Genomic DNA, 56,133 nt, shown 5'->3' on the forward strand with positions numbered 1-56,133 from the left:
ACTGTTCCTCGGCCTCGGCGATCTGGGCCGATGTCAGGACAGGTTCGAACAACGGGTAGGACAACGGCTCACGGCCACGGGCACGACGCTCGGCCTCCGCTACGGCAATAACGCGTTGCCGGACTCCGGGCCAGTCCACGTGCGTGTTCACAGCTCTTCCATCGACGGCGAGCACGGACCGGTCACTCAACCCGAAGTCCGGGCAGCGATCGTAACGGCGGACACCTCTTCTGCTGCGCTCAAGCTCGCGGCTGCAACTTGGCGCTCAGCGGCGAACTTGCGGTGGAACGTGAGGAGCCACGGTGGCGGTGCGGCCAGGACGGCGGCGAGCTCGCCGACCGAGCGCACACTCAGTCCGCTGCGCTCCACGGTGGTGAATGCGGGCCATCGCCCGGGGCTCCCTACAGAACTCTCTGGACCGCCGGCAGCCCGCTGCAGATCGGCCGGCGACTCTACAAGGGCAGCTACGGCGAGTTCCCCGCGGCGGCGGCGCGAGCAACGCAGCCACGGTGTGCACCCCGTCTTGGTTTCCAAGGACTCCCGGCAGAGTTGCCTGCAAAGCCTGAGCTGATATATCGTCAGACAGCTCTTCGGTGCTCCCTGTTTACTGCCGGCTCCAATTCGACGCCGCTCTCGCCGTCCATTCATTTCAACCGCCGCACAAGTGGATCGGACACAGATGCCGCCGCCAATCGACCACGGCGACTCCGCCAACGAGGTCGAACGCCCCCTGGAGAAGGTGGCCGGGCTGCTGGCGGGACTGTCCGAAGAGATGGGGCGGTGGCAGGTCGAACTGGCGCTGGCGCAGGCGCAGGTGAAGCCCCTGGCCGGTCGAAGCTGCCGGAACTGCCAGGAGCAGGACGGGTCGGCACTTCTGGCGCTGCCCTGCGAGAGGGCCATTCAACTCGTGGTGGATTCATTAGCCGAGGGCACTCGGCGAATATTGCATGTCCGCTCGTCCGAATCGCCGTTCCTGGACCGCCTGACGGTGCAAGGGGTGGCCTGGCCGGACCCCCGACTGTCCGTACGGGAACTGATCAGCCGCCCAACGTGTTTGCAGCACGGGGTAGCTGGGCAGAACCATCGCGTCGTCAGGACGACCTGGACCAGACTGCACGAAGTCCTCATCATCGACGATACTGTGGCCCTGATCCCCTCCCCGGGGGCCGCGGAGGTCACCGTGATCCAGCATGCTGCCGTGGTACGGCAGTTGACACAGTTCTTCGAGGCTTCCTGGATGCAGGCAGCGCAGCCGCAGGAGTCGGTGCCGGTCCCGGACGGAACAGGGATCGAGCTCAAGCACCGAATCGTCCAACTGCTGGCCGACGGGGCCAAGGACGAGACCGTGGCCCGCCGCCTGGGCATCTCGCTGCGCACCTGCCGACGCCATGTAGCGGAAATTCTCGATCAGTTGGGTGCCTCGAGCCGGTTCCAGGCCGGGTTCAGAGCGGCGAGGCTGGGCAAGGTCCCAACCGTGGAGAGCCCGTAACGGTGCGGTGGACAATCAGTCGGGCCCGGGCCGAGGGGTGGCCGGGCCGAGCAGGGCCAGCAGCAGCTCGGTGATGCGGGTCTGCTGTCCGAGGCCCACTCCCAGCCGGTTGGCCGTCATATGGAGGTGCGAGCCGAAGATGCCGGCGGCGCGTGCGGAACCGAACTCCGCCGTCCAGGTGCGCAGCGCGGCTCCCAGCGGGTCCGTCCACTCCGCCCAGCGCGGGTCGCCGTCACGCATTGCCTCCCGGAGCCGGGGGGCGAGGGTGCCGAGCGCGGCGGCCTGTGCCTGGGCGATCACGGCACGCTGTCGGCGGGTATCGGCGGTGTTGGACGGGACGGAGCTGTCGGGCTCGGTGTCGCTGGGCAAGGTCCAGTCCAACCACGCGTCCCGCTGCGCCGTGAGGAAGCGGCTTCGGCTTCCGGAACGACCGTCCTCGCCACCGTCGAGGACCGAGCAGGCGGCGGCGAAAGCCTCCAGCCCCGAGGCGAGTGCGTGCGGGGTGCCGGCTCTGGCCAGGCAGGCGCGCAGGGCCACGCGGCTGGAGCAGTGGAAGAGGAGCTCGGACTCCGCGATACGGTGACGGCCGCCGTAGCGCTGGTACTCAGGCTGGTAGGTAGCCCGTCGAACCCCTGGTGCGAGCAACTCCCCGGCCGGCAGCGGAACCCCCTGCTCGCCCGCGGCCGCGAGCCGTCGCACCGCACGGGCGTAGGTCTCCTGGTCGATTCGCCGCGCGGGCGGCACAGCGGCGTCGAGGACATGCAAGCGGCTGGCCAGGGCAACCTCAACGCCGTTGCTCTCGGCCTGCGTCAGTCCACTCACGCGCAGCCGCAGATGCGGGCCGCCCTGCCAGTAACGCACGAAGAACCACGGCGGACCGTCGGGCTCCAGCAGCTCCAGCCGGTCGGCCAGCGGGCCCACCACCTCGGTGACCACGGCGTCCAGCGCTGCCGGCACGAAGGTGGCGATGTGCAGGTGCCAGCTGCGCCAGCCCATGTCCTGGGGCGTCGTCATACCCGCAGGTCCAGCATCGGCTCGGCGAACCGGGAGCGGCCGCAGATGACGCTGAACAGCGGAACCATCTCGCGGGGCAGGTCCATGGTGTGCTGCAGCCGGAACTCGTCGAAGGAGCGGACGGGGCGGGCGAACAGGCCGTGTGCGGCGGCGGCGGTCGCCAACCCGTGCGAGGCCCAGCCGCACCACAACTGGAGCAGCGACCAGCCGGCCGGCCCGAACTCGTCCAGGATCCTGTCGAGGTCGGCGGAGAAGACCCACACGGCGTTCGCATGGCGCAACCCGCTGTCCGTGGTGGGCCCGAGGGGGTAGCCGAAGGCGCCCTGGAGCGTGCGCAGCATCCCGGGGTCCGTCTGCTCGGACTCGAGCCGCCCCGCCACCACCGTGTACCGGCCGGTGGGAAGGCCGGCCAGGCGCTGCAGCGCGACGGTGGTGCGCACCCTGCGACCCACCTCGGCGAGCAGCGGCCCCGGTGCGGGCCCGCCGAGCCAGGCGAGCATGTCCGCCAAGCAGTCCTCGCCGAGCACGGTGGGCCTGGCGGAGAACCCTGTGACCGCGGCAGGGACCCGACCAGCGGTCCGGTTCCACAGAGTCTCGGCCCAGCTGGGCCGCACGGTGCCGGGACCAGCGGCCGGCAGCTCCGGCACACCACACGTCGGTTCGACCTCAGCGCAGGACAGCCCGGCCAGCGGAGCCGTCACCTCGGCGGCCTCCAGCAGCAGGTCGTCGTCGGCCCCCTGCCGCAGCAGCGCGCGCTCGGTATCGTCCTGCGGCAGGCCCGACCCGGCCGCGCCCGGCAGGAGGCGGCTCGACGGGAGCGGGCCGACGCCTTCGAGGGTCACGACCAGCGGCAGTGACCAGGCCCCGGGACCGGTGCCTGCCAGCAGGCGGGCGCCCGCGGCAGTGACCGCTCCGTCCAGCCGCAGCCGGGCCCGGGCACCCAGCAGGTCCGCGGCAAGGTGCAGGGCGCGCAGGTTGATGCCCAGTTCCAGCAGGCCCAAGGGGCACCGCAGACGGTCGTACAGCGCGGGCAGGTCGGTGAAACGGGCAGCCAGGAGCACGGTGACGTCGCCCTGGGCGGGAAGCAGTCCCGCGAGTTCGCCGTCGGCGGCCACCGTGTCCGGCAGATCGACCAGTGCATGCCGGTAGAGGTCCAGGTAGGCGAACGACCCGTCGGGAGCCAGGACGAAGACGTGCACGGGGAACTTGCTGCGCACCGAGGCGACCGAGCGGTGGTCGTTGAACCGGTTGGAGGGCTCCCGTCGCTGCAGGCCGACGGCGGCGACCAGCAGGTGGCCCAGCAGGTCCCCGGGCGGCACGGCCGAGCGGGCGGCGGGCCTCAGCGGCTGCGGGTACGGTGCGTCGGCCAGCAGTCGATGGGTGCCGGCCGGAAGCGGCCGCCCCTTGGCGCCCCGGGCCGCGGTCGGGGTCAGGGTGGCCGTGGTGGGTGCGTTGCGGTCCCCCTGGATCGGCTCGGCCAGGACGACCCGCAAGGCGCCCTGTCGGTGGGCGAAGAGCCGGACATCGGTCGTGGTCATCGGTGGCGCTGCCCTTTCCGACGGGTGCTCAGGTCTCGGCGATTGCTCACTGCGTGCTCGGCGGGGGCTCGACGGGTGCGACAGTGCTCGTGCGACGGCGCTCAGGGGAACGGATGGGGATCGAACGGGAAGTCCTCGTCACGCGGCGGCGTGCCATCCGTGGCCGCCATCGCGGCGGCCAGCCGCGGAAGTCCGGCGAGCCGCTGCTGCGCCTGCCCGAAGCACATCGGCAGGATGCCGGGAACCACCGCCTTGACGACCGACAGTCCGGCTGCGGTGTGCTCGGGCGTGGACTGGTCCACCACCACGATGCGGTCCAGACCGGCCTGGCGGAACAGCCCGCCGACAAACCGCAGTGCCTGTGTGACGTCTCCTTGAGCGGCGCTGGTGAAGACTCCGGGCCAGCCGGGGAACGCCTCGGCCAGGCTCACCACCGGTCCGCCCAGCATGGCCTCGATCCGGGGAAGCAGTTCGGGGTACGCGTACCGCTTGTGGTGATCGAGCATCTCGTCGACCAACCAGGGATCGGCCACCGCCGCGCGGCTCTCCTCGACATCCCAGTTCACTCCCCCGCTGACCAGCTGGGACAGCTCCCACAGACCAGCCCTGGCCGCCCCCACCGGGTCGGCCCCGGAACCGGCGGAGCTGAGGCTGCACGGCATCCGGCCGTCCTCGCGCAGCGCCAGGACCCAGACCACTGGGACCGTGAGATCCACAGTGGCGACCAACAGGTGCACCCGGTAGCCCTGGTCCTCGATCTGCCGGATCAGCAGCAGGCACTCCCGGTCGGTGATCTCCCCAGGTGCGATCCGGGGCAGCGGCCGGCGGCGGTGCCAGGAGAGCAGGAAGGCGTCCCGCTCGGCCAGTTCCAGCAACGAGTGCAGGGTGGCCTCCTCGTAACTGCCGCCCAGCGCACAGCCGCTGGAGGACTCATGGAAGAAGTGCCTCCTCCTGGCGTCCTCGGGTGCGTCGGAGGCAGCGGGAAAGCGGTACTGGTAGAAGCCGACTTCGGCCGGGACGAGCAGCGGCCGGCCGGTGTCCAGCTCGTGACCCCACACCCAGTCCATCGGGGTGTCGTCGTCGAACGGCCGCAGGCGGCTCAGAGGCGAGGCCAACTGCCGTGCGGTGTAATGCCCCAGCCCGGCGAGCCCGATGGCGCGGTCACCCAACTGGCGCGCGGTGGCGTCGAGCACGATCGGCGCGACGTGCGGATAGCCGCCGCTGCGCTCGAACGCTTCCAGGCAGCCCACGGCCTCGGCGTGCCGGAAGGTCGAGCCGCGGCCGTGGCCGGCGAAGCCCGCCCCGAGCAGGCGGGTCTCGGTCATCGCCATGCCGACCAGCACGGCCCGCTGCGTCCCGAGCACCGGCCCGTACCGGGCGTCGACCAGCGCGCCGCGCATCCGGTCGGGGTCCAGGCCGAACGGCGGCTCGCCCCGGTCGGGCAGCGGGGAGGAGGTGGGGCGGGAGACGAGTCGGCGGGGACTCGGCGGCTCGGCGAGGGGGCCGACTCGCTGCTCGGGACCGCCGCCGCACACCGCGCAGCGGATGCTGGGCGCTACCCGATGCCGGCGAAGGACACCGGTGGAAGCGAGCGAGAGCAGCTCACCAGGAGCGAGCAACGGCCGACTGTGACGGAGAAGTTCGGCGAGGAGCTGCCCGACGGCGGGCGGCAGGACCGGTGCGGCGGCCCGCAGCGTAGGCGGCTGTGATGCGGAGCGGCCCTCGGCAGCCGTGGTAGCCGGATGATGGTCCGCGCCCCGGGCGATCCCCTGCCGGTGGCGGTCTCCGTCCCGGGTCTGCGCGCACCCGGCGCAGCCCGACGCCCCGTCAGGGGTCCAGAGCGGCCCGACCAGGACTTCCGCCGAGGTCGCGCGTACGGACAGCAGGGATGTTCCCTGCTCGCGGGCGATGCCCAGCGCCCGGCTCTCCCAGCGGATGTCGAAGCCTGCTGCGACGGCGACCAGCTGTCCGTCCGGCTGCTCCTGCCAGGGCAGGGCCAACAGGCCGGCCGGAGCATTGGGGCCGGACAGCAGGCGCCGGTCGAGATGAGGCCCGTACACATGAGGATCGCTCAGGCGAGGCTCGCTCAGGTCAAGCCCGCCAAGATGACGCCCGCTCATCCGAGCCTCACCCAGCCGCAGGCCAGCGGCAGCCCGCCAACGACCGCGTCGTGGGTGAGCTGCTGAGCACGGGGGCGCAGCCCCATGGCCCGGGCCCGTACGAGCAGCTGGCGCAGGCAGTCCTGGATCCGGCGGTCCGGGGTGATCTCCAGCGCCCAGGTCCCGACCGCATCCGGCGGCTGGACGGGTGCCTGCGGCGCGGTCCGCTCAGCCACTCGGAGCTGGGCCCGGGCGGTGGCGGCGAGCAGGGCCGCGTAGGCGGCGGAGGCCCGGCTCGGCCCCCACTGGGTGGCCATCACCTCACCGGTGGCCTCGTCCATCACGCTGACCAGCTGCCAGTCCAGCCCTGCGACCGTGCGCAGCCACAACTGGGCGGGGACGTCGAAGAAGTCCCTCAGGACGCTCCACTGCGAACGGACCGCGATCCTCTCGAAATCGTTCCAGGTCAGCGGAGTGCTGATGGGCTGTGCGAGTTCGTCCTGGCCGGCCTGCCGCAGCAGGCCGTCCACCAGCCAGTGGGACCGGGTGAGCCCGGCTGCGGGGAACCACCCGGCGTCGCTCTCCCCCGTCCACTCCTGGGCAACGCGGTGGCGCAGCACCGCGAGCCCGGCGGTCAGGCCGGCGGCGGCGCGGTTCGTGCCCCAGCCCAGGAAGTGCGGGGCCGTGGCTGCGGCCGGGATACCTGCTGCCCGGTCGGTGGCGCGGGTTGCGGCGCGGGCGGCCGACGGTCCGGGGCCCGCCACCGTCTCGGCGGTGACCAGGCTGACGGGCAGTTGCGGGAGATCGAGGTCCCGGCCCCAGCGGGCGAGACCGGTCCAGCGGGCGGTGAGTCCGGCATCGAAGTGCGGCTGCTGCGGCTCGGCGGAACCGGGACCATCGGAGCCGAGGCCGTCAGTGGCCGTGTCGTAAGTGACGACCGTGTCCGTACCGGGTGCGGAGGCCGGGTGGACACGGTCGGCTGCGGCGTGGGCCTCGGTGGGATCCACCGGGCGCCAGGCCGGTCCGAGGCCGGCATCCGGTACTGGCACGACCGTGGTCTGCACCGCATGGCCGTGCACCACCCAGGCCGAACGCTGACCGTCGTCAGTGCCGGCCAGCCGCGCCAGAACGGTCTGGGCGGCGAGGGATCCTGCCAGTACCGCGCTGATCGGGCGGGGCGCCGCCGACTCCGCCCCGGTCTCCTGCCAGTCAGCGGCTCGGGCCCGAACGGCCTGGAAGGCCCAAAGCTCCTCCGGAGCTGTGCACACCGGCCCGACCAGTGCGAGCGCCGCCTCGGCGGCCACCGGCACCACGGGGGTGCCCGGCGGCAGGCTTGCGGCGGCAGCCAGCAGATCCAGCGGAGCCTCGCAGTCGTCGATCAGCACCACCATCGTGGTGGCTGGTGCGAAGCCGTGCGCCGTGAAGTGGCTCGATGCGACGGGAAGGTGAAGCTCCACCGTCTCCCCCGTGCCGTTGGCGGTCAGTCCGCGCCGCACAGCCTCCGCCCCGGGCCCATTGCCGGCGACCGCCACCCGGGCGGCGCGCACTGCGGCGAAGGCCCGGTACGGCTCGGCGCAGTTCGCCTCCAGGTAGCAGAGCAGTTCGGCGTGGCGACCAGCGGTCTCCGGGTCCGGAAGCGGGCCGTCCACAGCGTCCAGGTCGATCAGCACATCCTGGGCGACCAACGCGCGCACGACATGTTCGAGGACCGGCCGGGCACGCTCGTCCCCGGCCGCTGCCACCATCTCGTCCACGCTCGTGCCGTTGAGCAGGGCGTCGAGTTGGTCGTCGACGACGGCGTAGAGCGCGGGCGGGCCGGACAGCACGAACGAGCGGTCACCGCGGGCCCAGAACACGCCTTGCGGCACCGGGGCGCAGTGCGCATCCGGGCGGAGCTTCACTCGCATGGATTCCTCGGCTTCATCGCTTCCTCGGCTGGAATCGGGCCCCTGCGGGGCGGTCGAACTCGATGACCCACTCGACGGCGTTGCGCCCGCGGCGGACCCCCGGCAGGGCCTCTTCCAGGTAGCTGCCCGGCGGCCGGCGGTCCAGGAACCGGGGCAGGGTTCGGACCGCCAGCACGCTGGCCAGATCGGCGTACTGCGGCTTCTCCGGCCGCCGGTGAGCCGGGTAGGCGCCGCTCGCCAAGGCGCGGGTGATGGCGGCTTCGTCATAGCCGGTCTTGATCATCACCTCGTCCGGAACCCCGTGCGCCGCCCGCCAGACGGTGAGGTCGACCAGATGTCCGGCCGGCCCGTCGGTCCCGGGAGCGGACGGGAAGTCGGCCCCGGGGTACCAGCGGCGGCGTTGCAGCACCACCTGACCCACCGCCAGCCGGGGCATGGTCGAAGTGCGGTCGGCTGCGCGCCCGTCCGCCGTGGGGGCCTGTGCCCAGGGGAAGGACCCGAATGCGACCCCGCCGGTGTCGGCCAGCCAGGTCGCCAGGCGCAGCGGGTCAGGGTGCAGGTCCGGCCGGCGCATCCCCAGGCAGACCGGACGCACTCGCTCGCCTTCCGCGTCCAGCAGGACCAGCTCGTCCCGGACCGGGTCGTGCACCAGCCGGATCCCGATCCAGTCCTCGGGGGTGACGGTCCGGTCCAGCAGCGGGATCCGGTAGTTGATGTTCGCTCCGTGCAGTCCGCGGTCCTCGCACGGTCGGGCGCCATCTGCCGAGAAGAGAGCGGTGGCACGTCGGGCGATCGACTCGGCCGCCCAGCCGCCGAGTTCACGGTCCGCGCCGAGGAAGCGCATGCCGAGCAGGCCCCGGCCGGGGAAGCACCCGTTCAGCACCAACCGGCCGTCGACCGGTTGGACCGCCAGCCCGTACGACGCGGGCGATCGCCGGAACCGCTCAGGCAGACCGGAGGCCAGCTCAGCCAACAGGCTCGGCTCGAACGCCAGCTCCTCGGTCTGCGGCCGCTCGGCCCGGTGGCGGGCGATCCGCTCGGTGACCGTGTGCACGGCGGTCGCGCGCAGCCTCAGCAGCCGGGCCAACGAACCGTCGCGCGGGCCGAGGTCGCGAGCCCGGTCGCCGGCAACCAGGTCGGAGATGCCGGCCTCGTGGCGGATGACGCCACTGACCAGGTCGGCGGCGTGATCGACCAGCGGGACCGAGGCACCCGGGCCGAAACGCTCCACGTACAGGGCGCACGCCAGCGCACGCAGCTCGTGATGGCGGTCGAAGAGCGCGGCGAACTCGACGGCGGCGGCCAGGTCAGCGAGCGCCTGCTGGTAGTCGGCGGCCGAGACCTCGAACGGGTCCACCACGTAGTCCTCGTTGACCCGCAGCCGACCTGCTTGCGAGCCGAGCGCGGTCAGCCGCTGCTGCGCCGACTCCACCCGCTTCAGCAGTGCTGCCCGCTCCGGCACCGCGGCCGTGGCGAGTCGGCCGAGCGACGCGGACACCTCCTCCAGTACCTTGGCCGCGACCGGGGCGTGCTCGCCCAGCAGTTCCTGGGCGGCTGGTAGCGGGTCCGGCGCCTGCTCGTCCAGACGCGGCCCGGGGAGCAGGATCTGGGCGTCACACGCGGCCCGGACCATCCGGTCGGCCTCCTGCGTGGTGACCGTGAGACGGTCCGCCAGCGCTCGGTCCAGTTCCCGGATCGCGACCGGCCCCAGAGCGGTGAGGTCCAGCAGGGTCCGCAGCTGACCGGTGAGCGGGGTGGAGAGCACCCGGACCTGCGAGCCGTGGCGCTGCTGGAAGCGCACGGTGTCCCGCGTGGCCCGAAGCGTCGGGTTCGGCATCACCACCGTCACGGCGCCGGGCAGGCGGACGACACCGCTGCCCGGCGCGGAAGCATCGCCCGGCGAGGCGCCGTCGCCAGTCGCGAGGTTTTCGGGCAACAGCCCGCCGACCAGGGCGGAGAACAGCGCCCGGTCCACCGAGGGGAACGAGTGCGTCCCGCCGCGCCGGAAAGTGACCCGGTCGAGCGCGACGCCCTGCTCGGACCAAGAGGCGAAGCCGACAGCGGTGAATCGGGCAAGCGGTGAGGTGCGCACCATCGCCCGGGCCAGATGCTGCAGAATGCCCCGTTCGGACTTGCGGTCCTGCTTGGAGGCGCGGCCGGCGGAGCGCGCGTAGCGACGCACCGCCGCCAGGACCTGGGGCGAGGTGAGCGCCAGGGACAACTGGAAGGGCTCGGCACCGACAGCCTCAGCCAGGGCTGCCCGTTCCTCGCCCAGGTGGGTCTCGTAGCCGGTGGTCAGTACGCTCCGCGCGAGGTCACCGCGCTGCCGGGCCTGCAGCCACGCGTTGGTCACGGCAGGCCAGCTGCGTTCGGTGGCCGAGGCTCTGGGGGCGCGACCGTTGTAGACCGCCCGTTTCAGCTCCAGGATGTTCCGGCGGTCCGGTCCGGTGGCCTTCTCGGCGAGATCGAACAGCTCGGCGCAGGCGGCGTCACCGAGCGAGGTGCACAGCCGCTCGGCCTCCACCAGGGCGCTGACCGCCGCGGTCAGTTCCGAGGTGCCGAGGCGCCGCCCGGGCAGCGGGTTGATGCGCAGCATCACCGTGTCCGCAAGACCGGCCGCACCCTGCGCAGGTGCGGCAGGGCGCGAGCAGGGTGCGGCGGTGCCCGAGGGTGTGGTCATCGTATCGGCCGCCCGGCTGACATCTCGGGCTCCTGCGGTGTCCGCACGGACGCTCCAGGAGCCTGAAGGTTTGGTAGGTACATGGCCTGACCTGGTCCAAATCGCTTCATGGTGACTCCAGGTGGGACGCGGCGCCCCGCCTCCAGTGAGCTGGAGCAGGGTCACGCAGGGGCCGACCCGGCGCTGCCGGGCGAGGGGACGACGCCGGCCTCAGGGCCGCGGGCATCGAGGGTCAGGCAGGTCAGCTGCAGCAGCAGCAGGTGATCTCCGTGGCGCAGGAACAGCACGCGCTGCCCATCACGTCCTTGCTCGGCTTGCCCATCAGGTCATCCACGTCATCGGCGAAGAACGCCGTGAGGGAGGCCTGTATCGCGGGCACGCCCACGGTGTCAGTGGCGTCCAGTACCGCCAGCTCGGTCAGGTCGAACGTCGCGAAGTCCACGCTCATGGCACACCGGTCCTCTACTTGAGTGTTGTTCGGGGAATACGGGCTGCTCCCAGGCCACTCGGGAGGTACACCGTGCTTCAGGTCGCCGAACTCACCACCTGACGCAATATCCGCGGATCGGACCCCAGAGGTCCTTTGGCGAAGCCCACCCGGAATTGCGGTGACTTTAACGGAACCGGAGCCTGGAACGGCCGCCATCCTCCGACCGGAACTCGCTCTGGGGCAAGGGAATCCGGGTGGCAGCAAACTGCACCGGACCAACCGGTGAACAGCGCTCGGGGGTGGCAGGTTGTTGCACCGATAGAGCGTCAGGTCATAGCGCCCGCCGTAGTCGGAACGGGAGGGTGCTCTCACCGTACCCGCACCTCAGTTCCACCTGCGGGTTCTCGGGGCGCTCGGCCGGTAGGCGTCCTTCACGATCTCCGCGAGGTCCTCCTCGCTGAACCTGCGGTGCCCACCCACCTGCCGCCAGCCTTCCGCTGCAGTCTGCCTGCGGCCGAACTGCCCACAGGAGCTGGGCATCGACGCCGGACCAGTCTCCCGACCGAGAGAGACGGACCGGCGTCGACGCAGTCTCCGCAGATCAGGACCCACCTAGGTCCAGCTCCCCCACCACCCCCGACCGTCGGGGGGCGCCGGTGCGTCTCCCCCCGGCGTAATGAACCCCTACCCTCATTCAGAGAAGTAGGCATCGAGTCAGCAGTTGATTCGGCTGATCGCTGTCATCATCCGAGGCCCGACGCCACCTTCAATGCCCGACGAGTTCGACCTGCCTTACGCATGATGCGAGTTCGGCGGGTAGGCGCCAGCCTTCGGAGCCGGGTGCGAGGTGGAGACGGGCCTTGAGGCCGATCAAGAGCTGGCGACGGTGTTCCTGGCCGACCCCGGCCCACGCGTCGGTGAAAGTCTGCCCGGTCTCGACGTCGACCCATGCCGAGGGGCGTTGTGGGAGGGCGGCCAGGCGGCGGCGTTCGTCGACGAGAACTTCGATCTGCCGGCGCATCGACTATCGGTCGGCCACCCCGACCCTCGCCGCCCGCTGCGCAACTTGGCTCGCTGCGGCCACAGTCGGCGTCACCGCCGGATGTCCGCCAGCCACTCGGTGACCAGGGCGACGCCGTCCTCGACCGGTGCCAGGACGGCTGCCTGGTCCGCCAGGATGCCTCGACGGAGCGGGAGTTGTGCCTCCAATCGCTCCCTGAGTTCCGGCGCGTCGAGCTCAGGAGCTGCGACGGTGGTGAACGTGACCCATTCCCGGCCGGTGCCCTCGCGGGACTTCACGACGCAGGACTCCGTCACCGTCGGCGGGTTCCGGGTCCGCGAGGCTGCCAGGTTCCACGCCAGGCATTCGTTCACCGGTACGCCCAACAGCAGGGCCTGTGCGCGACTTTGACAGAGCTTCAGGAGTGGGGATCGCTCACCGTGGGGTGAGTCGAGCCGGTGATCGTCCATCAGGTACTGGGCCCAGCGGCCCGACGCGACGAACGAGTGTTGGGGGTGAGCGCTGCGGATGCTGCCCGGGGAGCGCCGAAGCCACTCCGCGAGTGACCCCGCCGAGGCCGAGACCGGGGTCGCAGAGGGGTCGAAGGGCGGCATGTACGACCGGTACACCTCCTGCGCGGCGGGTGTCAGACCGGCCAGCGCGCCCCGGGTGTACGCGGAGCTGAGGGAGTTCTCAGGGGTGGCGGCCGACATCACCACGGTGCCCTCCGGCCCCAGTACCTCACGGAGCGCTGCGAGCAACTGCTCGGGGTTCACGGCCGTCATGGCCCGGTCCGACGCCTGGACGAGCAGCACACCGCCGGGCCGGACGCCCCGGTCACGCAGCTGGCGGCAGAGCCGGGTGTGCGAGTAGCTGATGCGCCGCGGGGGGGCGAGATCCGGCGTGGGGCGCAGCCTCGCGATCAGCTCGGCTCCGGTGTGCCCGAGCATGCCGAGCCAGGCCTGGCCGTCGCCGGACTCTCCGGCAGGCCGGAACGGAACGTACTCCAGCGTCACGTCACCGTGATGACCGCCGAACTGCATCTCCTGATGGACTTCGTCCGTGAGGAGGACGGCGAGCGATTCACCGGCCGCACCGAGTGCCCCTTGATCGGTGCCGTTCCACAGCCTCGACATGGCGGCAGTGCGCTCGCCCACCTCGGCGCTGTCGAACGGCGCATGGCCGAGGGCGAGGCAGAGTTGCCGTCCCGACAGCCCCTTTCTGCCCCGCCGAAGGCTCTCGACGAGGGTCGCCAGCCCCTCGACCCGGAAGGCGGAGGTGCGTTCGGGGTCGGTCACCGTCCGCACGGGGGCTTGGATTTCCGCGAGCCGCCGGTGACCGGCGTCCGAGAGCGGACGCCCGTCCCGGTCGGGGAGCACGACGACGTCCGCCGTCGCGGCCACCCACCCGGCTTCCCGGTTGCTGTCCGAGCCGGGGGCCGGGACGAACAGGGCGACGGCGTGGGCGTTCTGCTCCTTGTGCCGGAAGACTCTGGGTCCCGTCGGGTTCTCGAAGCGGCCGACGAACAGCTGGATCCAGAGCGGGTGGTTCACCGATGGGCCGACCGAGGCCGGCAGCGTCGGGTCGGACGGAGGAACCCTAAGCAGCTCGACCGGCAACCCTGGGCTGCCCTCCCGCGGCCGACAGTACATCTGCCCTCCGTCAGGGTCGGAAGCCAGGACCAGGGCCGGCCCCAGAAATTCGGCGAGAGCGTCCTCGACGTCGGTCTCCCACGCCTCTCCGCTCGTCACCCGCTGCGCGTAGCTGTGCGAGAACGAGATGAGCGCCAGGAGAAGCGGTCCGGTGCCGTCCGGAATCCGGACACCGCGGGCTTCGAGTTCCGCCCGGAGTCCGAGGTAGTCCGTCCGCACCTCGGCTCGGCTGTACTGCAGGGCCTGCCGGTTGCGCAGGATCGCCGGCACCTCCGCCGACCCGTGGGCCGACAGGCGAAAGCTTGCGCTCGACCCGGACGGGCGGCGGCGCGGCAGCCGCACGAGCGTGTCCAGTCCGAGGACGTCCGGTCCGCCGGGGATCCCTTCCTCGGCATCCATCGCCAGGCGCCGGGCCAGGCTGAAGTCGTCGTCCGCACCCTGGCGCTCGCCGGTGAGAACAACGACAGCGCCGGCCAGCCGGGGGAGCCACTGCTCGATCGACCGCGCCAGAGCATCCGCGTCGTTGCCGTCCATCATCAGCACAGTGGTGGCCCCCGGGCGGTTGCCCAGCAGGTCGCTGATCTGTCGCAGCACCCCATCGGGCGGCCCGACGTCGGGACCGACCTCGGGGAGGGCTCCCTGCACGTACACCAGCAGCGCATCCTCCGCCTCCAAGGCGGCTGCGGCCAGCAGGAGTTGCACCTGCTCCGGAGTGCTCGGGTCGAGGAGGACGCGGCACCGCTCCGGCGGAAGGTTCCAACTCGTCGGCGACGTCAGAACGGACTTGAGTTCCTCCAGGGACGTCCGCAGGCTCTCGGGCGTGTCGCGCTCCGCCGGCCCCGGGATCCCGATCAACACCGCCGCGCTGAGCGCCGGGTCCGGGAATCGGGGCGGCACCGGTGCGGCCGGTCGCTCCCGCGCCACCCTTCGGCGGGCGGGGGCGAGGAGGGTGAGCAGGTCGGCGGTGGCGGTGGCGAAGGACTGGAGGTCGGCGGGGAGGTCGTCGAGGTGTTCGGGGGCGATGGCCGAGAACGCGTGGCCGGGGCGGGGGTGGTGGGTGGCGAGGTGGTGGGTGAGGGCGGTGTGGACGGTCCAGGCGTCGTGGCGGGTGAGGTGGGGGGCGAGGGCGGCGCGGGCTTCGGGGTGGAAGGTGAGGGCGGCGGGGGTGCGGGTGTCGAGCAGGCCGGCGGTGAGGACGTCGGCGAGGTCGTCGGTGTCGGCCTCGGGGACGGCTTCCTGCCGGACCAGGCGCAGCAGCGGGAGGCTGAGGCGGCTGAACGGGCTGCACAGGGCGGCGAGTCGGCGGGCGGCGGGGGTGGCGGTGTGCAGGAATGCGGCGGCCCGGCGGGCGGGGTCGTCGTCGGGGGTCTCGTCGGTGGCGAACGGTGAGGTGAGGGTGCCCGCGGCGGGGACGAGGACGGCGTCGTGGCCGGCGGGGGCGCCGCGCATCATGGCGTCGGCCCAGCGGCGCAGCGCGTGCGAGGTGAGGGACGGGGTGGGCAGTGGCACCCAGTGGGCGTCGGGGCCGAAGGTGGCGGTGAGCATCAGCGGTACGGCGTGGGCGAGTTCGGTGTTGCGGGCGTCGGGTCGGCGGTGGCGGACCCGGACGGCGGGGAGGTCGAGGGCGGTGCGGTGGCGCAGTCGTCCGGGCAGCGGGTTGAGCAGGGCGACGGGGCCGTGGGCGCCCCAGGTGTGCAGCAGTTGCCAGATGCCGGGGGTGCGCCAGTGCGGGCCGGCGCAGTCGGTCAGGACGAGGAGGAGCCGGCGTTGCTGCGGCAGTCGGGCCGGCGGGACGGGGTGGCCGCGGGTGTCGGTGACGGTGGGGTGGGGGTCGAGGTCGAGGTGGAGCCGGCGGACCCGGCGGAACGCGCCGAGTCCGGTGAGCAGGGCGGTGAACTCGTCGAGGGTGTCCTGCCAGATCTCCATGGTGGGGCTGCGTTCGACGAGCACGACGACCTCGAACCATCGTTCGGGCGTGGGGCCGAGTACGGGCAGGAGTTCGCCCGTGCGGGTGTACGCGGTGATGGTCGCGTCGAGGTCGACGGTGCGCCGGGGGCCGTGCGGGTAGCGGCGTTTGAAGGGGCGCAGGGCGCGGCCCGTGTCCAGGGCGTGCGGGAGGGCGCGGGCGGCGGCGACCTCGACGCGGGGCGCGGCGGGGTCGCTGGTCGGCGGTTCGTACAGCGGGGTGACGGGCCGGTGCTCGGGTTCCTCGGGCGGTGCCTCGACAGCGGCGGAAGCTGCCGGGGCGGCGGGAGCGGAGAACGAGAACGAAGGCGCAACAGACGGGTTGGACAACAGAACCGGCGGACCGTCGGGCACCAGACCGGCTGCGAGCCAGAGCGCGTCCGCCACCGCCGCGCCGTCGGTGTCGGGCGGCAGCCGCGCGGTCAGCTTCGCCACCAGCTCGGCGGTGTGGTCACGCACCGGACAGGTCCCGGAGCATCAGGTCGAGCAGCCTGCTGCGGCGCTCGCCGGTCGGGGCGTCGGCATCGGTCACCAGGCGTACGGCGTTGAGGAGTTGGTCGATCGCCAGCTGGTCGCCGCGGGCGACTCGCCCGGCGAACCGGGTGATGAGTTCGTCGGCGTCGGGCGGCAGCGGCGTCCCGCCCAGTCCGAGGTGGCCCTGGACGGCGCGGCGCAGTGTGTCGGCGGTGGGCCTGGGCATGTCGTAGCGGATGCAGCGGCGCAGGAACGGTGCGGGGAAGTCCCGTTCGCCGTTGCTGGTCATGACGATGAACGGGAAGGTGGTGCACTGCACCCGGCCGTCCTCGATCTCGGCGGTGTCGGTGGACACCCAGGTGCTGACGGCCAGTCGGCCGGCGGGCTGCCGGACGAGTTCGGGGATCTCGAAGGTGCCGGTCTCCAGGACGTCGAGCAGGTCGGCGGGCAGGTCGATGTCGCTCTTGTCGATCTCGTCGATCAGCAGGGCCCGGGGGCGCTCGCTGGGCAGCAACGCCGTTCCCAGTGGGCCGAGTTTGAGGAAGGACTCGATCGGGGCGGCGTCGCGTTCGGTGGCTTCGCCGATCCGCAGGGCGTGGATGTGGCCGAGTGCGTCGTAGCGGCACAGCGCGTCGGGCAGGCTGCTGCGGGAGGTGATGTGCCATTTCAGGACGGGGCCGAGCCGCAGTTCGGCGGCGACCTGTTCGATGACGGTCGACTTGCCGGTGCCGGCGCTGCCGGTGATGAGCAGCGGGCGGTGCAGGTAGAGGGAAGCGTTGACGGCGTCGGTGAGGCCCTCGGGCGGCAGGAAGGCACGGTACGGCTGGTGGGTGCCGAGGCGGCGCCAGGGCGGCGGGGGTGCGAGTGTCACGTCGCGGGGCTCGCCGTCGCCGCGGTAGTAGCTGTTCCAGGACATCAGGTGCTCCTCGGGGCGGGTACAGCGGCGGGTACGGCAGCGGACACGGCGTTGAGTGCGGCGGCCGGCACGGCGTTGAGTGCAGTGGCGGGTGCGGCGGCGGGTACGACGGCTGGTGCGGCGGCGCGCTGGTGCTGGTCGTAGCGGGCGCAGAAGTCGAGCCACTCGACGTCGTGCCAGGCGGTGCGCAGTTCGGCGAGGCGGACCAGGTGGGCGTCGGTGACGGGGTCGGTCGGCGCGAGGTCGGCGCGGCCCGTGAGCACCCGGCGGTAGGCGGCTCCGAATCCGGCGGGCAAGCCGTCCCACAGGTGCCTCAGGCAGTCCCAGTCGGCGGTCGAGGGCGGGGTGTCGGCGCGCGGCCACAGGACGATCGGGGCGTACGGGAGGAGGGCTTCGACCAGGTCGCGGACGGCGGTCGGGGCGGTGGCCCGGTCGGTGAGCAGGACAGCGGGCCGGTAGTGGCCGCGGCGCAGGTCCGCGCGCAGGGTGTCGAGGGGGGTCGCCGCAGGGTCGATCCGGGAGAGGTGCGGGCCTTGGCCGCACGGGGCGCGCCGCAGCTCTTCGAGTTGGGTTCGGGCTCTGCGGTTCATGCCGCGCAGGTAACCGGGTTCGACCAGCCGGCCGGCCCACCGCAGTGCCACGGTGTGGTCGACGCCGAGGTGGTACTGACCGGTGAGGGCCTCCTCGGGGTGCCAGTCGAGCAGGACGGGGGCGTTCACCACGAGGTCGATCGAGCCGATCGGGCCGGTCGCGGACGGCAGGCTCTCGGCCCAGTCGATGACGTCGGCCAAGGTCCCCTCGACGCCCGCCTGGTCGGGCGGGCAGGCGAAGTGCCGGTGGTCGACGCAGGCCGCTCCGGCGCGCACGCACACCGAGAGCGAGTCGGGCCAGTCGATCTGGGCGGCGTCCAGGCTGACCACCAGTCGGCGTTCGGACGCCTTCGCCCGGTGCGCGGTGTACCGGGCCAGGGCGTCGTTGAGGGCGATCTCGGCTTCGTTGTCGCGCGCCCAGTCGCTGATCAGCGCGTCCCGGGGGTCGCGGCCGCAGGCGTGGGCGGCGGCGACCAGGTACCAGGCGAGCGCGCCGTGCCGAGAGGCCGTGGCGGGTGCCAGCACAACGGCGTCCTCCAGCAGGTACTGGAGCAGCGCGCGGTCACCGAGCCCCTCGGGCGGCTCGACCCGGCCGGGCCGGTCCCCGATCCACTGGCGGTTGAACTCGGCGGCGAGAAACCGCAGTTGGTCGGTGGTCAGGGAGGATCCGGCGATTTCGACCAGCACGTCGGCGGCGTCCATGGCGGCGAGGAGGTCGTCGGCCGCGTCGTGCACCGACCAGACCTCGGCCGCCGCGGCCCGGTCGGCGAGCGCGGCAAGGCCGTCGCGGGTGTGCGGCGGCGGGCCGGGCGGCGCCTGCGGCCACGTGCGCAGGGCGGCGGCGAGGATCTCGGCGCCCAGCGTGCCCGCCCTGCCGCCCGACGGCCGGGCCGACCGGCAGTTGCGGGCGAGCCAGAGTCCGCCGTCGGTCCCGTTGTAGGAGAAGTCGGCGGCCAGTTGGCGGTCCAGGGCGTCACGGATGTGCGGGGCGAGCGTCCCGACCCGCAGCAACTCCCCTTCGCCCGGGAGCCCTTCGGCGAGCAGGGCGGCGAGGCGTCGGCTCAGCGCCAGGCCGAAAGCCCGTTCGTGGGCGGCGCAGGCGGCCAGCACGGCGACCTGCTTCGCGCCGACCCCGAAGCCGCCGATCAGGCTGCCGGTGTCGGGGAGGCCGGCCGCCGCGTGGCACGTGTCGATCAGGACCACCAGCCCGGCGAGGCCCGGGTGGTCGGCGGCCAGTTCGACCAGGTGGGCGACGTCCACGCAGTCCAGGCTCTGGCCGTCCTTGCTGTCGGCCACCATGTACCGGAGCTTGCCGGCGACCTGGCCGTGGCCGAGGAAGGCCAGCACCAGGGTGGCCCCGGCTTCTCCGGCGGCCGCGACCGCGGACCGCACGGCGCTGTCGGCCTCCGCGCGCAGCACCCGGCCGGAGCGCAGCTGGACGGCGTTCAGGCCGGGGCTGTCGGTGCAGCCGCCGATCGCCGGGTCGGTCAGCACGGCGTGCAGTTCGCCCGCCGCCGCCTCCAGGCCGTCCAGCTTGTTCTCCGCGCCGTCCGACTGCGTGGCGATCAGCAGCAGGTGCCTGGGCGACGGCTGATGAGGGCTCACCTGGGGGCGGCCAGGGCCACCAGGGTGCGCATCACCGGTTCGGCGACCTCGGCGCGGCGCAGGTAGGTGGTGGCGTCGTGCGGCCACAGGGTGGCCGACTCCATCCGGTCGGAGAGTGGCTGGACGCCGCGGCTGTTGGGCGCCATCGCCTTGGCGAGTCGCCGCTTCGGGACCACCAGGTCGTCGCTGTCGCGGAAGTCCGCCCAGGCCTCGACCGCCTCCGGGGTGGCCGGCGGCCGGGGGCGCAGCAGCGGCCACACCACGGCGTGGGTGGTGATCGGAGATCCGAGCGTGACGAACAGCGGTACGGCGCCCGGGTATTCGGCCAGCGCCTCCAGGGCGACGACCGTGCCGAGCGAGTGCGCCACCACGATCGCGGGCCGGGCCGGGTCCAGGCAGGCCAGCACCCGGTCGCGGACGCGCCGGTCCAAGGTCCTTCCTGTGGCGTCGGGTTGGCGCCGGTGGAGGTAGCGGCCCGGCTGGGAGACGATGCTGAGCAGCTTCTGCCGGCTGAGCGCCCGCAGGCCCACGTTCAGCCCGGGGACGGCGGCGAGCGCGGCGACGCCCGCGGCCACCGTCCTGGCGGCGTTCCCGACGCCCTGCGCCTGCTCGTCCGGGCCGAGTTGGGCCCGGATCCGGCTCAGGGCGCGGTTGCCGCTGTGCTCGGGCAGTTCGAGGAGTTCCTCGACGAACTCGACCAGCAGGCCGAGCGTGATCGCGCCCTGTTCCTCGTCCCATTCCTCCGGCCCACCCGAACCCTGGGCGTCGTCGGCGTAGAACAGGTCGCCGTAGTGGGCGAACGCGGCGTCGGCGGACCAGTCCATGGTCAGCGCGGAGATCTCTTCGGCGTAGCCCGCCGCGCGGGCCCCGTCCGCCAACGCCCGCTTCCACTCGGCGAGTTCCGCCTCGGGGTCGCGCGGCCGGCCGATCCCGTGCACGAACACCAGCTGCGGCTTGACCTGATCGACTGCCACTGCCCGCTCCCCCTCACCAAACCGGCCCCGGCACTCGCGCATGCGAGGAGTGCCACGGTACCAACTGGTGCCGCATGCCCGGAAACTGACGATGCGGAGGCAGGCCGTTCAGTCTTCGGCGGCCGCCGGTTCGGCCTTCTGCTTCGCCGCGCGGCCCATCGCCGCCAGCACCTCGCGCAGTTGGGTGCGGAGGGCTTCGTCCGTCACTCGGCCGTTCTTGATCTTGGTGCCGACGGACGGGATGGACAGGGACTCGGGGAGGACTTCGGCGCCCATCATCCGGAGTGTCTCGGTGGTCCAGGCGCGGGCGCGTTCACCGCCGGTGGTGGCGGGGGAGGCGGTGATGACGGCGACCGGTTTGTCGACGAGCTGGCCGCCGCCGACGATCCATTCGAGGGCGTTCTTGAGGACGCCCGACATGCCGGCGGCGTATTCGGGGCTGGTGATCAGGACGGCGTCGGCGTCGGCGAGTCGGGCGCGGAAGGCGAGGACGGCGGCAGGCGGGGCGACGAGCTCGACGTCGTGTTCGAACCACGGGAGGGCGCGGAGGTCGTCGAAGAGAGTCAATTCGGTGCCGGGGTCGCACAGTTCGGCGGCGTTGAGCGCGACCGCGCGGTTGTACGAGCCCGCGCGCAGGCTTCCGACGATTGCCACGAACTTCAACTGAGGCCTCCGACTCCGAACGGTTTCCGACGATCGCTGCAACACACCGTCGGCGCACCCGGATTCCCGGCGCCGGGCGGTCGGGCCGCGTGGGCCGGGAGCCAGTTGCCGATGGCGGCTGCGCGGGGCCCGGGCCGCGCAGGCAGTCAGTGGCTGCCCGCAGGGGCCGGGGAGGCCGCGCGGTCGCTGCCGGGGGAACCCGGGGTGGCGGTGGTGCGAAGGATCCCGGCGGTGGCGGCGGTGGCGGCGCACATCAGGGTGAGCAGCAGGAAGGTGTGGTTGAGGGCGGTGAGGTGGGTGAGCCAGCCGATGACGGCGGGTCCGGCGAGCATGCCGAGGTAGCCGAGTCCGGCGACGTGGGAGACGTTGGCGCCCGCGGCGGCGGGGTCGGCGTGGCCGGCGGCGCTGAGGAGCTGGGGCACGCAGCCGGACAGGCCGAGGCCGAACAGCGCCCAGCCGAGGAACGCGGCCCACACCCACGGGGTGAGCGCGGCGATCGTGATGCCGACGGCGGCGGTGGCCGCACCGTGGCGCAGGACGGCGGTCGGGCCGTGGCGGCCGACGATCCGGTCGGCGAGCAGGCGTCCGGTGGTCATCGCGGCGGCGAAGGTGCCGTACGCGAGGGCGGCGGTGCTCGCGGGCGCGCCGAGGACGTCCCTCAGGTGCAGGGCGCTCCAGTCGTTGGCGGCGCCCTCGCTGAGCATGACCATCAGCGCCAGTACGGCGAAGATCCGGATCTGTCGGCGGACCTGGCCGCTGTCGGCGGTCGCAGCCGGGGTGTCGGTCCCCTCGTCGGCTTCGTCCGCGGCCGCGGCGTCGGGCAGCAGGGCGCGGGCGGCGAGCAGGGCGGTGGCGAGGCCGAGCGCGCCGAGGACGGCGAGGGTGGCCACCGGCCCGGCCCCGACGGCGGTGGCCGCGGCGGCGGCACCGGCGGCGATCACGCCGCCGACCGAGAAGGTGGCGTGGAAACCGGACATGACGGGCCGCCGGTACGCCTTCTCCACGTGCACGGCGTGGGCGTTCATGCCGACGTCCAGGCAGCCGTTGGCGAAGCCGAAGACCAGTAGCGCCCCGGCGAGCGTCCACGGGTTCGGCGCCAGGGCGGGCAGCACCAGGGAGGCGGCGCACACGGCGCCGGAGGCGGGGACGACGGTGCGGGCGCCGAGGCGGTCGGTCAGGCGGCCCGCGGCCCGCATGCCGCCGAAGGCGCCCAGGCCCAGCAGGACGAGCAGGCCGCCGAGGGTGGCGTGACTGATGCCGACCCGGGCTTCGACGGCGGGGATGTGCACGACCCAGGCGCCCATCAGAGTGCCGCACAGGACGAAGTAGACGTAGGTCGCCACGCGGGCGGCCCGGAGCGAGCGTTCCATGCCGTCGACCATAACGAACATTCGAGATGTGCGAAACCCGGAGAATCGAACACCCCAATTGTTTGCTTCGAAGTGCGGTTCAATTCCGGTATGAACACCGCGGAGCGCCACACCCTGATCGCCCAGACCGTGCGGGACGCGGGCAGCGCCACCGTCCTCGAACTCGCCGAACTCACCGGCGCCTCCGAGATGACCATCCGCCGCGATCTGGACACCCTCGCCACCCAGGGCGCCCTGGAGCGCTTCCGTGGCGGCGCCCGCACCCTGCTGCTGCGCGGCGAGGAACCCCCGTTCGCGCTGCGCGCCCGCGAAGCCGTCGACGCCAAGCGCCGCATCGCCGCCGGTATCTCCGCCCTCGTCGCCGACGGCGAGAGCGTGCTGCTCGACAGCGGCACCACCTGCCTGGAGGTCGCCCGCCTCCTGCGCGAGCGCCCCGTCACCGTCATGCCGCTGTCGCTGCCCGCCATCCACGTCCTCGGCGACACCCCCGGACCGGCCACCCTCCTCGTCCCCGGCGGCCGCCCCCGAGCCACCGAAGGCGCCCTCACCGGCCCCCTCGCCCTCGCGTCGATCAACGCCCTGCGCTTCGACACCGCCGTCCTCAGCTGCTGCGCCCTGAGCGCCGCCGACGGCCTGACCGCCTACGACCTCGACGACGCCACCGTGAAGAAGGCCGCGATGGCCGCCGCCCGCCGCACCGTCGTGGCCGCGTCCGCCGGGAAGCTCGGCCGCACCGCCTTCGCCCGCGTCGCCCCCGCCGCGAGCCTGCACATCCTCGTCACCGACACCGACGCCCCCGCCGACGAACTCGCCGCGCTCGAAGCTGCCGGCACCACCGTCGTCAGCGTCTGAGCACACCCGCCGAGGGGAAACGCCGCCGCACCCCTCCTCCCGGTGAGCGGGGAGGAGGGGTGCGGCGGTCGGGTGTTCAGGTGGCCAGGAAGCGCTCGTGGAAGACCTGGCAGCCGGGGGCGGCGCCGCGGACCGCGTCGACCATGGGCGGGGGGCCGCAGACGTAGAGATCGGGGGCCGGGCCGGTGTGGGTGGAGAGCGCCCGGGCGAGCAGGTCGGCGGGGGTGCCGACCGGGCCGGTCCAGCCGGGATCGGCCTCGCGGACGGTGAACTCGTACTGGAAGGACGGGAGTTCGGCGGTGACCGCCTTGAGCTCCGGGTCGCCGAACAGGTCCGCGGGGGTGTTGGCTCCCAGGAACAGGCGGGCCGGCTGCGGGTCCTGCCACTCGGCCATCTGGCGGGCCATGGCGAGCAGCGGGGCCAGGCCGGTGCCGCCGGCGAGCAGCCAGCGGGGGCGCAGGCCGGTCTCGTGGAGGCCGAAGGCGCCCTGCGGGCCGTGGACCGTCAGCGGGTCGCCGGGGCGGACCCGTTCGGCGAGCGGGCCGGAGAACGCGCCGTCCGGGCGGAGTCGGACGTAGAACTCCATCCGGCCTTCCCAGTTGCCGGTGTTGGCGAGCGAGTAGGCGCGGCGGACCCCGGTGCCGGGCAGTTCGAGTTCGACGAACTGGCCGGCGTCGAACTGGCAGTCGGGGCTGTCGGTGAGGGTGACGACGAGGTGGACGGTGTCCCGGGCGACGGTGGTGATCGACTCGACCTCCGCCGCCCGTTCCGGCACCCCGCCGTACAGGATCCGCGACTGCGGGTAGGGCAGTTCCGCGGTGAGCGGCCCGCACGGGACGGTGCGGCACAGCAGCACGCCGCCGTGCGGGAGTTCGTCGGGCGGCAGCGCCAGTGCGCTGTGCGGGCCGAGGTCGTACTCGCCGGAGGTGACGGTGGCGTGGCAGGAGCCGCAGGTGCCCTGCTTGCAGGAGGCGGGCAGCGCGGCCCCGGCCTCGGCGGCCGCCTCCAGCACGGTGCCGCCGGGCGGGCAGCACAGCTCCAGGCGGGCGCCGTCGGTGGTGGTGAGGACCACCTGGTGGCCGGTCACTTCCCGGCCGGTTCGAGCGCGGCGGCGAGGTCCGCGGCCGGGTCGCCGATCACCCGCAGGTCGAAGCGCTGCACCAGCGCGTCGACCAGGTCGGGCGTGAGGAAGCCGGGCAGCGTCGGGCCGAGGTGGATGTTGCGAATGCCGAGGGCGAGCAGGGCGAGCAGCACGGCGACGGCCTTCTGCTCGGTCCAGGAGAGCACCAGGGTCAGCGGCAGGTCGTTCACCTCGCACTCGAAGGCCTCCGCCAGTGCGACGGCGATCCGGATCGCGGAGTGGGTGTCGTTGCACTGGCCGAGGTCGAGCAGCCGCGGGATGCCGCCGATCTCGCCGAAGTCGTGCCCGTTGAAGCGGTACTTGGCGCAGCCGAGGGTGAGCACCATGGTGTCGGCGGGCGCACCGACCGCGAACTCGGTGTAGTAGTCGCGTCCGGGGGTGGGCCCGTCGCAGCCGCCGACCAGGAAGAAGTGCCGGATCGCGCCGCTGCGGACGGCAGCGGTGACGCGGTCGGCGACGGCGAGGACGGCGTCGGCGCCGAAGCCGACGGTGAGCAGCTTCTCGGGCGCGGGCTCCGGTTCGGCGGGGAAGCCGGGCAGCGCTCGGGCGGCCTGCAGGACGGGGGTGAAGTCGCCCTCGGAGAGGTGGCGGACGCCGGGCCAGCCGACGGGGCCGGTGGTGAAGATCCGTCGGCGGTAGCTGACGTGGGGTTCGATGATGCAGTTGGAGGTCATCAGGATCGGGCCGGGGAACGCGGCGAACTCGCGCTGCTGGTCCTGCCAGGCGCCGCCGTAGTTGCCGACCAGGTGCGGGTAGGCCTTCAGCAGCGGGTAGGCGTGCGCGGGCAGCATCTCGCCGTGGGTGTACACGTTGATGCCCTGGCCGGTGGTCTGCTCCAGCAGCTGCTCCAGGTCGTGCAGGTCGTGGCCGCTGACCAGGATCGCCTTGCCCTCGACGGGCGTGGTGCGCACCGCGGTGGGCTGCTGGGGCCCGTACGCGCCGGTGTTGGCGGCGTCCAGGAGTTCCATCACGGTCAGGTTGAGCCGGCCCAGGCCGACGGCGCGCTCCAACAGCTCGGCGGCGTCGGTGGGTTCGCCCGCGAGGTAGGCGAGGGCGTCCGCCACGCCGGCGAACACCTCGGCGCTCTCCTTGCCGAGGACGTGCGCGTGGTGGGCGTACGCGCAGATGCCCTTCAGTGCGTAGAGGTGCAGCGAGCGCAGGCCGACCACGTCCGGTCCGACCAGGGCCAGGCCGGCGTCCACCCGGACGTCGGCGGCCTGCTTCAGCAGCGCGTCCGGGTCGGCGGCGGGCTGCCAGGCGGCGGGGCCGGTCAGTTCGCGCGGTTCGCGGCCGGCGGCACGGGCCGCCTGCTCGTAGGCGGCGCGGGCCCGGTCGCGGTGGGCGACGGCCTGCTGGATCATGGCGCCGAACCGGGACGGGTTGAAGTTGACGTTGGTCAGCGTGGTGAACACCGAGTACAGCAGGAACCGGTCCGCCTCGTCGTCCGCCGCCCCGAGCGCCCGGGCCTCGGCGGCGTACTGGGCGACTCCCTTCGCCGCATGGATCAGCAGGTCCTGCAGATCGGAAGTCGCGGCATCCTTGCCGCAGTTGCCGATCGCGCCCGCGCACCCGGGAACCGTCCCGGTACGGTCGGTCTGCTCGCACTGGTAACAGAACATGCGGTCCTCCTGGACTCCGTACACCTCGCCCTGGCGCCGACGGGCCCCACGCAACGGGCGTGCCTTCACGCTACGAACCCGCGGCCCGCCGGACCCAGGACCCGTACGTCCTCCCGCCCGGGGCCATCGGTCCCCGCTCCCCCGCCCTCGCCGGGACGCAAGTCCCTTGCCCCGCCCGCCGATCGCCTCCGTCGGATTCGTTCGGGTTCGTTCGGGGCTGTTCGGGGCCGTTCGTTACCGCTCGGTGAACAGCGTTGTGCGCGGTCTCGGCACGGGGTTACGGTGCGACGGAGGCAGGAGCAGCGAAAGCGGCGAAGGCGGAGGAGGTGGCGGCGGTGCGGTTCGGACACGTGGGCCGGCCGGGCGCCGTCGCCCGCCCGGGCTGGGTGCTGGCCGCCCGACTGCACATCGATCTGCTGCGGGTGACCACCGCGCTCTGTCCGGCGCCCGCGGTCGCCGTCCGATCCGTCGTCACCGCCTGATCCGTCGTCACCGCCTGATCCGTCGTCACCGTCCGATCCGCGCCGCGCCCGGGCGTTCCTTCGCGTTGCTGCCGCCCCGTGGCCGGCGTGCCGTCACCTTCCTTCTGAACAGGAGCGGTTCGCCATGCCCGAAAACACGTCCACACCCCTGCACCTGGCCGTCGCGCTGGACGGCGCCGGCTGGCACCCCGCCGCGTGGCGGGAGCCGGAGGCCAGGCCGGCGGAGTTGTTCACCGCCCGGTACTGGGCCGACCTGGCCGCCGAGGCCGAGCACGGGCTGCTCGACCTGCTGACCTTCGAGGACGGCCTGAGCCTCCAGTCCGACGACCCGTTCGCGCCGGACGCCCGCACCGACCGGGTGCGCGGGCGGCTGGACTCGGTGCTGGTCGCGGCCCGGATCGCCCCGCTGACCCGGCACATCGGCCTGGTGCCGACGGCCGTCGTCCCGTTCACCGAGCCGTTCCACCTGTCCAAGGCGGTGGCCACCCTCGACTTCGTCAGCTCCGGGCGGGCCGGCCTGCGGGTGAAGGTCTCCGCCCGCCCCGACGAGGCCGCCCACTTCGGCCGCCGCGAGGCCGCCCTGCTGCGCCTGGACGAACCCGACACCCCGCAGAAACTGGCCACCCTCGCCGAGGAGTTCGGCGAGGTGGCGGACTACGTCGAGGTGCTGCGCAGGCTGTGGGACAGCTGGGAGGACGACGCGGAGATCCGCGACGCCGGCACCGGCCGCTTCGTCGACCGCGCCAAGCTGCACTACATCGACTTCACCGGGTCGCGGTTCAGCGTCCGCGGCCCGTCGATCACCCCGCGCCCGCCGCAGGGCCAGCCGATCGTCGCCTCCGTCGCCCACCGCACCGAGCCCTACCAACTCGCCGCCCGGTCCTCCGATTTGGCGTTCATCACCCCGCACACGCCGCACGACGCCAGGGCCGCGCTGGCCGAGATCCGCGACGCGCAACAGGCCGCCGGGCGCGGCGACGAGACCGTGCACGTCTTCGCCGACCTGGTGGTGTTCCTGGACGATCGGCCCGGCGCGGCCGCCGACCGGCTGGCCCGGCTGAACGACTCGGCCGGCGCCGAGTACCGCAGCGATGCCCGGATCTTCACCGGGACGGCGGGCGAACTCGCCGACCTGATCGAGGAGTTGGCGGCCACCGGCCTGACCGGCTTCCGGCTGCGCCCGGGCGCGCTGCCGTACGACCTGGAGCGGATCACCCGCGGCCTGGTACCCGAGCTCCAGCGGCGCGGCCGGTTCCGCACCGCCTACGAGGCGTCCACGCTGCGCGGCCTGCTCGGCCTGCCGCGCCCCGCCAACCGCTACGCCGCCACCGCCACCGTCGGCCTGGCCGCCACCGCCGCCACCGCCGCGACCGCCGCCACCGTCTGACGCCCCGGAAGGATCGCCCCGTCATGACCAGCAGCAGCAAGCCCGTCAAGCAGATCCACCTGGCCGCGCACTTCCCGGGCGTGAACAACACCACGGTGTGGAGCGACCCGGCGGCCGGGAGCCAGATCGAGTTCTCGTCCTTCGCGCACTTCGCACGGACCGCCGAACGCGCCAAGTTCGACTTCCTGTTCCTCGCCGAGGGCCTGCGGCTGCGCGAGCAGCACGGGCGGATCTACGACCTGGACGTGGTCGGCCGGCCGGACACGTTCACCGTGCTCGCGGCGCTCGCCGCCGTCACCGACCGGCTCGGCCTGGCCGGCACCATCAACTCGACGTTCAACGAACCGTACGAGGTGGCACGGCAGTTCGCCTCACTGGACCACCTCTCCGCGGGCCGCGCGGCATGGAACGTGGTGACCTCCTGGGACGCGTTCACCGGCGAGAACTTCCGCCGCGGCGGGTTCCTGCGGGAGGAGGACCGGTACGCGCGGGCCCGGCAGTTCCTGGAGGCGTCCTGGCAGCTGTTCGACTCCTGGCACGGCGACGAGCTCCTCGCCGACCGCGCGTCCGGGAAGTTCCTGAACGACCCGGACGCGGGCCGATTCGCCTACCGGTCCTCGGAGTTCGACATCTCCGGCCGGTTCGACGTGCCGCGCGCACCGCAGGGACGTCCGGTGATCTTCCAGGCGGGGGACTCCGACCAGGGCCGCGAGTTCGCCGCCGCGTCCGCCGACGCGATCTTCTCCCGGCACGGCACACTGTTCGCCGGGCAGGCGTTCTACGCGGACGTCAAGGGTCGGCTGGCCCGGTACGGTCGGCAGCGGGACGAGCTGAAGATCCTGCCCTCGGTGACGTTCGCGCTCGGCGACACCGACGTCGAGGCGCACGAGCGGGCCGCCCTGATCCGCCGTCAGCAGGTCAGCGGACAGACCGCGATCCGGCTGCTGGAACAGGTGTGGAACCGCGACCTGTCCGACCTCGACCCGGACGGCCCGCTCCCCGCGCAGGACCCGCTGATCGGCGAACACACCATCGCCCGGGGCCGCGCCTCGGTCCGGATGACCCGCGACCCGCTGGCCGTCGCCGACGAGTGGCGGGCGCTCGCCGCGACCAAGCGGCTGTCCGTCCGCGAGCTGATCATCGAGGTGACGGGCCGCCAGTCGTTCATCGGCACCCCGGCCCGGGTCGCCGAGGAGATGAACCGCTTCGTCCAGGAGGACGCCGGCGACGGCTTCATCCTCGCCCCGCACCTCACCCCCACCGGCCTCGACGAGTTCGCCGACAAGGTCGTTCCCCTCCTCCAGGAACGCGGCGTCTTCCGAACCGAGTACCGGGGCGACACGCTCCGCGATCACCTCGGCCTGGCCGCCCGTTGAGCCGCCCGTCGAGCCGCCCGTTGAGCCGCGCCGGCACCGGGCCCGGGCGTCACGTGGACCGGGCGTCACGTCGGTGTTGATCCGTTGTTGATCGGCGGGGGACAGCATGGTGGACGTGCCGGTCCCGGGGGTGGGTTCGAGGGGTGATCGGCCGTCAGTTTCGGCGCGGTTCCCGATGCGGGGCCGCCGGGATCACGGGGTGGAACCGATCATGCGTGTCCGTCAGCTGTCCGCCGCCACCGCCGTGGTGGCGGCCCTGGGCGTGTCCCTCACCGCGTGCGCCGAGGAGCGGCCGTCCGGGCCGGTCGCCCCGGCCGCGCCCGCGGTGCCCGTCGCGGCGGAACTGCAGGTCTCACCCGTCCTGGAGACCGCGCCCGCCGCCCCCGCCGGGGCCGGGACGCGCCGGTGCACGGCGGCGGACCTGCGGGCGACGGTGTCGGCGGGTTCGGCGGCGGCGGCCTCGGACGGGCCGGTGGTGGAGCGGATCGAACTCGCCAACCGCAGCGCGGCCACCTGCACCCTGCAGGGCTTCCCGGGCATCGACCTGATCAGCGACGGAACCACCTGGAGCCTGCCCCGGGCCCGGACGTCGCAGACCCGCACGGTGACCCTGCCGCCCGGCGGGACGGCGTCCGTGCTGATCGACTACCTGCCCTACCGGGGACGCGGGCAGCGCGGCCAGGCCGAATTCAAGGTGACCTCGATGGTGCTGACCCCGCCGGACGACACCGGGCACCTCACCGTCCACTGGGAGGGCGCCAACCCGCAGGACCGCCGCTCCGCACCGCAGCCGGGCACCCAGGTCCGCCCGATCACCGCCGGCCGCTGAGGCAGCCGGCCACGCGGGCGATCACTCGTCGGACGACCCCGGCGACTCGTCGGTGTCCGCGAACGGGGCCGGGGGCTCGTCCGTGCGCGCGGAGGGGGCCTGCGGGTCGGGGCGGACCGCGCCGAGGATCGGCAGCATGGGGACAGGGGCGAGCTTGATCACCGTCCCGGTGTGCGGGGCGTGCACGACGGTGCCGCCGCCGAGGTAGAGGGCGACATGGCCGGCGTCGTTGTCGTAGACGACCAGGTCGCCGGGGCGCAGCTCGCGCAGCGGGATCCGCTTGAGCGCCGCCCACTGCTCCTCGCTGGTGCGCGGGATGCTGACGCCGGCGGACTGCCAGGCCTGCGAGGTGAGGCCGGAGCAGTCGTACGCGTCGGGGCCGGTGCCGCCCCACCGATAGGGCTTGCCGAGCTGGGCGAGGGCGTAGGCGATGGCCTGGCGGCCGGCCTCGGACGCGCTGCCGCCGGGACCGAACGTCCCGGCGGCGAGCATCTCCTCGCGGGCCTGGTCGGCGCGGTCGCGCTCCAGCTGCTCCAGCAGGTCCAGTTGGTCGGCGGGAGTGGATTCGAGCAGTCGGGCGGTGCGGTCGGCCGCGGTGCGGGCCGTGTCCAGGGCCCGCTGGGCGTCCTGCGAGGCGGTGGCCGCCGCCTGTTCGGCCTGCCGGGCCTGGTCGGCGGCCAGCACCAGCCGGGCCCGGGCCTCGCGCAGTTCGCCGAGCACCTCGGCGGTGGTGTGGGTCTGCTCGAACGCCCGCCACTGGCGGCCGAAGAACTCCTCCGGATTGCCGGAGAGTAAGAGTCGGGCGACCGGGCCGAGCGAGCCCAGCGAACCGTTGCGGTACAGCTCGCCGACCAGTCGCGCGGCCTGCAGTTCGGCCTCCACGACCCGGGCCCGTTCACGCTCGGCGTCGGCTTCGGCGTCCGCCGACTCCCGTTTCCTCCGGTCGAGTTGGAGATCGGCGGCGGTGAACCGCTGCTCCGCGCTCTCGGCGGCGTGCCGGGCGTCCGCGAGGTCGCGGCCGAACTCTTCGAGCGCCGACCCGGCGGTCACCTCCTCGGGCGGCGGCGGTTCCGCCCCGACGGCCACGGCGTGGGGCGGCGGTTCCGGGTCCGCGGCGGCGGGCGCGACGGCCGTGACCAGCAGTGCCACGGCCAGCGGAAGCGCCGCCACCCGCCAGGACCGGGGGATGCCACGGACCATGGGAGTCCACCGTCCTCGCTCACGTGCATCGGATGCGCCACGCACCGGCCGGATCCGCCGGCCGCCCGCACACCCGTCGGATGATCGGAACCCCGCCACTGTGGCATCCACCCCGCCCACTCCCCCGCAACCCGGACCCGAACGACGCGCACCTCACCCGCCCGGCGCAGCACCGGCCGCCCCGCCGAGGCCCGGGCGGGTCCGCGGCGGTGATTGCGACCCGTTCCGGGCCGCAGCATCATGAGGGAAATCGATGACGTGCCGGGCCAGCTGAGGGGCTTTCATGAACGTCGGCATCACGCACCTGCGCGCCTTCCTCGCCGTCCTCGACAGCGGCAGCTTCAGCGGCGCGGCGGACGAGCTCGACGTCAGCCAGTCCGCGGTGTCGCACTCGGTGGCCGCGCTGGAGCGTTCGCTCGGCGCCGCCGTCCTGGTGCGCACCGGCCGGCCCCGCCCCACGGCGTTCGGCGAGCAGATCCTCGTCCCGGCCCGGCAGGCCGTGGCCGCGCACGCGGCGATCTGCGAACTGGCGGCCCGGCGCAACCGGCAGCCGTCCGGGACGGTGCGGCTGGCCGCCCCGCCGACGGCCTGTCAGGGCGTTCTGCCGACCCTCCTACGGCGCTGGCGGGAGGCGTTCCCGCAGTTGAACGTGGTGCTCCTGGAGGGCGACGACGGCGAGGTCGAGGAGTGGCTGCGGCGCGGCGCCGTCGAGCTCTCGGTCCTGGTCGGCCCGCCGTCCGAGCAGGGCGTCCTGCTGTCCACCGACACCTTCCAGGCGCTGCTGCGACGGGACCACCCGCTCGCCGCCGAGCCGCGGATCGACGTCACCGACCTCGACGACGACCCGCTGATCCTGTCGACCGGGGGCTGCGAGAAGTACGTCCGGCAGGCGTACCGGCTGGCGCGCAGGCCGCTGCCCGGGGCGCACCGGGTCCGGGACATGGGAACGTTGCTCACCATGGTCCGCAGCGGAATCGGCGTGTCGATCGTGCCCGGGCTGACGGCGACGATGCTGGACCACCGGCTGGTCATGGTGCCGCTGGCCCAGCGCGTCACCCGCAGCCTCACCCTGACCGGCCCGGCGGACCGCCCCTGGCATCCGCTGGCCGAAGTCCTCACCGCGTGGTGCCGCCGGCATCTGACGGACGGTCAGGACAGCGGCCCGCTCCCCGCCGACCGGGATCTCCCGCTGCCGGTGCGGACCCGGCCGCTCGACCTGCGGCCCACTGCCGACGCCGACGCCGGCAGCCACCGCGAGGCCCCCGTCACCGTCTGAGTCTCCCCTCGGGCTCCGCGACGGAGGCGGCCGGCGGCCCGGACGTCCCCGACGCCGGCGGGCGGGGGCGGCCCGGCGCCCGGGCGAGCAGGACGCCCGCGACCACCAGGACGGCACCGGCCGCGGTGTTCCAGCTCAGCGGCTCCGACAGCAGCAGGGTGCCGAACAGGGTCGACCACACGGGGATCACATAGGTGACCGTGGAGGCGATGGTCGGCCCGGCCTCCCGGATGAGGCGGAGGTTGAGGATGTAGGCCACGCCGGTGCCCAGCGCGCCGAGGGCCAGCAGACTCACCGCGGCGGGCCGGCCCGGCCACCCGGGCGCCCCGGCCATCAAGGGCGCAGCGATGGCCAACTCCGCTGTGGCGCAGATCAGTTGTGTGGTCGACAGAGCGACTGCGGAGCCCTGACGGCCCGCGAAGAACCGCCGGGTGTAGGCGAATCCGGCCCCGTAGCACAGCGTCGACCCCAGACAGGCGGCGGCGCCCGTCAGTGTCGCGTCGCCCAGCCCCTGCCAGATGCCCAGCACCACCAGCACCCCGCAGAAGCCGGTGAACAGGCCGACCAGCCGACGCGACGTCAGCTGCTCCTGCGGAACCAGCAGCAGTACGAAGAACAGCGTGGTCAGCGGCGTCGTCGCGTTGATCACACCGGCCAGCACCGAACTGACCTGCGTCTCACCGAAGGCGAGCAGCGCGAACGGCATCGAGTTCAGGAACAGCGCCACCACCAGCGCATGCCCCCACGTCGCCCGGTCCCGCGGCAGCCCCGAGCGCTGAACGGCCAGGATCGCCGCCAGGGTCAGCGCCCCGAACAGGCACCGCCAGAGCGCCACCCAGATCGGCGGAACCTCCGCGTCCACGGCCACTTTGATCAGGGCGAAGCTGGCCCCCCAGATGAGCGACAGGGCCAGGAAGCCCGCAATCCACCGGGCCGGAGCCGGGCCCGTCGATTCCACGGCCACTTCCGGTTTCTGCACCAAGTCCACTCCTCGCCTGGGCGTCGGGCGTTTCGGTCCCGCCAAGTGGTGCGATGATGCGACCGGCCGGAGGCGAGAGTCCAACAAGCGACATGCGTGAGCCATGAACGGCACTCATATCGAGCCGCCCGGCACCGGCCCCGTCCCGGCCGTGTGGGACGATCCCCCGCATGACGCCCGATCCCCAGCCGCCGACCCGCACGCACCTTCGCCTCCTGGCGGGCCACTCCAAGGGGGAGCCGGTGTTCGAAGTGCTGCCGGCGCTGTTCCTGGAGCCCGGCCTGTTCGAACTGGCCGGAAGCCCGGGGCTGACGCTCGGCTGCGCGGCCGGCGATGTGCTCCGGGTCGGCGACGACGGCCGGTTCACGGTGGTGGAGCCCGGCGGGAACCTGTGCGTTCAGGCGGCGAGGCGCGGCTGCTTCGCACCCGAGTCGCTCGCCGGACTCCGGGACGCGATCGGGGAGCTCGGGGGCATCGCCGAGGCCCCGTCGGACCTGCGCTTCGTCGTCGTCACCGTCGCCCTGACAGCCGGCCCTCCCGCGGTCGAACACGTCATGGACCGCTGGGCGGCCGGCATCGACGGGGCCGAATGGTGGTTCGGCAACATCGACCACGACGAACACGTCGACACCGCGCACTGACCGCGCCGACGGGCGCGCAGGCACCCCGCCCGGTCAGCCGGCGGCCGGCTCCGGGACGTCCCAGCCCAGCTTGCGGGCCTGCGCGGCGACGGTGGCGAAGTCCTTGGCGGGGGCGAGTGCCGCGACCGTTTCGCGGGTGAGCGGAGCGCCTGTCAGGATCGCCGCCACCGCGTCCCGGGCGACGGGGCGTTCGAAGTAGTCCTCGGCGAAGTCCACGTACGCCTCGGGGGTGCCGTCCGCGACGAGGTCGAACATCCAGTCGGCGCCGTCCCGCTCGTCGGGGGCGAACTCCACCGGGCCGCAGCGCCACGCGGTGTCGGCGGTCTCGCGCCAGACGCAGACCGTGGCGTCGAAGAAGTCCATGAACTGGAACTCCGGCGCCTGCGCGTAGTGGGCGAGCGAGGCCGGCAGTCCGTCGAGCAGGCCCGGCCAGTGCGCGCGTTCGGCCTCCCGCCACGGCGTGGCGTCGCTCTCGTGGTCGAACCCGTGGAGGAACACCCCGGCCGCGTCGAACACGATCGCGTAGTGGTCGCCCGAGCCGTTGTCCATGGACGCCAGGTCCACGCCGTCCCGCCAGCCGGGCACGAACGCGTGCGTGGGGGCGTAGTCGTCGAGGATCGCGTCGAGCAGGGCGATCGCCCGGCAGCGGGCGCGCAGTTCGGCGGGTTCGGGCAGCGAGGACAGCAGGTCGCGAACGGTCATGCCGCCCATTCAACCGCGCGCCGCCGACACTGCCGCGAACGGGCTGACCTGGCAGTTCGCCCCGCCCTGCCGCAGGATCGCGCGGCAGGCCCGCGGTTACGGTGGGCGGATGACCGGTCGTCGGCGTCTGCGGTACCTGGGGGCGGCGGGCGCGTTCGCCGTCTGCATGGCGGGGACCACGCTGCCCACGCCGCTGTACGGGCTGTACCAGGAACAGATCGGGTTCTCCGAGCTGATGGTGACGGTGGTGTTCGCCGTCTACGCACTGGGCGTGATCGGAGTGCTGCTGCTGGTCGGCAATGTGTCGGACGCGGTGGGGCGGCGACCGGTGCTGCTGTGCGGTCTCGGGTGCGCGGCGGGGGCGGCGGTCGCGTTCCTGGCCGAGCAGGGGCTGGCACTGCTGTTCGTCGGCCGGCTGCTGTCGGGTTTCTCCGCGGGTCTGTTCACCGGCACCGCCACCGCGTACGTGCTGGAGCTCGCCCCGCCCGACCGCAGGGCCCGGGCCGGGTTCGCCGCCACCGCCGCGAACATGGGCGGCCTCGGTCTCGGACCGCTGCTGTCGGGGCTGCTCGCCGAGTACACCTCGCACCCGCTGACGCTGCCCTACCTGGTCCACCTGGCGCTGCTGGCGGTCTCGTTCGCCGTCACCTGGCTCCTTCCGGAGACGGTGGCCGGCGCCCGCCCGCTGCGCACCGCGCGGCCCCGGCGGCCGGACCTGCCGCCGCAGGTGCGCGGGGTGTTCGTCCCGGCGGGGATCGCCGCGTTCGCCGGGTTCTCGCTGCTCGGCGTGTTCACCTCGGTCAGTCCGGCGTTCCTCGCCGAGGACCTGGGCGTGCACAACCACGCCGCGGTCGGCGCGATCGTCTGCCTGGCCTTCTTCGCCTCGACGGCCGGTCAGCTCCTGGTTCCCCGGCTGGGCGCGGCCCGGGCCATCCCGCTGGGCTGTCTGGTCCTGATCGCCGGGCTCGGCCTGCTCGCCCTCTCCCTCGCCACCGACACCCTGACGCCGCTCGTCCTGGCCGCCCTGGTCGGCGGCATCGGCCAGGGCATGGGCCTGCGCGGCGCGGTCGACGAGGTCGCGGGCGCGGCCCCCGCCGAGCAGCGCGGCGGCGTGCTGTCCGCGCTGTTCGTGGTGGCGTACTTCGGCATCTCGATCCCGGTGATCGGCATCGGCCTGCTCGCCCGCCCCCTCGGCCTCACCCACGCGGGCCTGGTCTTCGCCGCCTGCATGGCCGCCCTCGCGGCGGCCTCCGGCGCCTACCTGCTACGCCGCCGGGTCTCCTGAACGGGCGTCGCACCAGGTCGCGACGGCCGCTCGTCGGCTCCCCGGTCGGGCCCCGACCTGCCGGACGGCCCGTCGCCGCGCTTCCCGGAGCCGACCCCGGACGCCCCGGCCCGCGGCCTCAGGCGGCTCGTCCGAAGCCGCCGGACGCGGCGGTGACCGACTGCGGGAAGGCGAAGACGCCGTCGGGGTCGTACCGGCGGGCGATCAGCTGCAGGCGTGACAGGTTCTCGCCGTAGTAGGCACGGCCCCAGTCCGGGAGCGTCGCGTCGATGTAGTTGACGTACGCACCGTGCGCGCCGAGGCCGGCCAGACCGTCGCGGACGGCGTCGACCGCGGCCTTCACCCGGGCCTCGGTGGCGGGGGTGGCGGAGGCGTACACCTGGGCGCTGGCGAGCGAGTTGCGGTGCGGGAAGGCGGTGTCGCCCGGTCCGAGGTCGCCGACGGCGCCGCCGAGCGAGTCGAGCAGCAGGTCGATGCCGATGCGGCCGGTCATCAGGTCGGTGACCTTCGCCGGGTCGATCGGCCGGGGTCCGAGCATTCGGGAGACGGCGACGAATCCGGTCCGGGTGAGCCGGCCGCCCTCCCAGGTGGGGTGGCACTGGGCGACGGTGTCCTTGGAGCAGCCCGCCATGTACTTCATCGCCGCCAGGTAGTCCTTGGGGGCGACGGTCCGGCTGGTCGGCGTCGTTCCGGCGGCCCTCACCAGCCGGTCGACCTGCTGGTTCGCCCCGTCGGGGTCGCCCACCCAGCAGCCGACGACCCGGCAGCTCGGCGGGCTGCCGCCGGCGATCTGGCAGCTGGCCCACAGTTCCTCGGGCGCGCGGGCCACCCACTCCTGCCAGGCGCCGAGCACCTGCGGCACGGATCCGGCGGGGAACGCCAGCGAGATGACGGTGAGGCCGGGCGCGGGCGCGGTGTCGAAGGTGAACCGGGTGACCACGCCGAAGTTTCCGCCCCCGCCGCCGCGCAGCGCCCAGTACAGGTTCTCGTTCCGGCCGGGCGAGGCGGTGTGCAGGGCGGAGTCGGCGGTCACCAGCTGGGCCGAGCCGAGCCGGTCGCAGGTCAGCCCGTACTTGCGGGCCAGCACGCCGATGCCGCCGCCCAGCGTGAGCCCGCCGACCCCGACCGTCGGGCAGCTCCCGGCCGGCAGCAGCCGCCCGGCCGCCGCCAGGCCCGCGTACACCTCGATCAGCCGCGCGCCCGCGCCGACCTCGGCCTTCCCGTCCCGGTGCACCTTGACGTCCGCCATGCCGCGCAGGTCGATCACCAGGCCGGTGGCGGGGATGCTGTAGCCGAGGTAGCTGTGACCGCCGCTGCGTGCCGCGATCGGGATGCCGTGGCCGCGCGCCACGTCCAGACAGGCCCGGACGTCGTCCGCCGAGAGGCACTTGGCGACCGCGGCGGGCAGTTGACCGTCGTTCAGCTCGTTGAACCCGAGCCGCGCCGTCCCGTACCCGGAGTCGGCGGGCAGCACCAGCCGGTCCCCCAGCCGTCTCCGCAGCGCCTGCCAGTCCGGCGGCGCCGCCCGCCAGCCCCGCGCTCTGGCCGGGAACGCCCCCACCGCCCCCGCACTCCCCGCCCCCGTGGCCACTCCTGCCGCCGCCACCGCAGCGACAGTCAGAAACCGCCGACGATCCATACCCATGGCGAACCTCTCCGCCCGCGCCCCGCGCGCGAGCCTCCTGTCCGCCGATCGTCGCCCTCCCCCGCCCCTCGGGGCCCGCCGCACTGCGCCCATCGGCGCACACCGGCCCCGCCCGACCCGCCGTCAGGCCGCCGGCTCCGGGAAGCCGCCGAGCCGCTCGCCGACCCGCTCGCGCAGCAGCAGGTACTCCGCCCAGCGGTGCCGCGTCGGCCCCACCGGACGGGCCAGGACCCGGCCCTCCGTGACGGTCTGACCGTCCCGGAACTGTTCGAGCGTCAGGTCGAGCTCCGCGCCGCTGGGCAGCCGGTTCCACCAGTGGAACCCCTGCTGCTCCCCGCCCCGGTACACCTTCCCGACCAGCAACTCGCCCCCGAACAGGTCGTGCACCACCAGCGCGGTGATGTCGCACTGCCCCCACGCCGGGTTCTCCGGCCCCCACCCGGCCCTGAGCAGGTCGTCCGGCGAACAGGTGTCGGCGGCCCAACTGGCCCGCAGGGCCCGGTCGAGATCGAGCAGGTTCCAAGGAGTCATCCCGGCAGCGTCGCACCCGCCACCGACAACCGTGGTGTCGTCGGCCAGGGCGCACTGTTCGATGGTTAGGCGTTGTTCGACGGCGTCAGGGCTGCTCGGTGCGGCATCACCGGGTACGTGCCGCAGGCCCGCGGGTCGGGCCGGACAGCGGTGATCGCGAAGCCTGGCGGGATCGTCGCCCGCCCCTGCACCGCCGTGATCCACCGGGCCGACCGCGCCTCGGTCCGCGCAGCGTGCCGCCCACCTGCGGGTCCGCGCGGGCGACCAGGCAGAATCGGCGTCATGCGTACCCTTCTCGTCATCGGCATCGGCGCGGGCGATCCCGACCACCTCACTCTGGAGGCGGTCAAGGCGATCGGCCGCACGGATGCGTTCCTGCTGCTGGACAAGCCCGAGGAGCGCCAGGACCTGATCCGGCTGCGGCGACAGATGATCGCCGAGCACGGGCGGCCCGGGCACCGGGTGGTGGAACTGATCGACCCCGCGCGGGACCGCGCCACGGCGGCGTACAAGGAGGCCGTCGAGGAGTGGCGGGAGCGGCGGGCCGACCTGGTCGAGCAGGCGGTGGTCGAGGAGTTGGCGGACGAGCAGACCGGCGCGCTGCTGGTCTGGGGCGACCCGGCGCTGTACGACAGTGTGATCGCCGTCCTGGACCGGATCCTGGCTCGCGGGCGCACCGAGTTCGAGTACACCGTCGTCCCCGGCATCAGCAGCATCTCGGTGCTGGCGGCCCGTCACCGCACCACCCTCACCCGCACCGCCCGCCCCGTGCGGATCACCACCGGCCGGCGCCTCGCCGCCGAGGGCTTCGGCCCGGGGTCGGAGGACGCGGTGGTGATGCTGGACGGGCAGGCGGCGTTCACCAAGATCGACCCGGCGGGCGTGCACATCCACTACGGCGCGTACCTGGGCACCGAGGACGAGATCCTGGCCGCCGGCCCGCTCGCCGAACAGGCCGACCGCATCGCCGAGTTGCGCGAGCAGGCGCGCGAGCGCAAGGGCTGGATCATGGACAGCTACCTGCTGCGCCGCACCGACTCCGAATAGAGCCGTCGAGCGGCCGCCGTGACGGGCGGCGTCGGATCGCGACGCCGTCCGTCACGCGGCAGGGCCCTCTCGCAGCGGCGACGCCTTCCCCCGTCGGCGCGCGTGGAGCCGCACCCGTGGCGGGGGCGGGTCGAAGCAGACCAGGAAGCTCGCGAGGACCTCGGGCTCACCCGTGACCTCGACCGTGTCGTCCTTCCTGTCCCGAGCAGTGCTCCCGGCGCTCAGTTCGAGGAACCGGTCCGTCGGGAGTCGCAGCGTCGCCTCGGGGTCGTCCCTGGTTCTGTCGGCCAGGAGCACGCTGTGGCGAAGCTCCGGCCGGACGCGTTCGCCGGTCTCGCCGAGCACCACGTCGACGACGAGCCGCCGACTCCCGGCCCGGCCCGGCCCGGCCCGGTGCGACATTGCAGCGGAGGAGCGGTGCGACGCCGAATTCGGCGACATCCTGTGCGCCATCGAGGAGTTGGACGCGGACGTGATCTCCCTGGAGGCGGCCCGCTCGCACCTGCAGGTCACCCACGAGCCGGCCGGCGCCGGCTGGTCCGCCGGGGTCGGCCCCCCCGGCGTGCCCTACGGCCGGGGTGGCAGGACGTTGTCCCGGTACGCCTTGGTCGGGTTCTGCGGGTCCGTCGTCAGGTTCCCGCGCGGCGTGAAATCGCACACGATGTATGTGTCGGACCAGAAGAAGCCCTCGCTGTCCGGGCCTCCGTCGCGGAGACCGCCGACCCGGGCGCAGCCCAGCTTCGTGGTGGACTTCCACACCAGCTGGGTGAAGCTGCCGGTCTCGCGGGAGAAGCCGGGCTTGTTGTAGTCGTAGTGCGCGCTGCCCTCGTACCAGGCGTCCACCGCGTCCCGGCAGGTGTCCGGGGTGTACGTGCCCTCGCCCGCGGTCGAGCTCCAGCTCAGCGTCTCGCCGTACCCGCGCGCCAGGCCGTCGTGGTTGAAGCTGTTCGGCCGGGAGACCTGCTGCGCCCGGGACTTGGCGTAGTCCACGACCGCCGGGTCGACGGTGAGCGGCGGCGCCTGGTGCTTGGCGCGGTAGGCGTTGACGGCGGCCAGGCAGTCGCGCTGGAACTCGCCGTCCGTCCGGTCCGTGAACGCCCGCCGGCCCGCCGACCCGTCCGCCGCCGCGGGCGGCATCGCCGTCATCATGGCCAGGGCCGCCGCCCCCGCGGCCACGGCCGCCCTGCGAATCCGAAGTGCAGTCAAGGTGGTTGTGCTCCTTCTCGCGCTGATCCTGCCACCCTGCTCAACGCCCACCGCCCCATCCAGGGCACGGGCCGCCTCCCGCCCAACAGCCCGAGCTGCCCGGACACTGCCGCTGGAACCCTTTCGGCTCAGACCCGCCCCTCGGGCTGCTCGCCCCTGAACAGCACGTGCCAGTGCTGGTGCTTGCTGTCCTGGTACTCGCCCAGGTTGGTGACGATGCAGCAGGCGCCGTGCTCCCCCCGGACCTTCGCCGCCACCGAGCGGACGACCCGCATGACCTTCATCAGCAGTTCCTCTCCGCCCTCGCCGAGGTCCTCCAGGGACGGGGTGTGCAGTTTGGGAACCACCACGATGTGCACCGGGTACGACGGCCGGGTGTGCTCGAAGGCAAGCACTTCGTCCGTCTCCTCGACCACCGTGATCGGAGTGTTCCCGGACAAGGCCTCCTGGCAGTAGAAGTCCGACACCTGCTCGGTCCTGGCAGTGGTCATGCCGATCACCCATCCCCTCGACTGCGGTGCCGAGCCTCGCCGGAGGCCGTCCCGACCGACGCGGCATTCCCGTGGACACCGTCCTACGGGGAGCGGCTCGGGGCAATGCCGGGACCTCGCGGGCCGCTGCCTCGTTGATGGCGGCGGTTGGCCGGGACCCTGGTGGGCGGTGCGGTGCGGAGGGTGCGGGCGGCGGCCGGCGGGAAGTCGCGGGAGACCGTCCGTCGCCCCGTTCGGCATCGAGGTCACCCTGGTCGAGCCGAGCGCCGCCGCCACCGTGCTGCCGGAGGTCGTCGACGGCGAACAGCCGCCGCTGCGCGTGCTGTTCGGCGCCGCGCCCACCCACCTCGTCAAGCAGGTCTGCGCCGAGCGGCTGCGGACCTGGGCGAACCGGGAGCGGGTATCCGTCGCCGCCGACGGCGAGTGACTCGCGCACCTGCCGTACCCCGCCGCCGAGTTCGAGCAGCGGTCAGCGGGTGAAGGCGATCTCCGGGTAGCACGGCGACGGACCGTCGAACAGGCCGGTGCGACGGTGGCGCAGCTGGAGGTCGAAGAAGCCGAGCAGGTAGGCGCGTTGGGCGGCGACGGCGTGCGGGCCGTCGCCGGTGCCGAGGAAGTGGTCGAGCTGCTCCGCGGACCAGCCGATCACGGGTTCGCCCTGCGGGATGAGCAGTTCGAGGTCGGAGTAGGACAGGTGGCCGGAGTCCTTGAGGTTCAACTGCCTGCGCCAGCCGGTGAGTTCGGGCCACAATGCGTCCCACATGGCATCACGGGCGGGGCTGTCCCAGCCGGAGCTCATCAGCAGCAGCGGCTTGGCCAGGCCGTCGCCGGCCACCGTGCCGAAAACCGGCCCGTCGAGGGTGGCGCCGGCCCGGATGCGCGCGTCGTCGTGCAGGGCCTGAAGGGTGGTGGCGCCGCCCATGGAGTGGCCGAACATGCCGACGGAGGTGAGGTCCAGGGCGGCGCCGAGTCCGCGCGGCACGGGCCGGTGTTCGGCGTCGGGGTCGGCGCCGGCCGCGAGCGCGGTGAGCCGGTCCAGGACGAAGCGGGTGTCGGCGGTGCGGACGGCGACGATCTCGGCGTCGCTCATCGCGTGCACGGCTGCGGTGTTGCGGACCTCGACCCGGCCGTCGGGGAACTCGACCTCGCCGGCGTCGAAGGTGTGGTCGATGGTGGCCACGATGTAGCCGTGGCTTGCCAGTTCCTCGACCAGCGCGGTGTCGAACGAGCGGTCCCCGCGCGACCCGTGCGAGTACAGGATCACCGGGTGGCGGGCGGCGAGGTCGGCGGGCGCGTCTTCATGGCCGTGGGTGACCGGCCAGGCGAGCCGGCCGGTCGGGATGCCGAAGTAGTCGGACTCCAGGTGCGCCTGCTCGGCGGGGCTCATCCAGGGGGCTGCCGGGTGACCGGCGGTGCTGGTCGCGGGATACCAGAGCTGGATCTTCAACTCGCGGGACCGGGGCGTCGGCGCCCAGGGGTCGGAACGAGTCTCGTCGACCAGGTGCATCGTGGTGGTGCCGACGAGGTGCCGCCCGGTGGGTGCGGGCAGGGTCAGGCGCAGCGGCCCGGCCTCGGCGGTGACGGTCACGGCGGTCGAGGCGGTCGCGGCGGTCGAGGCGGTCGAGGTCGCGGCGGTCGAGGTCGCGGCAGTCGCGGCGTCGGGGACGGTGGCGGCCAGGACGCCGAAGGCGAGCACGGCCAGCAGGCTTCGTCGATGATGCATCGTCATGTTCGTTCAGCTCCAAGGAAGTTGTGGTGGCGGAGGTTCCACCGTGCCCGAGCTGCGGACGCCGACGCGTCGGCCCGCGGTCAGATGTCCGGAGCGCGGCTACGACCGCGGGCATGTACCCGTGGCGGGAGACCGCCGCGACGTCAGCCGACCAGCCCGGCGCGGTGCGCCAGGATCACCAGGTGCACCCGGTCTCGGGCCGCCAACTTGGCCAGCAGGTGGCCGACATGGGTCTTGACGGTCCCGGTGGTGATGAACAGGCGCTCGGCGATCTCGCTGTTGGTCAGCCCCTGGCCGATCAGCGTCAGCACTTCCCGCTCGCGCTCGGTGATCGCCGCCAACTGCGCTGCGGTGTCCGGGTCTTCGTACATCGATGTGGCAGGCCGGGCCGCGAACTCGCGGATCAGGCGGCGGGTGATACTGGGTGCCAGCAGCGCGTCCCCGGCGGCGACCACCCGGATCGCGGCCAGCAGTTCCTCGGGCGGGGTGTCCTTCAGCAGGAACCCGCTCGCTCCGGCCCGCAGCGCCGTGTACACGTAGTCGTCGATGTCGTACGTGGTGAGAATCAGCACCTTCACCTCGCCTGCGGGCGAGTTCGACGCCCGGGGCGCGGCGATCAGTCGGGTCGCCGCCAGCCCGTCCGTCCCGGGCATCCGGATGTCCATCAGCACCACGTCGGGCGCCGTCCGGCGGGCCAGTTCGACGGCCTCGGCGCCGGTCGCGGCCTCGCCGACCACCGTGAAGCCGTCCGCCGCGTCGACGATCCCGCGGAACCCGGCGCGCACCAGCGCCTGGTCGTCGGCGACCAGCACCCTGATCGTCACCGCTCGCCCCCGGTCGGGAGCAGCGCCCGTACCCGGAACCCTCGCGGGGTCCGCGGCCCGGCCTCCAGAGTGCCCCCGTACAGGCCGACCCGTTCGCGCATTCCGGCGAGGCCGTGCCCGTCGGCCGCCTCGACCTCGGCGGGCTGCGCGCCCCGGCCCCGGTCGCCGACCTCCAGCAGCAGCGCGTCCGGCCGGTACTCGATGCGCACCCGCGCCGTGTCGGTGGCCGCGTGCTTCACCACGTTGGTCAGTGCCTCCTGGACGATCCGGTACGCCGTCAGTTCCAGGGCCGGCGACAGCTCGCGGCGCGCGCCGGTGATCGTCAGGTCGACCCGGACGCCGGCGTCCGCGGCACCGGCGACCAGGCGGTCCAGGTCCGCCAGGGTCGGTGCGGGGAGCAGCGAGGCGGTGTCGGGCGGGCCGCCGTCGCGCAGGACGCCCAGCAGTCCGCGCATCTCCCGCAGCGCGTCCCGGCTGGTGCTCCGGATCGCGGCCAGGGCGGTCTTGGCGCCCTGCGGGTCGCGGTCGATGACGAACTGGCCATATCCGGCCTGGACGTTGACCACGCTCATCGAATGCGCGATCACGTCGTGCAGTTCCCGGGCCAGCCGGATCCGTTCGGCCGTCAGTTCGGCCCGGACGGCGTCGGCCTGGTGGCGGCGCAGGGCCGCGTCGTGGGCACGGTGGCGTCCGACGGCGGCGCCGAGCGCCCAGGCGGTGAGGTGGGCCAGTGCGGCGACCAGCCAGTTGTGCCACAGCTCGTAGGAGCCGAACCAGGTCAACTGGGTTGCGACGAGCGCCAGGCAGAGCGCGGCCAGGCCGTCGCGGATCGACCGGGTCGCGGCCGCCAGGAACACGACCGCGGCCCCGGTCAGGACGACCTGCAGCCCGACGATGTTGGCGATCATCAGCTCGCCGGCCGCGGCGACGATCGCCGCCCAGGCCGCCAGCACCAGCCCCACGGCGAGCGGCGTCCGCACCCGCCGCACGGCGAGTGCCGCGCCGAGCGCCACCACGCAGACCAGCACCACGGCCACCTGCCAGGTCGCCGGCTCGGGCAGCTCGCGCCCGTGCGGACGGTAGTCCGCCGCGTAGTTCAGCACCCGCTGCCAGGTTACCGCGCCGAGCACCAGCGCGAGCGCGGCGTCCAGCGCGATCCAGTGCGCGGTGCGCAGCCGCCCGGTCAGCGGCGGGCGCGGTTCCTGATTCATCGGCCCAGCGTAGTGACGCCGCCCGGCGCCGGTCATCCGTCCCGCGGTCTATGAGCGCGGTCGTAGGCGGCCGCCGACCGCTCCGGCCGCGGCCCGACGACGACGGCTGCGGACCGCGGGCACGCTGGGTCGCACCGCAGCAGTCGACACCCTGGAGCGTTCCCTTGATCGAGATCCGCGATCTCAGCCGCCGGTACGGACCGAGGACGGCGGTGGACGGTCTGACCTTCACCGTCGCACCCGGCCGGGTCACCGGCTTCCTCGGGCCCAACGGCGCCGGCAAGTCCACCACCCTGCGCATGATCCTGGGCCTCGAACGGCCCAGCGCAGGGCGGGCGTTGGTGCTGGGCCGGCCGTACCGGGAGCTGCCCGATCCGCTGCGGCGGGTCGGCGCGTTGCTGGACGCCGACGCCGCCCACCCCGGGCGCAGCGCCCGCAGCCACCTCGCGGCCGTCGCGGCGAGCAACCGGCTCCCGGCCCGACGGGTGACCGAGGTACTGGACGCGACCGGGCTGGCGTCCGCCGCGCGCCGGAGGGTCGGCAGCTTCTCGCTGGGCATGAAGCAGCGCCTGGGCATCGCCGCCGCGCTGCTCGGCGACCCCGAGGTGCTGCTGCTCGACGAGCCGGTCAACGGCCTGGACCCCGAGGGCATCCACTGGATCCGCACCCTGATGCGCGACCTGGCGGCCGAGGGGCGCACCGTGCTGGTCTCCTCGCACCTGATGAGCGAGATGGCGCTCACCGCCGACCACCTGATCGTGATCGGCCGCGGCCGGCTGATCACCGACACCCCGACGGCCGACTTCCTCGCGGCCGCCGCCCGCACCGACGTGCTGGTCCGCTGCTCCGCGCCCGAACGCCTGGCCCGCGTGCTGACCGAGGGCGGCGCCTCGGTCCGCCGCGAGGACGGGGGCGCGCTGGCGGTCACCGGCCTCGACCCGCGCACGATCGGCGAGCTCGCCGCGGGCGCCGGGATCGGCGTCCACGAACTCGCCCACCGTACCGCCTCGTTGGAGGAGGCCTTCATGGAGATCACCGGCACCGCGGTCGAGTTCGGCACCGCCACGACAGACCGGACCCGCACCCCGTGACCGCCCTCACCACCCGCGGAGCCCTCGCCTCCGAGTGGATCAAGCTCCGCACCGTCCGCTCCACCTACCTCACGCTGCTGCTCGCCGCCGCGACCGCTGTCCTGGTCGGCACCCTCGACGCGGCGTCCGCCGCCGACGCCTGGGACTCCTGGACGCCCGAGCGGCGCGCGACCTTCGATCCGGTCCGCTACGGCTTCAGCGGAGGCTTCTACCTCGCCGTCCTGGCCGTCGGCACCCTGGGCGTCCTCGCCGCCTCCGCCGAGTACGGCACCGGCCTGATCCGCACCACCTTCACCGCCACCCCGCGCCGCCGCCAGGTCTTCACCGCCAAGGTCCTCACCACCGGCCTCCTCGCCCTCGCCTGCGGCCAACTCCTCTCCTTCACCACCTACTTCCTCGGCCAGGCCCAACTGGCCGCCCACCACCTCGACGTCCCCCTCGGCGCCCCCGGCGTGCTCCGTGCCGTCCTGCAGACCGGCCTCTTCTTCGCCGTCCTCGCCCTGACCGGCCTCGCCCTCGGCTTCATCGTCCGCCGCCCGGCCGGCGCCGTCGCCCTCCTCTTCGGCCTGTTCTTCGTCCTCCCGCCCCTGCTCGGCACGATCAGCGACCGGGCCGCCCGGTGGACCCTCCAGACCGCCTTCGAATCCATGACCAGCACCGTCACCACCGCCAACCACGCCCCGTCCGCCACCGCCCTCCCCGCCTGCGCCCTCCACCTGGCCGTCCTCCTCGGCACGGCGGCACTCCTGGTCCGACGGCGCGACGTCTGACGCCCGGCGCAGCGGAAAACCGGTCGAGAACGCGACGGGCCGGCGTTGGAGTCGGCCGCCACCGCACCACTCCCTCACCCAGGAGCCGGTCTGCCCGTGGACACCTTCACCTTCGGCGGCGAACTGACCGTCCCCCGCCTCGGACTCGGCGCCATGCGCATGACCGGCCCCGGCATCCGGGGCCCGCCCGCTGACCGCGACGCGGCCGTCGCCGTCCTGCGCCGGGCCGTGGACCTCGGGGTGCGGCTCATCGACACCGCCGACGCGTACGGCCCGCACATCGGCGAGGAACTCGTCGCCGAGGCCCTCCACCCCTATCCGTCCGACCTGGTGATCTCCGCCAAAGGCGGCCTGACCCGACAGGGCCCCGACCGGTGGCACGCCGTCGGCCGTCCCGAATACCTGCGCCAGTGCGTCGAGATGAGCCTGCGTCGGCTCCGGCTCGACTGCCTCGACCTCTACCACCTGCACCGCATCGACCCGCTCGTCCCGCTGGAGGACCAGGTCGGCGCCCTCGCCGAACTGCGCACCGAAGGCAAGATCCGCCACATCGGGCTGTCCGAGGTCGACGTCGAGGAGATCGAACGAGCGCGGGCCGTCACCGACATCGCCGCCGTGCAGAACATCTTCAACCTCACCCGCCAGCGCTACCGGGACACGCTCGACCACTGCACCGAGGCCGGCATCGGGTTCATCCCGTTCTTCCCCCTCGGCGTCGGACGACTCGCCCGGCACGACGGCCCCCTCGCGACCACCGCCGCGACCCACCGCACCACCCCGGCCCAACTCGCCCTGGCCCGGCTCCTCCACCTCTCCCCCGCCGTCGTCCCGATCCCGGGCACCACCAGCGTCGACCACCTGACAACCAACCTCGCCTCGGCCGACCTGCCCCTGACCGACAGCGAGGTGTCGGCCCTCGGTCGTGCCTGGACCGACACCGGAGCCTGACCGCCGGGTTCAGCACCCGGGTGTGGCCAGGGCCTGGTCACCGCCGAGGAGTTCGAGGGGAAGCTGCGCACCGGTCGGGTGGCCGCCGGCTTCCCCGACAACAGCGATGCCTCCGCGCACGAGCCGGCGGACTGGAAGTCCAGCGGACCGAGGAGGACCGGGCCGCGGCCGTTCACGAGGGGGTACGGTGCCGGGCCACATACTCGTCGGTGAGGATGCTGCAGGTGCACCAGTCGCCCGCGCACGGGGCGCCGGCCTCGGCGCCGTAGGGGCCGAGGCCGGCCATCAGGCGGAGTACCTCGGCGCGTTCCGGCGCGGTGAGCGCAGGAAGCGGCCCACGGGGTGCCGATCGCCGGACGGCTTGGCTGTCCTCCAGGTCGCCGACGACCTCCGCGTCGACGAACAGGGTGAGGAGCGGATGCTCGGGAAAGTCGTTGAGCCGCAGGACCCACCAGTGCCCGTCGAGCCGGGCCGCGTAGGGGAAGACCCGTGTGCCGGTGTCGTGCCAGACCGCCTGCGGGGGCAGTGAGCGAAGCCATGTCATGGTCGGATCTCCGGAGTCGACGAATCGAGCATGAACTGTCCAGTGGGCCCTCCGAGGACAGCGGTCTCCCCTCCGCACGGTACGTGCTCCGCCCTGCGGCACGGATGGATCTGCCGGTCCACCCGGAGCAGTCGGGCGTCTACGGTCGCACTTCGGCCTCGGCTCCGGCTTCGAGGAGTTCGCGGACCGCGGCTTCGGCCGTCTCCTGCGTGACGTCTTCGAGGATGGTCACCGGGAGGCGGTCCAGGAGCAGTCTGCTGTCCCACAGGGCCAGCCCGGTCCATCGGCGCAGCACTTTCACGACCTCGATCGCATGCGGCCCGGAGTGGGTCAGCACCACGGCGTTGGGCACGTTGTCACAGATCAGCACGGCATACATGTCCGCCACAGCGACTCCTCGGTCCACGGGGCGGACAACAGCGTAGGCCACCGGCCGCCGACTCCGGCGGGGGGACAGCCCCACCGGTCACCGGCCGGTGGCCCCACTGTGGGAACACCTGCTGTCACCATCGCGCAGTGGATCATGGACAAAGCAGGCTGAACCCAGACGCATTCCCGAACGGAAGGTACTCTCCGTGTTCAACCTGAAGCCGTCCCGTCGCCGCGCGGCCCGTCTGGGCACCGCCGGCACTCTCGCTGCGCTCACCTGCACCACCGTCCTGGCCGGGAGCGCCGGGGCCATCGTCAACGGCGGTGCCGCGACCGAGAGTTACCCGTTCATGGCGGTGATCCCGATGGCGGCGCCGGACTACGGCCTGCTCGACGGCAGCTGCGGCGGCTCGCTGATCGACCGTCAGTGGGTGCTGACGGCGGCGCACTGCGTGACGGGCGGGGCCATCGAGCTGGACGGCACGGTGCGGATCGGCAGTGACCACCGGACGTCGGGCGGGACCGTCCGGCGGATCGACCGGACGTTCGTGCACCCGGGTTATCTGAACGGCGAGGGGGCGGGGCCCAACAAGGACGATCTCGCGTTGATCCGGCTCGACCGGCCGGTCGCCCAGCAGCCCGTCGGGATCGCGGGCGAGGCGGGGCGGCCGGGCACTGCGACCCGCCTGCTGGGCTTCGGCAGCACCGTGGACGGCCAGTTCGCCTTCTTGGAGCAGCTCCGGGAGCTGAGCACCCGGATCGGCGCAGTCTCCGAGTGCGCCCCGGGCTGGGCGAACTCGAACCGGCTCTGCACGATCAGCCGGAAGGCCAACGCCATGGCCTGCAACGGCGACTCCGGCGGCCCGCAGCTCCAGAAGGCCCGCAACGGTCGTTGGGAGCTGGTCGGCGTCACCTCGGGCCCCGGCGCCCCGGGCGTCCCGTGCTCGGGCGGGCCGGGCCTGTACACCAGCGCGCCCGCGTACGCGAAGTGGATCAAGCAGACCATGAAGGAGGCGGCCGGCCCCGGATCGGCGGCCGCGAGCGGCGACGTGAACGACAACGCCCGGTACCAGTAGGCGAGTTCAGAACTCCGATGGCGCAGCAGCACTAGCAGGCGGCGAGGGAGGCGGCAAGGGGACGGCCGCTGGCGGGATCCCGCCAGCGCGGCGAACGGGGCGATAGCGGGACATGACCGGCAGGCGGGCGACCTCCCCCGGTCCGGTGGCGGGAGTTGGCCAATATGCGGAGGGAACCTGTCACTTCACCCTACGCATTGTCATGCTACTGGCCAACTCCCGTCCCGTTCGGCGGCGCCGTCCCCCACGCACCCTGACGGGCCGTCGAGGTTCGCACGGGAGCAGCACGTCAGCGCCCGTACCGCCCCACGGCGCCAAGCCCGGCGCCCCGGTGCGCGGCGCGACCGCGCACCTGCGGTTTCGTGGAAGGGACCCCGCACGTGAAGCGAAAGCTGACAGCCGGAGCCGTACTCTCCGCCGCCGCCCTGCTGGCGGGCGTCGTCCAGGTGGGCGCCGCCCCCGCGCAGGCGGGTGTGCCGTCGGTGGGGCAGCAGCGCGACGCCCTGCTCTCGCTGGCCGGGGCCCAGGCCGCCCCGATCGCCGGGGCACTGGCGCTGGGCGGCCAGGAACGCCTGATCGTCAAGGACGCGGTGGTGGACGCCGACGGCGACCGTCATCTGCGCTACGAGCGGACCTTCGCGGGCCTGCCCGTCGTCGGCGGCGACCTGGTCGTGCACCAGCGGGCCGACGGTTCGATCACCTCCGTCGACCGGGCCTTCGCGGGGCGGTTGTCGCTGCCGAGCCTCGCCCCGAAGCTCTCCGCCGACCAGGCCGCCACGGGGGCGGCGGACGCCGTCCGGGGCACGCTGGGGACGGCCGACGGGGAGGGGGCGGCGCTCGCGCAGGTCGGTGCGGCCGGCGCGGCGCAGCTGGTGGTCTGGGCCGGCGGCGGCAGCCCGCGGCTGGCCTACCGGACGGTGGTGGAGGGCGTGCGCACCGACGGAGTGCCCAGCAGCCGGCGGCTGATCACGGACGCGGCCACCGGCGCGGTGCTGGCCGGTGACGACGGCATCCGGACCGCGACGGGCACCGGCACCGGCGTCCAGGTCGGCGCCGTCACCCTGACCACCACGCAGACCGGGGCGACCTACCAGCTGAAGGACGCCACCCGGGGCAACCAGTCCACCGTCGACGCGGGCAACAAGAACGCGCTGTTCACCAGCACCACCAACATCTGGGGCAACGGCCTCCCGTCCAACCGCCAGTCGGCCGCCGTGGACGCCCAGTTCGACGCGGCCGCGACCTGGGACTACTTCAAGAACACCTTCGGCCGGGTCGGCCTCAGGGGCAACGGCGTCGGCATCACCAGCCGGGTCCACTACGGCAGCAACCTCATGGACCTGTTCTGGGACGACACCTGCTTCTGCATCAGCTACGGCGACGGCCTGAGCGGCAGCAAGCCGATGACCGAGTTGGACGTGGCCGGCCACGAGATGGCCCACGGCGTCACCTCCGCCACCGCCGGGCTGGTGTACTCCGGCGAGGCGGGCGGTCTCGACGAGGCCACCTCGGACATCTTCGGGACCATGATCGAGTGGTACGCCGGCCTGCCGGCCGACCCGCCGGACTACCTGATCGCCGAGAAGCTCGACCTCGCGGGCAACGGCACCCCGGTGCGTTATATGGACCGGCCGTCCAGGGACGGTTACTCGAAGGACTTCTGGTACCCGGGCATCGGCGGCCTCGACCCGCACTACTCCTCGGGCGTCGCCAACCACTTCTTCTACCTGCTGTCCGAGGGCAGCGGCGCGAAGGTGGTCAACGGCGTGAGCTACAACAGCCCGACGGCGGACGGCTCGACGCTCGTCGGCATCGGCCGCGACAAGGCCGCCGCGATCTGGTACCGCGCGCTGACGGTCTACTTCACCTCCACCACCACCTACGCGAACGCCCGCTCCGCGACGCTCAGGGCGGCGCTCGACCTGTACGGCGCCCCTGAGTACAACGCGGTCGCCGCGGCCTGGAAGGCGGTCAACGTCTAGCGCGGCAGCGGCTGTCCGCCGCACCCAGACCGGCGGCAGCGGCTGTCCGCCGCGCCGAGACCGAGTGGGCGACCCGTCGTGAACTGCCCGTTCGGGCGGGCGGTTCACGGGGAACGACCGAGGGCATGACGATTCCTCACCTCTCGATCGGCGCCGGCGACCACCACGTCCTGGTCCTCCACGACTGGTTCGGCACCAGCGCCGGCTGGGGCCCGTTCCTCGACTACCTCGACGGGGACGCGTTCAGCTACGCCTTCCTCGACTACCGCGGCTACGGGCGGCGCAAGGACGTTCCCGGCGCGTACACGCTCGCCGAGATCGCCGCCGACGCGCTCGCCCTGGCCGACCAGCTCGGCTGGGACCGGTTCTCCCTGGTCGGCCACTCGATGGGCGGGAAGGCGGCCCAGCAGGTGCTCGCCGAGGCGCCGTCGCGGGTGCGGAAGCTGGTCGGCCTGGCCCCGGTGCCGGCGGGGGCGTACCCGCTGGACGAGGCGGGCGAGGCGCTGTTCTACGGCGCCGCCGAGGACCGGGGCAAGCGCCTGGCGATCCTCGACCTGGTCACCGGGCAGCGGGCCGGCCGGGTCTGGCTGGACCGCATGGTCGACCAGTCGCTGCGGCTGTCCGCCCCCGAGGCCTTCGGCGGCTACGTCCGCGACTGGGCGACGGCCGACCTGGAGAGCCGGATCACCGGCAACCCGGTGCCGGTCAAGGTGATCGTCGGCGAGCACGACCTGGCCCTCACCGCGGACGTGATGCGCGGCACCTTCCTCACCCACTACCCCAACGCCGAACTGGAGGAGCTGGGCGGCAGCGGCCACTACCCGATGTACGAGACCCCGGTCGCCCTCGCGGCGTCCCTGGAGGGCTTCCTCCGCGACTGACGCGCTGCCACCCGCACGGGAACCCGGCCCGGCTTCCCGTGCCCGGCAGGATCAGCCGGCGACGCGGTAACTGAGCGCCTGGTAGGGGAGGTTGGCCCAGTGCAGGCTGCCCAGCCCGTAGGCGAGGTCGCCGGTCCGGCCGGGCGCTCCGGTGCGGCAGTCGGCGTTGAAGTACACCGTGACGTTCGCCGTGGTGAAGTTGACGGCGGACTTCGCCGCGGCGGGCAGGTTGTGGCAGCCCGCGCCGGTGTCGACGGTGAACCGGGCGCCCGTCAGGTCGGCGTCCGCGGCGAAGTAGGCGACGGCCGAGTGCGGCAGGTCGACGGCGGCGGCGGGCTGGGCGAGCGCCGCGCCCAGCAGCAGGGCGGCCCCGGTGGCGACGGCGGCGGTGAGGCTCTTCTGACCGGGAACGGGCATGGCGGTCTCCTTGTCGGACGGGCGCGACGGCACGCGACTCATGTGGTTATATGTTCAACTACCTCTCAGCCATCCGCCAAGACCCCCCTCCCGCCGGCCCCAGCACCTGAACCGGCCGGACGTTCCCGAACGGCTCCTCTTTCACTCAACTGAGGGAACGTCAGATCGTGTGAACGCCAAAGCCGTTGCGGTTGAGCGGCCGTCCGGCGCGTCTGCGCGTTGCGGGGCGCGCAACACCCTCGCGATCCGGCATGCTGCTGTCCACCCCGGCGCAGCGGCGGCCGGGGTTGGCGCGACCGGACGGTGATGTCCGGCGGGTACGGGTGGAGGATTCGGGTGCGGCGTACATGGCGACCCGGCGGACCGATGAACGGCCGACGGGGGTGCGGAGCGTGATGGCAGGGCCTGTCCGGGACGGCGGGCTGCAGCCGCTGGACCGTGAACTGAACAGGGAGTGCCGGGAGTTCGCCGAGACACTGCGGGAGCTCTTCCTGGAGCTCGGAATCTCGGTGCGCCGGTACGCGACCCGCTGCTACCTCAATCCGGGCACGCTGTCCCGGTACCTGTCCGGGTCGCGGATCGCGCCCTGGCAGTTCGTCGAGGAGCTGCTGCACCACCTCGACGAGGACTGCGGGACCAGGCTCGACCCGTCGGCGCTGGACCGGCTGCGCCGCCGGCACCAGGCGGCGCTGCGCACGGCGGCGTCGATCGGCCGGGCGGTCCAGCAGTTGGAGGGCCAGCTGCAGGCGGCCGACCGGGAGGCCCGCCGGGCGGGCGCGCGCGAGGAGCAGCTCGACCAGGCGCTGGACGACACCCGGCAGACCATCGCCGACCTGGACGCCCGGCTGGTCCGCCTGGAGTCCCGCCCGCTGCTGCCCGCACCGCCGACGCCCGCGGACCGCGTCCCACCGCCGGGCCGCGCCGAGCCGTCGGGCTGCGACGGGCCGCCGGGCTGCGACGGGCCGCCCGCGCCGTCGGACGCCACCGCTCCCCCGGACCGCAGCACGCTGCTCGCGGAGCGCGACGCGCTGGCCCGCGAGGTGGACCGGCTGGCGGAGGAGCTGGCCCGGGCCCGGGACCGGGCGGCGTGCGCGGAGACCCGCTGCGACCTGTTCGAGCGTCAACTCGCCCTGGTGGAACAGCAGCAGGGCCTCGCGGACGTCCGGGCACCGGCCGTGCGCCCGCTGGAGGAGGGCCTGCCGCCGAAGGTGCTGCTGGTGGACGACCGGCCGGACAACCTGATGGTGCTGGAGGCCGTCCTCGGGCTGCACGGGCACCGGCTGGTGCGGGCCGAGTCCGGCCCGGACGCGCTGCGGGCGCTGCTGGAGCCGGACGACTTCGCGGTGATCCTGCTGGATGTGCAGATGCCGGGGATGGACGGCTACGAGACCGCCGCGCACATCAAGCGCCGGGCCCGTACCCGCGACATCCCGATCATCTTCGTCACCGCGATCGGCACCGACCCGGACCATTCGATGCGCGGCTACGCGGCGGGCGCGGTCGACTTCATCCCGAAGCCGGTCGACCCGTGGGCGCTGCGCGCCAAGGTCGCCGTCCACGTCGAGCTGCACCGCGAGCGCCGGCGCCACGCCACGCTGCCCGCGCCGACCCGGCACGTTCCCCCGCCCGCCCATGCGCACGCGGGCGCGGGCACGCCGGCGGGTACGAGGGTTCCGAAGGCCGGTGCCCCGTCAGCGCGCTGACGGTACGTCGGGCACCCAGTTGCCGTGCAGGCCGAGCGGGACCCGGACGGGCAGGTGGATGCGGGCGACGGGTTCGCCGGTGAAGTCCTGCGCGGCGAGGATCACCAGGTCGGCCGCGCCGCGTTCGGGGCTGTGGGCGTACGCCATCAGGTAGCCGTCGTCCTCGGCGGCGGGCGATTCGGCGGGGACGAAAACGCCCTCGCCGACCGCCCCGAACCGGCCGAACTCGTGGGCCTCGACGGTGCCGCGCAGCAGGTCGTGCTTGAGCAGCGCGCTGCTGAAGCCCTCGTTCGGGCGCGGGTCGTCGGGGCCGGTGGGTGCGGCGTACAGCTCGGCCGCGGCGGCGTACCCGTAGCGGTGCGGGCGGCCGACCCGGCGGGGGTCGACGCGCGGGAACTCCTGGGTGCGGTCGTCCAGCTGCTCCTCGCGGATCTTCCCGGCGGCCAGGTCGATCCGCCAGCGGTCCAGGGTGGGGCGGCTGCGGCCGAAGTCGCGGATGGCGAAGCCCTCGGGGTGGCGGACCACGTCGACGACCAGTTCGGCGCCGTCCTCGTAGGCGTTGAGGGTGTGGCCGACCAGGCAGGGGGCGACCTCGAACCAGCGCACCGGCCCGCCGCTGCGCGGCATGACGCCGACCCGCGCCTGGTGGGTGTCGTCCCAGCTGAACGGGACACCCGTGGGCAGGTGGGCGGGGCTGAACACGACGGGGGCGTCGAACAGCACGACGTGGTGCTCGGTCAGCGCGAAGTCGTGCATGTACGGGTTGCCGGGGGTGTGGATCAGCGTGGTGCGCCGGACGGCGCCGTACTGGTCCAGCACGATGTGCTGGACGTGGTCGGAGCCGTACCGGAACGCGAGCGAGTGCAGTTCCCGGGTGTGCGGGTCGAGGACGGAGTGCGCGTTGGCGCTGTAGCCCTCGGGGGTGGCGCCGAGGTCGCAGGGGCCCAGGGTGTCGAGTTCGTAGCCGAGTTCGTAGGGGCGGATGCCGCCCTCGATCAGCGCGAAGGTGCGGCCGGCCAGGCCGGCGACCTGGACGTTCGGGGCGAAGTCCAGCCGCGGGTCGACGGGGGTGCCGCGGCGCGGCTCGCCGAGGTGGTCGGCGACGGCGCCCGACCGCACCCAGCGGTTGCGGTACCACTCGGCGCGGCCGTCGCGGATCCGGACGCCGTGCACCATGCCGGGGCCGAGGGTCCAGATGTGCGCGGCGGGGTCCTCGATGCCCAGCGCGTTGGGGCCGTTACGCAGGTAGCGGCCGTTCAGGTGGGCCGGGATGCGGCCGGTGACGGGCAGGTCGTAGGCGGTGACCTCTTCGGCGACCGGGGCGAAGCTGCCCGTCAGGTAGCGGTTGGTCGTCGTCATTCCGGGCGTCCTTGTCCTCGTTCCGGTGCGTGTGCGGCTCGGTCCGGGTCGGCGAGGAACGCCTGTCCGACCGCCGCCATCAGGGCGTCGAAGCGGTGGGCGGCGCTCTCCGGCGGGAAGTGGCCGGCGAGTTCCAGGCTCACCGCACCGTGGGCCGCCGCCCAGAGCAGCTTG

The 56,133-nt window shown here is 73.4% G+C and carries 49 protein-coding genes and 2 pseudogenes (2 of these 51 cut by a window edge); 19 read left to right on the plus strand and 32 right to left on the minus strand.

Annotated features, from left to right (window positions below; genetic code table 11):
* A pseudogene (locus tag ACI1MP_RS02445) lies at positions 1-175 on the minus strand (SMI1/KNR4 family protein); its annotated part reaches 53 nt to the left of the window's first position; the annotation flags it as partial.
* A 504-nt stretch (positions 176-679) separates the two neighbouring features.
* On the opposite strand from ACI1MP_RS02445, the gene ACI1MP_RS02450 reads away from it, so the two are divergent.
* Positions 680-1,489: a response regulator transcription factor gene (locus ACI1MP_RS02450; protein WP_404867569.1), complete on the plus strand. Its 810-nt coding sequence runs from the start codon at positions 680-682 to the stop codon at positions 1,487-1,489.
* A gap of 15 nt (positions 1,490-1,504) precedes the next feature.
* On the opposite strand, the gene ACI1MP_RS02455 is transcribed toward ACI1MP_RS02450, so the two are convergent.
* The 13 genes from ACI1MP_RS02455 to ACI1MP_RS02515 form a co-directional block, all read right to left on the minus strand.
* Positions 1,505-2,503, minus strand: a complete 999-nt coding sequence (locus ACI1MP_RS02455) for a thiopeptide-type bacteriocin biosynthesis protein (protein ID WP_404867570.1) — start codon at positions 2,501-2,503, stop codon at positions 1,505-1,507.
* On the minus strand, positions 2,500-4,041 hold the full coding sequence (locus tag ACI1MP_RS02460) for a hypothetical protein (RefSeq protein ID WP_387999705.1): 1,542 nt from the start codon (positions 4,039-4,041) through the stop codon (positions 2,500-2,502). Before ACI1MP_RS02460 ends, ACI1MP_RS02455 begins: the two co-directional genes overlap by 4 nt.
* A 101-nt stretch (positions 4,042-4,142) precedes the next feature.
* On the minus strand, positions 4,143-6,101 hold the full coding sequence (locus ACI1MP_RS02465) for a TOMM precursor leader peptide-binding protein (protein WP_404867571.1): 1,959 nt from the start codon (positions 6,099-6,101) through the stop codon (positions 4,143-4,145).
* Positions 6,102-6,157: 56 nt separating this feature from the next.
* A complete protein-coding gene (locus ACI1MP_RS02470; RefSeq protein WP_404867572.1) occupies positions 6,158-8,047 on the minus strand; it encodes a hypothetical protein in 1,890 nt (629 codons plus the stop codon).
* Positions 8,048-8,060: 13 nt separating this feature from the next.
* On the minus strand, positions 8,061-10,643 hold the full coding sequence (locus tag ACI1MP_RS02475; protein WP_404867573.1) for a lantibiotic dehydratase: 2,583 nt from the start codon (positions 10,641-10,643) through the stop codon (positions 8,061-8,063).
* A gap of 325 nt (positions 10,644-10,968) precedes the next feature.
* The gene (locus ACI1MP_RS02480; protein WP_387999713.1) at positions 10,969-11,175 is read right to left on the minus strand and encodes a hypothetical protein; all 207 of its coding nucleotides are present in this window, start codon (positions 11,173-11,175) and stop codon (positions 10,969-10,971) included.
* A 748-nt stretch (positions 11,176-11,923) separates the two neighbouring features.
* Positions 11,924-12,178: a hypothetical protein gene (locus ACI1MP_RS02485; RefSeq protein ID WP_404867574.1), complete on the minus strand. Its 255-nt coding sequence runs from the start codon at positions 12,176-12,178 to the stop codon at positions 11,924-11,926.
* Between the two features lie 71 nt (positions 12,179-12,249).
* A complete protein-coding gene (locus ACI1MP_RS02490) occupies positions 12,250-16,233 on the minus strand; it encodes an SAV_2336 N-terminal domain-related protein (protein WP_404867575.1) in 3,984 nt (1,327 codons plus the stop codon).
* A complete protein-coding gene (locus tag ACI1MP_RS02495; protein ID WP_404867576.1) occupies positions 16,226-17,164 on the minus strand; it encodes an AAA family ATPase in 939 nt (312 codons plus the stop codon). Before ACI1MP_RS02495 ends, ACI1MP_RS02490 begins: the two co-directional genes overlap by 8 nt.
* Positions 17,164-19,359, minus strand: coding sequence for a hypothetical protein (locus ACI1MP_RS02500; RefSeq protein WP_404867577.1), 2,196 nt, complete (start codon positions 19,357-19,359; stop codon positions 17,164-17,166). Before ACI1MP_RS02500 ends, ACI1MP_RS02495 begins: the two co-directional genes overlap by 1 nt.
* On the minus strand, positions 19,356-20,333 hold the full coding sequence (locus ACI1MP_RS02505) for a hypothetical protein (protein WP_404867578.1): 978 nt from the start codon (positions 20,331-20,333) through the stop codon (positions 19,356-19,358). Before ACI1MP_RS02505 ends, ACI1MP_RS02500 begins: the two co-directional genes overlap by 4 nt.
* A gap of 108 nt (positions 20,334-20,441) precedes the next feature.
* Complete coding sequence (locus ACI1MP_RS02510; RefSeq protein WP_404870757.1) at positions 20,442-20,987, minus strand: NADPH-dependent FMN reductase; 546 nt, start codon at positions 20,985-20,987, stop codon at positions 20,442-20,444.
* Positions 20,988-21,142: 155 nt separating this feature from the next.
* Positions 21,143-22,366 carry an MFS transporter gene (locus tag ACI1MP_RS02515; protein ID WP_404867579.1) on the minus strand — a complete coding sequence of 408 codons (1,224 nt, stop codon included), beginning with the start codon at positions 22,364-22,366 and terminating at the stop codon, positions 21,143-21,145.
* Positions 22,367-22,456: 90 nt separating this feature from the next.
* On the opposite strand from ACI1MP_RS02515, the gene ACI1MP_RS02520 reads away from it, so the two are divergent.
* Positions 22,457-23,218, plus strand: coding sequence for a DeoR/GlpR family DNA-binding transcription regulator (locus ACI1MP_RS02520; RefSeq protein WP_380331469.1), 762 nt, complete (start codon positions 22,457-22,459; stop codon positions 23,216-23,218).
* A 76-nt stretch (positions 23,219-23,294) separates the two neighbouring features.
* Here ACI1MP_RS02520 and ACI1MP_RS02525 read toward each other — a convergent pair whose 3' ends face one another.
* Both ACI1MP_RS02525 and hcp read right to left on the minus strand, forming a co-directional pair.
* On the minus strand, positions 23,295-24,305 hold the full coding sequence (locus ACI1MP_RS02525; RefSeq protein WP_404867580.1) for a 2Fe-2S iron-sulfur cluster-binding protein: 1,011 nt from the start codon (positions 24,303-24,305) through the stop codon (positions 23,295-23,297).
* Positions 24,302-25,978, minus strand: a complete 1,677-nt coding sequence (gene hcp / locus ACI1MP_RS02530; protein WP_404867581.1) for a hydroxylamine reductase — start codon at positions 25,976-25,978, stop codon at positions 24,302-24,304. The genes ACI1MP_RS02525 and hcp overlap by 4 nt, the downstream gene beginning before the upstream one ends.
* 335 nt (positions 25,979-26,313) lie before the next feature.
* Here hcp and ACI1MP_RS02535 point away from each other — a divergent pair, with 335 nt between their 5' ends.
* The 4 genes from ACI1MP_RS02535 (at position 26,314) to ACI1MP_RS02550 (ending at position 30,052) form a co-directional block, all read left to right on the plus strand.
* Positions 26,314-26,460, plus strand: coding sequence for a hypothetical protein (locus ACI1MP_RS02535; protein WP_380331478.1), 147 nt, complete (start codon positions 26,314-26,316; stop codon positions 26,458-26,460).
* A 124-nt stretch (positions 26,461-26,584) separates the two neighbouring features.
* Positions 26,585-27,847 (plus strand): LLM class flavin-dependent oxidoreductase, encoded by a 1,263-nt coding sequence (locus tag ACI1MP_RS02540; RefSeq protein WP_404867582.1) that lies wholly within the window; start codon positions 26,585-26,587, stop codon positions 27,845-27,847.
* A 23-nt stretch (positions 27,848-27,870) separates the two neighbouring features.
* Positions 27,871-29,223 (plus strand): NtaA/DmoA family FMN-dependent monooxygenase, encoded by a 1,353-nt coding sequence (locus tag ACI1MP_RS02545; RefSeq protein WP_380331483.1) that lies wholly within the window; start codon positions 27,871-27,873, stop codon positions 29,221-29,223.
* A 211-nt stretch (positions 29,224-29,434) separates the two neighbouring features.
* The gene (locus tag ACI1MP_RS02550) at positions 29,435-30,052 is read left to right on the plus strand and encodes a DUF4232 domain-containing protein (protein WP_380331486.1); all 618 of its coding nucleotides are present in this window, start codon (positions 29,435-29,437) and stop codon (positions 30,050-30,052) included.
* Positions 30,053-30,073: 21 nt separating this feature from the next.
* On the opposite strand, the gene ACI1MP_RS02555 is transcribed toward ACI1MP_RS02550, so the two are convergent.
* Positions 30,074-31,252, minus strand: coding sequence for an NlpC/P60 family protein (locus ACI1MP_RS02555; protein WP_404867583.1), 1,179 nt, complete (start codon positions 31,250-31,252; stop codon positions 30,074-30,076).
* Positions 31,253-31,535: 283 nt separating this feature from the next.
* Between ACI1MP_RS02555 and ACI1MP_RS02560 the strand changes: the two genes are divergently transcribed.
* Positions 31,536-32,528, plus strand: coding sequence for a LysR family transcriptional regulator (locus tag ACI1MP_RS02560; protein WP_404867584.1), 993 nt, complete (start codon positions 31,536-31,538; stop codon positions 32,526-32,528).
* Here ACI1MP_RS02560 and ACI1MP_RS02565 read toward each other — a convergent pair.
* Complete coding sequence (locus tag ACI1MP_RS02565) at positions 32,518-33,507, minus strand: DMT family transporter (RefSeq protein WP_404867585.1); 990 nt, start codon at positions 33,505-33,507, stop codon at positions 32,518-32,520. The genes ACI1MP_RS02560 and ACI1MP_RS02565 overlap by 11 nt on opposite strands.
* 170 nt (positions 33,508-33,677) lie before the next feature.
* Here ACI1MP_RS02565 and ACI1MP_RS02570 point away from each other — a divergent pair, with 170 nt between their 5' ends.
* The gene (locus ACI1MP_RS02570; RefSeq protein WP_380331498.1) at positions 33,678-34,148 is read left to right on the plus strand and encodes a DUF4265 domain-containing protein; all 471 of its coding nucleotides are present in this window, start codon (positions 33,678-33,680) and stop codon (positions 34,146-34,148) included.
* A gap of 33 nt (positions 34,149-34,181) precedes the next feature.
* Here ACI1MP_RS02570 and ACI1MP_RS02575 read toward each other — a convergent pair whose 3' ends face one another.
* Positions 34,182-34,850, minus strand: coding sequence for a hypothetical protein (locus ACI1MP_RS02575; protein ID WP_380331501.1), 669 nt, complete (start codon positions 34,848-34,850; stop codon positions 34,182-34,184).
* 109 nt (positions 34,851-34,959) lie between these two features.
* Here ACI1MP_RS02575 and ACI1MP_RS02580 point away from each other — a divergent pair, with 109 nt between their 5' ends.
* Positions 34,960-36,135 carry an MFS transporter gene (locus ACI1MP_RS02580; RefSeq protein ID WP_404867586.1) on the plus strand — a complete coding sequence of 392 codons (1,176 nt, stop codon included), beginning with the start codon at positions 34,960-34,962 and terminating at the stop codon, positions 36,133-36,135.
* 118 nt (positions 36,136-36,253) lie between these two features.
* Here ACI1MP_RS02580 and ACI1MP_RS02585 read toward each other — a convergent pair whose 3' ends face one another.
* Both ACI1MP_RS02585 and ACI1MP_RS02590 read right to left on the minus strand, forming a co-directional pair.
* Entirely contained in the window at positions 36,254-37,696 is a 1,443-nt protein-coding gene (locus tag ACI1MP_RS02585; RefSeq protein WP_404867587.1) for an FAD-binding oxidoreductase, read from the minus strand.
* Between the two features lie 207 nt (positions 37,697-37,903).
* Positions 37,904-38,311: a hypothetical protein gene (locus tag ACI1MP_RS02590; protein WP_100584407.1), complete on the minus strand. Its 408-nt coding sequence runs from the start codon at positions 38,309-38,311 to the stop codon at positions 37,904-37,906.
* A gap of 282 nt (positions 38,312-38,593) precedes the next feature.
* Between ACI1MP_RS02590 and cobF the strand changes: the two genes are divergently transcribed.
* Positions 38,594-39,358 (plus strand): precorrin-6A synthase (deacetylating), encoded by a 765-nt coding sequence (gene cobF / locus ACI1MP_RS02595; RefSeq protein WP_404867588.1) that lies wholly within the window; start codon positions 38,594-38,596, stop codon positions 39,356-39,358.
* A 51-nt stretch (positions 39,359-39,409) separates the two neighbouring features.
* Here cobF and ACI1MP_RS02600 read toward each other — a convergent pair whose 3' ends face one another.
* Positions 39,410-39,706, minus strand: a complete 297-nt coding sequence (locus tag ACI1MP_RS02600) for an alkyl sulfatase C-terminal domain-containing protein (protein WP_404870758.1) — start codon at positions 39,704-39,706, stop codon at positions 39,410-39,412.
* On the opposite strand from ACI1MP_RS02600, the pseudogene ACI1MP_RS02605 reads away from it, so the two are divergent.
* A pseudogene (locus ACI1MP_RS02605) lies at positions 39,657-39,854 on the plus strand (hypothetical protein); the annotation flags it as partial. The gene ACI1MP_RS02600 and the pseudogene ACI1MP_RS02605 overlap by 50 nt on opposite strands.
* A 71-nt stretch (positions 39,855-39,925) precedes the next feature.
* Here ACI1MP_RS02605 and ACI1MP_RS02610 read toward each other — a convergent pair.
* Positions 39,926-40,564, minus strand: coding sequence for a CAP family protein (locus ACI1MP_RS02610; RefSeq protein ID WP_404867589.1), 639 nt, complete (start codon positions 40,562-40,564; stop codon positions 39,926-39,928).
* A gap of 128 nt (positions 40,565-40,692) precedes the next feature.
* Complete coding sequence (locus ACI1MP_RS02615; protein ID WP_404867590.1) at positions 40,693-41,055, minus strand: HIT domain-containing protein; 363 nt, start codon at positions 41,053-41,055, stop codon at positions 40,693-40,695.
* Between the two features lie 169 nt (positions 41,056-41,224).
* On the opposite strand from ACI1MP_RS02615, the gene ACI1MP_RS02620 reads away from it, so the two are divergent.
* Positions 41,225-41,482 carry a hypothetical protein gene (locus tag ACI1MP_RS02620; RefSeq protein WP_404867591.1) on the plus strand — a complete coding sequence of 86 codons (258 nt, stop codon included), beginning with the start codon at positions 41,225-41,227 and terminating at the stop codon, positions 41,480-41,482.
* A 42-nt stretch (positions 41,483-41,524) separates the two neighbouring features.
* On the opposite strand, the gene ACI1MP_RS02625 is transcribed toward ACI1MP_RS02620, so the two are convergent.
* The 3 genes from ACI1MP_RS02625 to ACI1MP_RS02635 form a co-directional block, all read right to left on the minus strand.
* Positions 41,525-42,784 carry an alpha/beta hydrolase family protein gene (locus ACI1MP_RS02625; RefSeq protein ID WP_404867592.1) on the minus strand — a complete coding sequence of 420 codons (1,260 nt, stop codon included), beginning with the start codon at positions 42,782-42,784 and terminating at the stop codon, positions 41,525-41,527.
* Between the two features lie 143 nt (positions 42,785-42,927).
* A complete protein-coding gene (locus ACI1MP_RS02630) occupies positions 42,928-43,608 on the minus strand; it encodes a response regulator (protein WP_404867593.1) in 681 nt (226 codons plus the stop codon).
* Positions 43,605-44,819, minus strand: coding sequence for a sensor histidine kinase (locus ACI1MP_RS02635; RefSeq protein WP_404867594.1), 1,215 nt, complete (start codon positions 44,817-44,819; stop codon positions 43,605-43,607). Before ACI1MP_RS02635 ends, ACI1MP_RS02630 begins: the two co-directional genes overlap by 4 nt.
* 164 nt (positions 44,820-44,983) lie before the next feature.
* On the opposite strand from ACI1MP_RS02635, the gene ACI1MP_RS02640 reads away from it, so the two are divergent.
* The 3 genes from ACI1MP_RS02640 to ACI1MP_RS02650 all read left to right on the plus strand — a co-directional run bounded on the left by ACI1MP_RS02640 (position 44,984) and on the right by ACI1MP_RS02650 (position 47,628).
* A complete protein-coding gene (locus ACI1MP_RS02640) occupies positions 44,984-45,910 on the plus strand; it encodes an ABC transporter ATP-binding protein (RefSeq protein ID WP_380331531.1) in 927 nt (308 codons plus the stop codon).
* Positions 45,907-46,680, plus strand: a complete 774-nt coding sequence (locus ACI1MP_RS02645; RefSeq protein WP_380331534.1) for an ABC transporter permease — start codon at positions 45,907-45,909, stop codon at positions 46,678-46,680. The genes ACI1MP_RS02640 and ACI1MP_RS02645 overlap by 4 nt, the downstream gene beginning before the upstream one ends.
* A gap of 96 nt (positions 46,681-46,776) precedes the next feature.
* A complete protein-coding gene (locus ACI1MP_RS02650) occupies positions 46,777-47,628 on the plus strand; it encodes an aldo/keto reductase (protein WP_404867595.1) in 852 nt (283 codons plus the stop codon).
* A gap of 172 nt (positions 47,629-47,800) precedes the next feature.
* Here the strand turns inward: ACI1MP_RS02650 and ACI1MP_RS02655 are convergent, their stop codons facing one another.
* Entirely contained in the window at positions 47,801-48,172 is a 372-nt protein-coding gene (locus ACI1MP_RS02655; RefSeq protein ID WP_404867596.1) for a hypothetical protein, read from the minus strand.
* Between the two features lie 139 nt (positions 48,173-48,311).
* Positions 48,312-48,551 carry a ribosomal protein L7/L12 gene (locus tag ACI1MP_RS02660; protein ID WP_380331543.1) on the minus strand — a complete coding sequence of 80 codons (240 nt, stop codon included), beginning with the start codon at positions 48,549-48,551 and terminating at the stop codon, positions 48,312-48,314.
* A gap of 196 nt (positions 48,552-48,747) precedes the next feature.
* Between ACI1MP_RS02660 and ACI1MP_RS02665 the strand changes: the two genes are divergently transcribed.
* The 3 genes from ACI1MP_RS02665 (at position 48,748) to ACI1MP_RS02675 (ending at position 52,480) form a co-directional block, all read left to right on the plus strand.
* The gene (locus ACI1MP_RS02665) at positions 48,748-49,617 is read left to right on the plus strand and encodes a S1 family peptidase (protein ID WP_404867597.1); all 870 of its coding nucleotides are present in this window, start codon (positions 48,748-48,750) and stop codon (positions 49,615-49,617) included.
* 380 nt (positions 49,618-49,997) lie between these two features.
* Positions 49,998-51,599 carry a M4 family metallopeptidase gene (locus tag ACI1MP_RS02670; protein ID WP_380331549.1) on the plus strand — a complete coding sequence of 534 codons (1,602 nt, stop codon included), beginning with the start codon at positions 49,998-50,000 and terminating at the stop codon, positions 51,597-51,599.
* Positions 51,600-51,724: 125 nt separating this feature from the next.
* A complete protein-coding gene (locus ACI1MP_RS02675; protein ID WP_404867598.1) occupies positions 51,725-52,480 on the plus strand; it encodes an alpha/beta fold hydrolase in 756 nt (251 codons plus the stop codon).
* A gap of 51 nt (positions 52,481-52,531) precedes the next feature.
* Here ACI1MP_RS02675 and ACI1MP_RS02680 read toward each other — a convergent pair whose 3' ends face one another.
* Positions 52,532-52,897, minus strand: a complete 366-nt coding sequence (locus tag ACI1MP_RS02680; RefSeq protein ID WP_404867599.1) for a hypothetical protein — start codon at positions 52,895-52,897, stop codon at positions 52,532-52,534.
* A gap of 395 nt (positions 52,898-53,292) precedes the next feature.
* Between ACI1MP_RS02680 and ACI1MP_RS02685 the strand changes: the two genes are divergently transcribed.
* Entirely contained in the window at positions 53,293-54,600 is a 1,308-nt protein-coding gene (locus tag ACI1MP_RS02685; protein ID WP_404867600.1) for a response regulator, read from the plus strand.
* Here the strand turns inward: ACI1MP_RS02685 and ACI1MP_RS02690 are convergent.
* Together ACI1MP_RS02690 and ACI1MP_RS02695 are read right to left on the minus strand one after the other, a co-directional pair.
* A complete protein-coding gene (locus ACI1MP_RS02690) occupies positions 54,589-55,959 on the minus strand; it encodes a carotenoid oxygenase family protein (protein WP_404867601.1) in 1,371 nt (456 codons plus the stop codon). The two genes, ACI1MP_RS02685 and ACI1MP_RS02690, sit on opposite strands and share 12 nt — an antisense overlap.
* On the minus strand, positions 55,956-56,133 hold the 3' portion of the coding sequence (locus tag ACI1MP_RS02695; protein WP_380331564.1) for a TetR/AcrR family transcriptional regulator. The gene runs 476 nt beyond the window's last position; 178 of the gene's 654 nt are visible here — the last part of the coding sequence; its start codon lies off the right edge, out of view; it ends in the stop codon at positions 55,956-55,958. Before ACI1MP_RS02695 ends, ACI1MP_RS02690 begins: the two co-directional genes overlap by 4 nt.

Source organism: Kitasatospora griseola, assembly GCF_044999035.1.
Lineage (GTDB): Bacteria > Actinomycetota > Actinomycetes > Streptomycetales > Streptomycetaceae > Kitasatospora > Kitasatospora griseola.

Excerpts from the sequence above, each read along its gene's own strand:
- ACI1MP_RS02450 (WP_404867569.1), top strand. The coding sequence starts at position 680 with ATGCCGCCGCCAATCGACCACGGCGACTCCGCCAACGAGGTCGAACGC.
- ACI1MP_RS02455 (WP_404867570.1), bottom strand. The coding sequence starts at position 2,503 with ATGACGACGCCCCAGGACATGGGCTGGCGCAGCTGGCACCTGCACATC.
- ACI1MP_RS02460 (WP_387999705.1), bottom strand. The coding sequence starts at position 4,041 with ATGACCACGACCGATGTCCGGCTCTTCGCCCACCGACAGGGCGCCTTG.
- ACI1MP_RS02470 (WP_404867572.1), bottom strand. The coding sequence starts at position 8,047 with ATGCGAGTGAAGCTCCGCCCGGATGCGCACTGCGCCCCGGTGCCGCAA.
- ACI1MP_RS02475 (WP_404867573.1), bottom strand. The coding sequence starts at position 10,643 with ATGCTGCGCATCAACCCGCTGCCCGGGCGGCGCCTCGGCACCTCGGAA.
- ACI1MP_RS02480 (WP_387999713.1), bottom strand. The coding sequence starts at position 11,175 with ATGAGCGTGGACTTCGCGACGTTCGACCTGACCGAGCTGGCGGTACTG.
- ACI1MP_RS02485 (WP_404867574.1), bottom strand. The coding sequence starts at position 12,178 with ATGCGCCGGCAGATCGAAGTTCTCGTCGACGAACGCCGCCGCCTGGCC.
- ACI1MP_RS02495 (WP_404867576.1), bottom strand. The coding sequence starts at position 17,164 with ATGTCCTGGAACAGCTACTACCGCGGCGACGGCGAGCCCCGCGACGTG.
- ACI1MP_RS02515 (WP_404867579.1), bottom strand. The coding sequence starts at position 22,366 with ATGGAACGCTCGCTCCGGGCCGCCCGCGTGGCGACCTACGTCTACTTC.
- ACI1MP_RS02520 (WP_380331469.1), top strand. The coding sequence starts at position 22,457 with ATGAACACCGCGGAGCGCCACACCCTGATCGCCCAGACCGTGCGGGAC.
- hcp (WP_404867581.1), bottom strand. The coding sequence starts at position 25,978 with ATGTTCTGTTACCAGTGCGAGCAGACCGACCGTACCGGGACGGTTCCC.
- ACI1MP_RS02540 (WP_404867582.1), top strand. The coding sequence starts at position 26,585 with ATGCCCGAAAACACGTCCACACCCCTGCACCTGGCCGTCGCGCTGGAC.
- ACI1MP_RS02545 (WP_380331483.1), top strand. The coding sequence starts at position 27,871 with ATGACCAGCAGCAGCAAGCCCGTCAAGCAGATCCACCTGGCCGCGCAC.
- ACI1MP_RS02550 (WP_380331486.1), top strand. The coding sequence starts at position 29,435 with ATGCGTGTCCGTCAGCTGTCCGCCGCCACCGCCGTGGTGGCGGCCCTG.
- ACI1MP_RS02555 (WP_404867583.1), bottom strand. The coding sequence starts at position 31,252 with ATGGTCCGTGGCATCCCCCGGTCCTGGCGGGTGGCGGCGCTTCCGCTG.
- ACI1MP_RS02560 (WP_404867584.1), top strand. The coding sequence starts at position 31,536 with ATGAACGTCGGCATCACGCACCTGCGCGCCTTCCTCGCCGTCCTCGAC.
- ACI1MP_RS02570 (WP_380331498.1), top strand. The coding sequence starts at position 33,678 with ATGACGCCCGATCCCCAGCCGCCGACCCGCACGCACCTTCGCCTCCTG.
- ACI1MP_RS02575 (WP_380331501.1), bottom strand. The coding sequence starts at position 34,850 with ATGACCGTTCGCGACCTGCTGTCCTCGCTGCCCGAACCCGCCGAACTG.
- ACI1MP_RS02580 (WP_404867586.1), top strand. The coding sequence starts at position 34,960 with ATGACCGGTCGTCGGCGTCTGCGGTACCTGGGGGCGGCGGGCGCGTTC.
- ACI1MP_RS02590 (WP_100584407.1), bottom strand. The coding sequence starts at position 38,311 with ATGACTCCTTGGAACCTGCTCGATCTCGACCGGGCCCTGCGGGCCAGT.
- cobF (WP_404867588.1), top strand. The coding sequence starts at position 38,594 with ATGCGTACCCTTCTCGTCATCGGCATCGGCGCGGGCGATCCCGACCAC.
- ACI1MP_RS02615 (WP_404867590.1), bottom strand. The coding sequence starts at position 41,055 with ATGACCACTGCCAGGACCGAGCAGGTGTCGGACTTCTACTGCCAGGAG.
- ACI1MP_RS02625 (WP_404867592.1), bottom strand. The coding sequence starts at position 42,784 with ATGACGATGCATCATCGACGAAGCCTGCTGGCCGTGCTCGCCTTCGGC.
- ACI1MP_RS02635 (WP_404867594.1), bottom strand. The coding sequence starts at position 44,819 with ATGAATCAGGAACCGCGCCCGCCGCTGACCGGGCGGCTGCGCACCGCG.
- ACI1MP_RS02655 (WP_404867596.1), bottom strand. The coding sequence starts at position 48,172 with ATGACATGGCTTCGCTCACTGCCCCCGCAGGCGGTCTGGCACGACACC.
- ACI1MP_RS02660 (WP_380331543.1), bottom strand. The coding sequence starts at position 48,551 with ATGTATGCCGTGCTGATCTGTGACAACGTGCCCAACGCCGTGGTGCTG.
- ACI1MP_RS02675 (WP_404867598.1), top strand. The coding sequence starts at position 51,725 with ATGACGATTCCTCACCTCTCGATCGGCGCCGGCGACCACCACGTCCTG.
- ACI1MP_RS02680 (WP_404867599.1), bottom strand. The coding sequence starts at position 52,897 with ATGCCCGTTCCCGGTCAGAAGAGCCTCACCGCCGCCGTCGCCACCGGG.
- ACI1MP_RS02685 (WP_404867600.1), top strand. The coding sequence starts at position 53,293 with ATGGCAGGGCCTGTCCGGGACGGCGGGCTGCAGCCGCTGGACCGTGAA.
- ACI1MP_RS02690 (WP_404867601.1), bottom strand. The coding sequence starts at position 55,959 with ATGACGACGACCAACCGCTACCTGACGGGCAGCTTCGCCCCGGTCGCC.